Genomic DNA, 57,671 nt, shown 5'->3' with positions numbered 1-57,671 from the left:
GTGCGCGAGTGGGTACGCCAGGAGGACGGCGGCAGCGCCCGACCCCCCGCCGTCCCGTAGCCGCTGCGCCACCGCCAACGCCAGCGCTGCCCCGGCACTGGCCCCGCCGACCGCGACCCAGTCGGCGCGCGAGACCGAAGGAATGCTCCCCTCGAGGGCTGCGACGACGACGGCGTGCACCTCGTCGACAGGCACGGGATAGCGGACTCCGTCTTGCGCGAGACGGTAGTCGACACTCACGGTCACGATCCCGGCGCGGTGAGCGAGTTCCGCGGCGACCATGTGTGCCTCGAGCATGTCGAGATTCCCGGCCGCGAATCCGCCGCCGTGCGCCCACACCAGCACCCGGTCTGCGGTTGTGTCCGGCCGGTAGATGCGGACCGGAATTGGTCCGTGCGGGCCGCCGACCGTGGCATCACTAATCTGTAGACCTTCGGGCACGGTCCATGGTTCGGGATCGACATAGAACTCTGCCATGCGGGCGGCCATGTCCTCGTCCATGTGATGGAAGTCGAGATTCTCCATCAGATGGAGCTTGCTGGCCAGGTACGGATCGAGCGGCATGAGGGTGGTTCCTATCTTGGAGCTGACGTAGTGCGGCCGGTCTGCGACGGCGCGACCGACCGCACTCGCGGTCAGACGCTGCCCTTGACCTTGCGGATGAGGAGACCGCCGATCACGGCGATCACGCCGCCGGCGATGAACACGGCGGGGTAACCGAAGCCGGGAATCAGTGAGCCGACGGCGAGGACACCGGCTGCCACGAACGGGCCGAGGGAGCGGGGCGCCTGATCGGCGAGGGTGAGGAGTCCCATGTACTTGCCGGTCTCGCGCCCTTCGCCGGGGAGAACGTCGATCATCACAGCCCCGTCGACGGGGAAGTAAGCGCCGGTACCCAGGCCCATGATCACCAGCGCGACCAGATATACCTCGACGCTCGGGGCGAAGGCTGCGACGATCGCTCCGATGAGGATCATGGTGGAGGTATAGAGCACCATCTTCTTGCGGATGCGGAACTTGTCGCTGATCCATGAACCGATCAGCGCACCCAGCACTGCACACGCCAGCCCGATCAGACCGGTGATCGTCAGGACGCCCGGGAGCGCTTCCGGCGAGACCTGCAGTTTGTCAGTGAGGAAGTAGAACCCATACACCGAGGTGAGCACCGTGCCGAGGGTTGTGATGGCCTTGGCAAGCCAGGCCCAGGAGTAGTCCGGGATACTGCGCGGGTTGACCTTGAACTGGGCGAAGATGCCGAGGATCGACAGCTTGCCGTCGACTTCGTCCTTGCTGAGCTTGCGGTCTTTGATCATCACGACGGTGAGCAGACCCGCCAGGCCGAAGCAGGCACCGGGGATCGCGAAAACGATGAACTGCTGACCGAGGAAAGGCGGCAGTACGAGTGAAGCGACTAGGCCGGCGATCGTAAGGATGGCCATCATGAGACCCATCACGCGGCCTCGGTGGCGCTCGGGGATCTGGTCCGGGACGAGCGGTGCGTTGCCGCCGGCGTAGATGCTCGCTGCAAGTGAATAGAGCATCGCTCCCAGGATGAGCAGGGTGATGTTCGGCGCGAGACCCATCATGCCCATCGCGATCATTCCCAGGATCGCTCCGGTCAACAGGAACGGGCGGCGCATCCCGAGTCTGGACGTGCACCGGTCGCTGAGGACACCGGCGATCGGAGTGACGACCACACCGACGAGCGCAAAGAGCCCGGTCAGCAGGCTAAGGAAGAACGCCTTGTTGGCAGGTTCGAGTACGCCGATCGTCGCCGGCCACGACACCAGGACCATCGACACCGCGGGGATCGACAGACCGAACTGGCTGATCGACAGAGCGAACACCACGCGTGCTCGCAGTTTGGTCGGCGCCGGCAGCTCCGACTCGACGAACGGCTCTTCGGGCAGAGCCGCGCCCGCTACCGGGCGGATGATTTCAGACACCTGCGTGTTCTCCCTCGAACAGGAACTCGACCGTCATTGGGTGGTGAGTCCAGTCACGCGCACTGTGCGCTGATCCAGGACTATACAACACTCGTTGCACAGCCGCAATGCTACGACTGTTGAGTACTTTAGGCACTCCTGTGTGTTCTATGCTGCAGGTGTTGTATAGTCTCTTCCGAGATCAGAGAGCGGCGTTTCGAGGAAGAGGCTTTGATGGACAACGACGTCACCCCCGCTGTCCCGGGTGCACCGTACGACCTGGTTGTTGAGACTGGCGGCGATCAGTTCCCGGTTGCAGGGGCCTCGCCGGAGTTGTCGTGGAAGTTGCCGTCCGATGTGTCCCGCCAGATCGGCTTCGACCTGCGCGCGACGGTCGGTGATGAGCGGTGGGAGTTCAACGGGCACGGCGCCGTGCATCGGTTTGTGGCATGGCCGTGGCGCGAACTGCGCAGCAGCGAACGAGTGTCCTGGTCGGTGCGCGTCCATCACGACGGCAGCACATCTGCCTGGTCGGAGCCGGCGGCATTCGAGGCCGGTCTGTTCGAGGCGGATTGGACAGGTGAATGGATCACCGCGACCGTGGCCGATGCGCCGGTCGGGTCGCGCCCCGCGCACGACTTCACCACGACGTTTACCCTCGCGGAGGTGCCCTCCGAGGCGCGGTTGTACTCGGCCGCGCTCGGGGTCTATGAGCTGTTTGTCAACGGTCAGCGGATCGGCGGTGCCGAGTTGGCGCCAGGATCGACCTCTTACGACCGCACCTTGTATGCGCAGGCAGCCGATCCTGCGTCCGCCCTGGTGCCCGGTCTGAACACGCTCCGACTGCGGGTCAGTGACGGCTGGTTCCGGGGTCGCACAGACGCGTTTCGTAAGGAAGCTCTGTGGGGTCCCCGAGTGGCTGTTCGCGCGGAGCTACGCGTGCTCGGTCCCGAAGGCCCGCGGACAGCCGCGGCCACCGATGGTGCGTGGCAGGTCGCGGAGTCGGAGATCGTGACGGCAGATCTCATGGATGGCGAAGTCGCGGACTTGCGCCGTGACGCAGTCCCGCTGGGCTCCGCGATCGTCGGCGGCGAGGCGCCGCCGGTTTCCTGGTCTCCGGCCCCACCAGTGCGCGTTGTCGAGGAACTGTCGCCCGCGTCCATCACGCGGATCGGGCCCGATGACCTTGTGGTCGATTTCGGTCAGAACGTGTCCGGCCGGGTGCGTCTGAGCGAGCTCGGCGAGGATGGCGCCCGGACGACGCTGACCTTCGGTGAGCACATCGGCCCCGACGGGCAGGTGACGTTGACCCACCTGGATACCCCATCGCCTGACGGCAGTGTCGTTCCATTCGTCCAAAGGGATGAAGTGATCTCCGACGGGAAATCACGTTCCTTCGAACCGCACCACACTGTGCACGGGTTCCAGTACGTGCAGATTCACCGCGACGGTATCGAACTGACCGAACGTGATGTGATCTCGCAGGTGCTGCATACCGATCTGCGATCCGTCGGCACATTCTCCAGCAGCGACGAGGACCTGAACCGGTTGTGGGACGTCGCCCGGTGGAGCTTCCGAGGAAACGCGGTTGACGTGCCCACCGACTGCCCAACCAGAGAGCGGGCGGGGTGGACGGGTGACTGGCAGATCTTCCTCTCCACCGCCGTTCAACTGTTCGACGTGGACGGGTTCAGCCGGAAGTGGCTGCAGTCCGTGCGTGACGATCAGCTCGACGACGGTCGCATCGTGAACATCTCCCCGGACCCCAGCCGCATGCGGGTGTTCCCGAACCCGGCCGTGGATTTCGCGACCGGATCCGCGGGTTGGGGAGACGCGGTCATCCTCGTGCCGTGGGAGCTGTACCGCACATACGGCGATGTCCGGGTCCTCAGGGACAGCTGGGACGCGATGACCCGATGGGTGTCGTTCGCATTGAATGCGGCCGCGGACCACCGGCACCCCTCTCGCGTGGAACGCTCCCCCGAACCCCTCCCTCACGAGCAATACATCTGGGATGGCACCTTCCATTTCGGTGAATGGTGCGAACCCACCCCGATCGCCGAGGACGGTACTCCCGGCCCCGCTATGCCCGACCCGATGGCGTGGGCCATGTCGGACAAGGGTGAGGTGGGAACCGCCTACCTGTACCGGTCGGTGTCGACTCTTGCTGCGATCGCAGGCGTGCTGGGTGACGCCACCGCCGCAGCCCAGTACAGGGACATTGCCGATAAGGTCCGGGACGCCTGGCGGCAGGAGTTCATCGACGACGATGGTCGAACCCCGAACAACACGCAGGCCAGCTACGTCCGGGCTCTCTCGACGGGCCTGGCCCCCGAGCCGCTGCGGGAACGGGCAGCACAGCACCTGGTCGCGTTGATCGAGGAGGCCGACGGGCACCTCGGCACCGGTTTCCTGTCCACCGCCGATCTCCTCCCCACCCTGGCAGACACCGGTCACGCCGACGTCGCCGAACAGTTGCTGTGGCAGCGCAGCACCCCGTCATGGTTGGGGATGCTCGACCGCGGCGCCACCACCATCTGGGAGGAATGGGAGGGGGTTGACCGTAACGGAAATGCACACGCATCGCTGAACCACTACAGCAAGGGCGCTGTGATCCGCTATCTCCACTCCCACATCCTCGGCCTGCAGCAGGACGACGAGTCCGTCGCGTGGACCAGCTTCACCGTCGCCCCTGTCGTCCCCGCCCGCCTGAACTGGGCTCGAGGGCATTTCGACAGCCCGCAGGGTCTCATCGAAGTCGACTGGCAGGTCGACTCGGACGATGCCGTCCTGCGAGTCCAGGTCCCCGGCGGTGCCACGGCCACCATCATCTGGGGAGATCAGCAGCAGCAGGTGGGTCCGGGCCACCACGAGTTGCACACCCGCACCCTCACCTCGGCGCACGTTCCCGCCTGAGTACGAATCAACGAGATGAGCACCCTGATGACTGAGTCCCCCGCACAGCGCGCCGCGGCGCTACTTGGGCAGATGACCCTCGAAGAGAAGGCGCAGCAGCTCACCGCGATCATGCCGTTCGGGCTGATGAACGCCGCCGGTCCCACCCCGGAGCAGTTGCACGCTGAGCTGGCTGGCGGCATCGGGCAGATCAGCATGTTCGCGATGTTCAGCCATCTGCCCCCCGTGGAGTTGGCGCGCACCGCAAACATCATTCAACGGCACCTTGTCGAACAGACCCGGCTCGGTATCCCCGCGATCATCCACCTGGAAGCGCTCAACGGGCTGGTCGCCCGCGGATTCACGACCTTCCCCACCGCGATCGGGCTAGCCGCGTCCTGGAACCCTGATGGTGTGCAGGATATGGCGGCGATCCTCGCCCGCCAGATGCGCGCCACCGGCCACGCGCAGGCGCTGTCGCCGGTCATGGACGTCGCACGGGACCCCCGATGGGGGCGCGTGCACGAGACATACGGCGAAGACCCGTACCTGGTCTCCGCGCTCAGCGTCGCGTACACCCGCGGCTTGCAGGGCAATGACCTCACCACCGGGGCGCTGGCCACCGGCAAACATTTCCTCGGTTTCGGGATGACAGACGGCGGGCAGCACATGTCCGCCACGACGGTGGCAGGCCGGGAGCTCCGGGAAGTGTACGCACGACCGTTCGAAGCCGCGATCCGGTACGCCGGTCTCGGATCCATCATGAATTCGTACTCCACCATCGACGGCATCCCCGCCGGAGCGAACCGCCGCATTCTGGATGACCTGCTTCGCGGAGAGCTCGGCTTTACCGGCACCGTGGTCTCCGACTACGCCACCATCGCCAACCTGCACGACAGGCAGGGAGTCGCGACTGACCTCAAAGAGGCTGGAAGGCTGGCCCTCGAAGCGGGCCTGGACGTCGAGCTGCCCGACACCAAAGCATACGGACCCACGCTCGTCGACGCGGTCCGTGAGGGCCTCGTTTCCGAGGACCTCGTCGACCGGTCCGTACTGCGGGTGCTGCACGACAAGTTCGCGCTCGGCCTGTTCGACGTCCCCTACGTGTCCGAGGATCCCGAAGCGATCGCCGACATCGCGAGTGAAGGAAAGGAACTGGCGCTCGAACTGGCACGACAGTCCATCACCCTGCTGCGAAACGACGGCGATCTTCTGCCTCTGGCAGCCTCTGTCAAGAGGATCGCCGTCATCGGCCCGCACGCAGAGTCGATTGACGTCGCGTTCCCGGGATACACCTACCAGGCCAGCCTGGCGATGATGGCAGGAGCTGCCAGCGGCGAACAATCCAACATGGCTGGGACCGAGGACGCCGCAGCGGGCGGTCTCAGCCCAGAAGCGATGGGCGCGCTCGGCGCGCAACTCGGTCCCATCCTGGCCGACGGGCTCGACGCGTACGCGCGCAAGACCTACGGGGCAACCACCCTCGTCGACTCGCTCCGCGCAGCACGCCCAGACCTCGAGATCACAACTATCAGCGGGTGCGGCGTACTCGACGACGAACCTGCCGATCTGGACGCTGCGGTCGAGGCAGCAACCGGCGCGGACCTTGTCATCCTCGCTCTCGGCGGCCGCCCCGGCTGGTTCGGTTCCCGCCTCACCGAAGGTGAAGGCAGCGACCGGGCGAACATCGACCTGCCTGCCATTCAAGTCGAGCTCGCCACGCGGGTTGCCGCGACCGGCACGCCGACTGTTGGAATTGTCTTCACCGGGCGCCCCTTCGCGCTAGACGCTCTCGACGATGCGCTGCCGGCACTGGTATATCCGTTCTATGGCGGCCAGAGCGCCATGACAGCCCTCGCGGACGTACTGACCGGCAACGTGAACCCATCGGGCAAGCTTCCGCTCAGCATCCCCCGCCACTCCGGGCAGGTCCCGCTGCATCACGGACAGCACCAGGGCAGCGGCTACCGTCGTACCGACACCGACGCTCACAAGGCCTACACCGACCTGTCTTCCCGCCCCCGCTACCCCTTCGGGCATGGACTCAGCTACACCACTTTCGATTACCACGACCTCAACGTCGCAGACCCGCTGGTCAGCACCAGCGACACGATCACTGCCACGGTCTCCGTCACCAACACCGGCGACAGGGAAGGAACCGAGATCGTCCAGTTCTACGCCTCCCATCGCGCTGAGCTGGTCACCCGCCCCGTCCAGGAGCTCATCGGGTTCGCGCGCCTGGCCCTGCTGCCCGGAGAGACAGCCACGGTCAAGATCAGCTTTTCCACCGGGCAACTGGCCTACCTCGGACCCGAGCACACTTTCGTGTTCGACCCCGGCGCCATCGACCTGAGCGTGGGGGCATCATCCGACGACATCCGACTGACCGAGACTGTCGAGGCGATCGGCAGCACCGCCGACTGGTCGGTGAATCGTCCGCTGTTCGCCGACGTCGAGCGATTGTCATGACTATTCACCCGACGGCGCTGTGCAACGATTGTCGCGGTGCCGTGATATGAAATGGTCACAGCGCGGACTGGGACTTCGATTACTGGACGGACATCACATGAGCGCAATGGACAACACCGACCCGCGATATGTGCGGTCGCGCCTCAAGCTCCGCGCCGCCTTCCTCGAACTCGCGCACGAAGACCCGGACAAGCTGTCCGTGTCCGCGGTCTGCGAACGCACCGGTATTGACCGCGCGACGTTCTACCGCCACTTCGACACGATGGACGACCTCGTTGCCGATGCACTCGGTGACCTCGCCGACCAGGCCACTGCAAAGTGGGAAGCGACGTCCACGGGAAGCGGAATCCAGTACGCCGAGTCCGAAGCCATCACGGTGAACTACCTCGACCACATCGCAGACAACTGGCGGCTCTATCAATGGGCACTCGGCCCAGGTGGCAGCATCAAAACGGTACACGCTTTGATAGCCCGATCCGCCCGCGGTGTCGCATTCGAGCTCCACAAACTCGACCCCACCCTCTCGGACGACGAACTGCACTTCCGCGCCACTTACGTAGCCGGCGGCATTGTCGGCGCATGCATCCACTGGCTCTCCACCGAAACCCCCGCTATCACCAGCCAAGAACTCACCCACCGCATCCTGCGGATCTCCGAACAACGCCTCGACCACGCTCTGTACTAACAGCCTTCTCGCCTTGCCCGAGGGTCGCCTGGCCAACCTGCTGTGAGGTCTCAGCGACATGTGTCGCGCATCTGCCTCACCGCGCGCTGCGCACACGCGTGCTTCCGAGAGAGTTGAGATGACGAGTGCTGGCACTTAGTCATATGGAAGGATCCCGATGACCCGCCCCCGACTGCATTTCACCGCGGAAACCGGATGGATTAACGATCCCCACGGCATCACGTACCACCAAGGCGCCTACCACGTGTTCTTCCAGTACGTGCCGGACCAGGTCGTCTGGGGAGTGCATTGTCACTGGGGCCACGCCACAGGGGCGGACCTGCTCTCACTGACACAACAACCAGCGGCACTTGCACCCGGGGACGGCGACGCAGGGATCTGGTCCGGCTCTCTCACCACCACTGAAGACGGCCGGGCGGTCATCTTGTACACCACCGCGTCCGGACTGGATGCTTCCGCCCATGCGCGGATCCGTCGGGCCACCCCCGCCGACGACAACTGGTCGACCTGGGTCAAAGGTCCCGTCGTCGTGGACGCGCCGGACGATATCGCGCTCACCGGGTTCCGTGACCCGTTCATCCGACGCGAACGGGATCACTGGCGCATGTTCGTCGGCGCCGGAGACACGAGCGGAACCGCGATGGCGCTTTCCTACACATCCCCGGATCTGGAGTCCTGGGCCTACGACGGGATAGCACTGCAGCGGACGACGAGCGAGACCACACCTGTGTGGATGGGCACCCTCTGGGAATGCCCCCAGATCTTTGAGCTGGATGGCCACGCGGTGATGGTGTCCTCCGTCTGGGAGAACAACACCCTCCACTACGCCGGATATGCCCTCGGCGCGTACGTGGACGGCAGTTTCACCGCCGCCACTTGGGGGCAACTCACCTACGGGGACAGCCACTACGCACCGTCTTACTTCACGGACGACGACGGTCGCCCTTGCCTGCTGTTCTGGATGCGCGGAATTGAAGACCCTGCGGCCGGCTGGGCCGGCGCGCTCAGCATTCCGTACGTGCTCTCCGTCGTCGAGAGCCGGCTGGTTGCGACACCGCACCCCGACCTCGAGCAGTACCGAGGAATCCTCCGTCCTCACCACACCGTTGGCACCGGCTGTGCAGATATCACCTGGCAGCAGACCAACGGCGAGCTGATCATCGAAACGGAAGCAGCCCGTCTCCTCACCCTGCACCGAGATGGAGACACGTTGACGGCCATCACAGTGGGCGGAACGGTGACCTTCCCCGTCGACGGGGAACTGCGCATCATCGTTGACGGCCCGGTGGTGGAGATATCCAGCCGGGCCGGTCTGTTCGGAACCCACATCCCTGCGGCCGCAGAGTTCCAGGTCATCGCCACAGACCGAGCCACGCTCTCCTTGTACGAACTCTCCTCCGCCGTCGAACCGTCTCAGGTCGACGGGGCACAACTGCGAAGCGAGGCGGATCGTTGACCCGGCTGGCCCCCGGTGACCGGGCGCTCAGATCAATCGGGATCATCGGATCCGGGAACGTCGGCATGGCGGTCGCCAGACTAAGTGTCACCGCCGGTATTCACGTGCAGATGGCCAACTCCCGCGGACCGGAGAGCCTCATCGCAACGATCAGCGATCTGGGCGGCCGCGCTGCCGCAGTCCCCGCAGAAGAGATTGCCACTGACGTGGATCTTGTCCTGGTCGCGATACCGCTCGGCGCGTACCCGCACCTGTCCGCCGACTCGCTGGCCGATGCCATCGTCATCGACGCAATGAACTACTTCCCCCAACGAGACGGCGACCTGCGCGCGCTGGACTCCGGCGAGACCACACAGACCGAGCTGATTCAATCCCACCTGCCCCGTTCTCGAGTGGTTAAGACGCTCAACACCATCGACTTCCTACGGATGTCGTCGCTGGCCACACCCGCCGCGTCAGCCGAGCGCACCGCATTGCCCGTATCTGGGGATGATGCCGCCGCGAAGGCCCTCGCGCAACGGTTTCTGGACCTCATCGGCTTCGACACGGTCGACATCGGTGGCCTTGACGAAAGCTGGCGCATCGAGCCCAACGCGCCCGCGTACGTCGAACCGTACTTCCGTTCGCGGCCCGAAGATCACGACTTCTACAGCCGCCTCATCCATGCGCAGCCTGTCTCAGTGTCCGCAGCACAATTGCGCACCCTCTGCGACGCAGCCCAGAGAGGTATCCCAGGCATCCGGCTCGACCGCTGAGCCGCCGCGCGACGAGGGACGCCGATCACCTGGCTTCGTTCTGGAGGATGTCTTGGGCGAGTTCTTTGATGCGAGGCACCTCGGGGATGAGCTCGGCCAGAGGCATACGGAAAGCGAGTGCGGAGACGCTGACCGCCCCAGTCGGCGACAGCGCGGGATCGAGGCGAACAGGAACAGCCACGCAGTTGATGCCGATCTCATTCTCTTGATCGTCGACGGCGTATCCGCGTTCCCGGGTCGCTTCCAGCTCTTTCCAGAGTTGATGGACCGTCGTGATCGAGTGGGGTGTTCGCGGCTCCAGCCGCGACGTGCCCAGCCAGGACCTCAGTTCAGACTCGGAACCGATGGTGAAGCTCAGTAGCATCTTTCCGACGGCGGTTCGATGTGCAGGATTCCGGCCGCCAACCACGGACGTAAGCCGCACGGAGCCGGCGGGCGGGTCCAGTTTCGCCCGGTAGACGACATCCGCCCCGTCCAAGACGGCGTAGTGAGCAGTCTCGCCGTATTGCTCGACCAGTTGCCGAAGGAGCGGCTCCACCCGAAGTCCCTCCGGCCGGTCCGCGTAATTGCGAAACGCCAACCGGAGGTACTCGTCACCCAGCGTGTACACGCCTCTACTGACTTGTGTCGCGAACCCGAACTTCTTCAGTGACACCAGCGCGCGGTGCACGGTCGGCTTCGGGTCATTCAGACGGTTGGTGAGGTCATCGAGGCTGATGCCGGACGGGTGCTCCGCGAGCTCCGCGAGAACGGACAGCACACGTTCCGCACCCACGACACGGTCTTGGGTCTGATTGCCGCTCATTCTGTCACTATATTCCAACAGTTGACATTCACGGAGCCGGAGTTCCTCGAGTGTCGCACTGCTGACTCGCCGCTGTCGCTGGTGCGGCTACGGACTATATACCGGGATCTCCACCGTCGCGCCGGTGAGCCGATCGGCCGTCACGGACACTCGCACCACTCCGGACTTGTCGCCGGGGCGGACGATCACTTGGGCGACGCCCTGATAGGTGTGCCTGTGCGGTCCCTGGAAGCTGTCGACGTCACGTGGATTGCCGTTGGCGATGGCGGCGAGTGTGCCAGCACCGGACACGGCGACGGTGAGGGGGATGACAGCGTCAGGGACACGTGCGCCCTGCGCGTCGACGACCTCGATAGTGAGGTACCCGACGTCGTCGGGCGTGGCACGGACGGCGGAGGTCTCAGGTGTGAGGCGCAGCGCGGTGGGGGCGCCGACTGTGGCGAGACGTTGTTGCGCGATCTGCTGGCCGTCGCGTGATGCCGTCGCGATCAACTCGCCGGGCGCGTACGGCACGGTGAAGGTCGCGATCCTTTTGTCCGAGGGTGCAAGATGTTGCGTGCCTACGGTGGCGCCATTGAGGGTGAGGGTCACCGAATCACCTGTGGTGTATGCACGAACCGTCATAAGCTGCCCCAGCACGCCCCAGGTCCAGCTGCGCAACTCGTCGAACCAGGCCCAGCTGAATGCCACCTGCTCTTCACCCGTGGGGGTGGGGCGTTGGACGGCGAGTTCGAGGTCGCTGTCGCCCCAGACCACGGAGCGGTAGTAAGACTGCGCCCGGCGGTGCCCCAGGATGTCGAGGTCGCTGCAACCCGAGAGGTACCACGGGAAGTCGCCGCTACCCAACGATTGCTTCCCGATGTTCTCCATATCCTCGTCCGGCTGTGGCCCGCCAACCTCTTGCAGCCAAGGTTGCCCGACTCCCGCCTCGCCGAGGTGGTCCCATCCCGTCCACGCGAAGTCGCCGAACATGGCGGGGGTGTCGGTGACGAGCGCCCAGTCGTCGTGCATGGTGGCTGCGAAGCTCTCGCTCGAGAAGAAGGCTCGATCCGGGTACCGGGAGGTGATGTCTTCCAGGTCGTGGAGGTAATGCGTGTCGCCGACGTCCAGCAGTTTCCAGCTGGGGTCGTCTGGACCCATGAACCCGATACCGAACCCGTAGCCCGACGAGCCTCCCTGAGTGATCGGCCGGGTCGGGTCGAGTTCGCGGACCCGAGAGACAAGCATCGCCTGGATCTCGACGGTACGCTCGCTCTGGATCTCGTTGCCGATCGACCAGAGGAACACGCTCGGATGATTGCGATCGCGGCGCACGAGCGCGTCGAGGTCTTCTCGCCATGAGTCCCAGAAGTCGCTGGAGTAGTCCTCCGGGGTCTTCGGGGTATCCCACACATCCGAATACTCGTCGACCACCAGCATCCCGAGCCGGTCGCATGCCCGGTAGAACGCAGGATCGAAAGGGTTGTGGGAGGCTCGGATGGCGTTGAACCCGACCTCTTTCAAGCGGGCGACGCGCCGTTCTTCCGAACGTGCGAGCGCGACGGCGCCGAGCGCACCGTGATCGTGGTGGATGTTCGCGCCGCGAAGCACGATCTCCCGGCCGTTGATGCGCATGCCCGACCCGTCGAGCGTGATCGACCGGATACCGAAGGACGACTCGGTCGCATCCACGACCTGTCCCTCGTCGGCGATGATCTCTGTCCGAACGCGGTAGAGGTGTGGTTGGTCCGGGGACCACAGCTGCGGATGCGTCACGGGGATCGTTACCGCGAATCCTGCCGTGGTCGCGGCTGTTACCTGCTTCGGGTCCGAGTGCGCTCGGCCGGCCTCGGTCCCGTCCGGGCGAGTAACGGTGCAGCGGATCGCCGCCGCAGCACCCACGGAGCGGTCGTTTCGCACCTCGACGGCGATCTGCACCACCGATAGGTCTGGGTGGGCGGTCGGTGTCGTGACGTACACCCCCCCGTCGGGCAGATGCAGCGGGTCGGTGACCGTGAGCCAGACGTGCCGGTAGATGCCTGATCCCACGTACCACCTTGAGGTGTCGCCTTCGTTGCGGGCACGAACGATGATGACGTTGTCGCTGTCTGTGGTGAGGTAGGGCGTGAGGTCCCAGGACTGCGGCGTATAGGGGTTGGCGTGGCCTCCCAGATGGACGCCGTTGATCCAGATATCCGAGCGCACGGCGACGCCGTCGAAGCGGACGGCGATGCGCGACGACGTAGCGGGCGAAGGGTGCGGGAATGTCTTGCGGTACCAACCGACACCCCCGACCGTCCAACCGCTATTGCGTCGACCTGCGCTCAGGGCGCGATCGAACGGCCCGGCTTTGTCGGGCACGCCTGCGACACTCCAGAGCGCCGGCTCGGGCGCCCGCCCATCGTTCTCCACGCGCCCGCTGGAGCGATCTTCGACGCTCCAGTCGTGCGGGATCGTCACGGCTCGCCATGTCGCATCTCGCGCGGGCGCATCAGTGTCGCCGACCGTGTCGTCGGAGCTGAAGAGCCAGCCAGCATCGAACGAGGTCTCCCTGTTGTTCAGGTTCTCGTAGTCGATTGCGAACATCTGATGGTTCCTTGTCTATTGGATCGGTGGCACCGTGGCGGGCGGTGTCAGATTGATGCGATCGCCGCAATTCGGCGGGCCCGGATCGCACGGGCGAGAGACGAGCCGGCGGCGATGGACTCGAACCCGTGCGGGGCGCCTGGGTGCAGATGCAGGTCGACATGGACCCCGGCATCGAGAAGCCCGAGCGCGTAGCGGATACTCTCGTCGCGGAAGATATCGAGCTCACCCACGTCGATGTACGCCGGCGGAAGGTCCGAGTGGTCGTGCAGTCGAGCGGGGGCGACGGAGGCTGGGACCTCGGGCTGTCCACGCCGATCACCGAGCACAGCCGTCCACGCCGTCCAGTTGTCGGCGTACGACCAGGTGGCATACGGCTCGAGAGCAGGGTCAGGTACGACATTTCGGTCATCCAGCATGGGGCAGATCAGAATCTGCTTCGAAATCGAGATGCCTCGCTCGCGAGCAAGGATTGTCGCGCCGGCCGCGATACCCGCACCCCCGCTCTCCCCGCCGATGGCGATTCTCCGCGGATCGATACCCCAATCGTCAGCATGCTCGTGGAGCCACTGCACCCCGCGGAGAGCGTCTTCGGCTAGATCGGCGGGGGCCGCTTCAGGGGCATTGCGAAAATCGACCGCGAGAATCGGAACGCCGCTCTCCGCCGCATACGCAGAGAGTTGTGGCTCACACTCAGCGACGCCCAGCATCATCATCGCTCCCCCGTGCATGTACACGAGCGCCGGGCCGAGCCCCTCGCCCCCCGATGCCGCAGGCACGAGCAACCGGAGCAACAAGGAGGAACCGTCGCGCCTGCGTACGGAGTGATCGAACACTCGCACGCGGTCATCGCGCGGTGACAGCTCCGCCGCCCGCGACATGTTCGTCTCCGTGGCTTCCCTCAGCGCCCTCCAGTCCCCAGGCGCAGCTTTGGGAGGCAACCACGAAGCGATGGCCGCATATGCCTCGACGAAGTCGGGATCGGGACGCAGTGTCATCGGACGTCTCCTCAGCGAGAGTTGGGCGGGCCGCGTCCTGCTACCGTACTCGAACGATCGGTCATATTCCGAATATCGCTCTCAAATTCCGTTTCTTGGACTAAGTTGATAGCGCGTTTCCACCTTCAGCGACGAGGAGTCTCCGATGCGACAAGTGCTGCGCTGGGCTGTCATAGGCGCAGGTGCCATCAGCGACAAGGTGGTGCCCGACCTCCAGTCGATCGACGAGGCGAGCATCGAGGTGGTCTTCGCCCGGCGTCCCGACGCGCTCGACACATTCGCCCGCACTCACGGGATCGCGCGTACGTGCACCTCCTATGACGAGGTGCTGCGCGATCCTGCAGTGGACATCGTGTACCTCGCGACCCCGTTCGCGACCCATCACGACATGGCGAAGGCGGCGCTGCGCGCGGGAAAGCACGTTCTCGTGGAAAAGCCCATGGGCATGACCGCCGGTGAGGTGGCAGATCTCTTCCGCATCGCAAGCTCCGAGGACCTATTCCTGATGGAAGCGATGTGGACGAAGTTCCTTCCGGGGTTTGACCTTCTCGCAGCCGAGTTGCGCGCGGGCGTGATCGGCGAAGTACGCAGCCTCAGAGCAGGTTTCGGGTACCCCTTCCCGTCGGGCGGCAGCAAATGGGATCCACAACGCAGCGGGGGCGCGTTGCTTGACCAAGGCATTTATCCCGTCTCTCTCGCCCACAGTCTGTTCGGCGAACCTGATCGGGTTTACGCGGGCGGCGTGGTCACGGCCGACGGCGTGGATGTCACGGTGCACATGACCCTCGCCTACCCGGGCGGCCGATTCGCGCAGTCGGCGGTCTCGATCGCCGAGTACATCGACCTGGGCGGTTCGGTCAGCGGCACCACGGGGTGGATCGATCTGGGAACCCCGTTCTGGGCGACCGTGGCGTTCGCGCACAAAGTGCTCACTCCGACAGGCGTGGAGACGAGTACACCGCGGGAGAGCCGTTTCGAAGGGAATGGGTACGCCCCGATGATGCGGGCCGTCACCCAGACCGTGCTGGCCGGGGGACGAGATCACCCTCGTCACACCGCGGACGAAACCATGGCAGTATTCCGGACCTTGGACCGACTGCGAGCAAGTCTGACGGAGGGCGCATACAAGTGATCAGTGACACCGATCCGGCGGCGCAGGAGCCGCCGACACTCACCACCCTGCTCGACACGTTGAGGCTGGAAGAGAAGATCCTCCTGCTGGCAGGGCGTGACTTCTGGACGACGCACCCGCTGGAAAACATCGGATTGCGATCTTTGCGCTTTTCCGACGGTCCGTCGGGCGTGCGAGGCGAACTCTGGGACGAGCGGTCTCCATCGCTGAACCTCCCGTCGGGCACAGCCTCGGGCGCCACCTGGGACGTAGATCTTGCGCGCCGTTTCGGAACCGTCGCAGCCGCCGAGGCGCGACGGAAACAGGTCGACGTCGTGCTGGGGCCGACCATCAACTTGCACCGCTCTCCGCTTGGCGGAGGTCACTTCGAGTCCTACGATGAGGACCCGATGCTGACAGGCGAGACCGCCGTCGCCAACGTCACCGGCCTGCAGTCCTCCGGAATTGGAGCGACGCCGAAGGATTATCTGGGATACACGTCGTGGAGCGTTGAAGACGCGCAAGTCGACGACACCGCGGCTGACGGCATCCGCCTGTCTGTCAATATCCGGAACACCGGTCATCGCCGCGGCAAGCACGTCGTGCGGGTGTACGCGGCACGTCGTGCTTCTTCCATTGAACGGCCCGCGCGCTGGCTCGTCGGGTTCGCATCAATCCAGCTCGACGCCGGCGAGGCGAGACGCGCCGACGTGCACATCTTCCCCCGGGCATTCCGGCACTGGCAGGTCGGCGACGAGGCGGGATGGCGCTACGAGCCGGGAACGTTCGACCTGCACGTCGAGACCAGCGTAACCGCGACACCACTGAACTGCGTGGTGGACCTTTCGCCCTCAGGGGAACTCTCCCGCACCGACATGGCCGTATCCGCAGAGGACGTGAGATGAGTACCACCGAAGGCATCCACGTTGAGGGGCTCGGCAGGCCCCTCCCCCGGCTCATCGCCGGCACAGCTCGGGACGAGTTCCTCACCGCCACGGACGCCGACCGCATCCTTGACGACCTCTCGTCGGTGGGCGTGACCGCCTTGGACACCGCACGCGCCTACCTGCGCAGCGAGGAGACGATCGGCGACTGGATGCGGCGACGGGACAATCGCGAGTCCGTCACCATCATCACCAAAGGCTGCCACCCCACGCCAACCGACTGGCGCCGGGTAGATCCATTGTCGATCCGCCATGACGTGGATGAGTCACGCAAGCAACTGCATACCGACTACATCGACCTCTTCCTGTTGCATCGCGACGACCCCGCCGTGAACGTCGAACCGATCATCGATACCCTCAACGACCTGCAGCAGGCGGGCGCGATCAGAGCCTTCGGGGCGTCGAACTGGACGCATCACCGCATCGAGGAAGCCAACGCATACGCCCGCGCCCAAGGACTCACCCCCTTCGTCGCGTCAAGCCCCAACTTCGGTCTCGCCGTGCAGGTCCAAGACCCGTGGGGATTCGGCTCCCTGACGATCACCGGCCCCGAGAACAACGAGGCGCGGCAGTGGTACCGCGATCACGCGATACCGGTGATCGCCTGGGCGCCGCTGGGCCGGGGGTTCTTTTCCGGGCGCGTCCGGTCAGACGATCCCTCGTCGGCGGAGCGATTCCTCGACGCCCAGGCGCTGGCCGGCTACGCGCACCCGCAGAACCTCGTGCGCCTGGAACGGGCCGAGCTCATCGCGCGGCGACACGACGCGTCCGTGCCGCAGATCGCTCTCGCGTGGCTGTTCGCCCAACCTCTCGAGACGGCCGCCGTCGTGAGCGCCGCCGGCGCCGCGCGCATGCAGCAGAACCTCAACGCGCTCACCATCACACTCAGCGACACCGAACTCGCCTATCTCGACCTAGCGACCGAGTAACTCGCTTAATTCTGTTATTTGGATTGACTATCCAGCATATTGAATTCTTGCTACGGTGATGCGTAGCAACCCCCGACAGCTGTGGGATGCCTCGCGCTCTCCCGGGGCAGCAACACGCTATCGATCCACGTGATTCTCAACGAAGAGACAGGAACAGCAGCATGACGAGCTCCCTCAGCGCGGCGAGCACCGACGAACTCGCGCCCGCCCGTTTTCCGCTTCTGAAAAAGCTGGCGTATGCAGCCGGCGATTTCGGCGGCAACTATACGTGGACGTTCGTCTCCTCGTTCGCGCTCTTCTACCTCACGACGGTCGTCGGTCTCGCCGCCGCCATGGTCGGCACCCTGATGCTGATAGCAAGGCTCCTGGACGGCGTCACCGACATCGTTATCGGCGGGCTCATCGACAAGACACGCTCGCGTCGTGGTAAAGCTCGGCCGTGGCTTTTCTGGAGCACGTTCCCGTTGGCGATCTCGCAGATCATGCTCTTCAACATCCCTGCCGGGCTGAACGAGTTCGGCCGCTATGCCTGGTTCTTCGTCGTGTACACCCTGCTCGGAGCGTTCTTCTACACGGCGTCGAACCTGGCCTACACGACACTCCTGTCGCTGGTGACCACCGACAACCGCACACGAGTGAGCCTCACGAGCTTCCGTGTGATCGGGGCGCTCGTCGCGGTGATGATCCTCACCTCGACCACACCCTCCCTCGTCGAAGCGTTCGGTGGCGGCCAGCTGGGATGGGGGCTGGTCGCGACGATCTACGCCGGGATCTTCGTCGTGTTCACCCTCATCACCTACTTCGCGGTCAAGGAACTGCCTGCCGAGGTACTGGCGGAAGGCATCGAGCCGCCCAAAGAGACGGCGGCCCTGTTCTGGAAGCGGTTCGCCCTGCTGCTGAAGAACCACTATTTCTGGCTGCTCGTCACTTTCTTCCTTGTCAACTACGTCGCGGCCGGCCTGGGGCAAGCAAGCTCGTTCTACTACGCCACATACGTCCTGAACGACCCATCCGCGATCGGACTCACCACGATCGTTAGCCTCCTGCCGATGGTCATCCTGCTGCCGTTCATGCCCGCGCTCGCGGCACGCATCTCCATCCGATGGTCATGCGTGATCGGCGGACTCCTCGGGGTGGTCGGCTCCGGCATCGCGCTGGCGAACAACGGCTCGGTTCCGATCCTTCTCATCGGCCTCGCTATCGGCGCTCTCGGGCAAGCGCCGATCTTCGCGGGTATCTACACACTCGTGGCATCCACCGCGGAGAACATTCACCTGAAGAGCGGCGTGCGCAACGAGGGAACAGTCTTCGCGTGCGTCACCATCGGCGTGAAAGTCGGATCGGGAGTCGGGGTGGCCATTGCCGGATGGATGCTCTCGGCCGGATCGTTCGATGCGACCGCCGCGGTGCAGGGGCCGGCCACCATCGCGGCGATCAGCGCGATCTTCCTCCTGGTGCCGTTCATTCTGAGCATCGCAAAAGTGCCGCTGCTGTGGGCAATCACGGTGGAGCGGGCCAACCGGCGGCTCGTCGCTGCGATCGATGGGGACCGCGAGCGGTGAATCCGCGCTGCTGACCCACGGGGGTGCGGTACAAGAGTGAGCGCAGGAGAACAACAGCCCTACGCTCACTCTTGTCGGCACCGAGGTCGTCAGCGCGGGGTGCGCCCGCTACGTCAACGGGCGCTCCCGCCGTCCGTCAGCGAACACGGGTGGCAGCTCGAACGCGGCGGCCAATAGTCCCAAGGTAAATCGCCCCCACATTCAACCCTGCCATCGACCCAAGGCCACATCGCATTTCTGCTCCGCCTCGGGGCCACGAATGGGCCGGAACGATGATCGCGTCAGCGTTGCCGCAGGCATCGCCTGGATCGGAAAACGCGTCACCGGCGACACCATGCTCGGCTGCGGGCACTGCGAATACTGCTAGCGCGGACAGCACCACGTGTGCCCAAAACGGTACGAAGTAGGGATCCGAGAAGGATGGTCCGGCGCGCTCGCTGAGATGACACTCATTCCCACCCCGCTATGCCTACGAAATCCCCGATCACGTGAGCCTGCCCGCTGCCGCGCTCGTGGAACCGGGCCGTAACTCCCTTCGCTCCGTCCGAGCCACGAGCATCAGCTCCGGCGCCCGCGTCCTGATCCTCGGATCAGGCACCATCGGGCTGCTCGCGTCCCGATTCGCGCTCGCTGCCGGCGCGGAAGTCCACGTGGGAGGCTCGCCCGGGCTCCCTCTGAACTGCTCGCACACTCGCGGTCGCGCACTCCTGGCAACTCGAACAACTCTCTCGCAGTCCGCGTCGGATCAGTTCGACGCGATCATTGAAGCGGCCAGCAACGCTGGCCATGCCCCTCCCTCGCCGTCCGCCTCGGCGCCCCACGCCTCACTCGCTGACGTTTAACAAGGCCCTCTTCGCCCGCCGCCCGCTCGAGACGGTAGGCAGAGACGATTTCGTCGCACGGAAAGCAATGCCCATTGTCGCCGCGGGTCAAAGGTTCGTTGTCACGGTCGCGCCGCGATCTCCTCTTGCGGTCAGACTGACGACGCCGTCGCCGGTTCGACGGACCACAGCGAATGCTCGCCCGTCGAACGTCATGTGTCGGTCGGACAAGAACGACTCTTCGGTCTTCGGATTGGCTGAGCCGAAGCCCTGCAGGCAGGCAGGGCCTTCGACAGAGACCTCGAGCAGCTGGTCTTCACCCATGACGCGGGTCCCGTCCTCGTCGGTGAGCGAAAGGGCAAGAAATGTCAACTGGTCCGAACCGTCCTCCACCTCGACGCGGATGTGTCGTTCGCAGCCGGCGCTGTGTAGGCCGTGGCGCCCGGTCTCGACGCCGGCCGTGTAGGCCACCGCTTCGAGGTGTCCGGGGTGGTAGGTGGTCTCAAAGTCTGCCCGGAACTCCATCTGCGTACCGACGGGCTGGCGCCCGATTTCGTCACCATTCAGCAGTAGCGCGATTTCGTCCGCCCGACCGTAGATCTCGACGTGGATCAGTTCGCCCTCGTGTCCGTGCCACGCCCAGCTTGCGACGGAGTCTGTCCACGCCCAAGGGGTTGCGAACGCGATCTGCTTTCCATGATGTTGGGGTCGCTGCACGGCGATGAACGGGTTTGAGCGGAGTCCGAATACGATCTCGCGGTAGTACGACGCGGGCCGACGGTGTCCGGTGATGTCGATGTCTCCGCAGTAGGCGAGAAGCCACGGGTAGTCGCGGGCCACGCTTTGGGCGGCGGTGCCGGAATCATCGACGTAGTCGATTCCGCCGATGCCGGCTTCGCCGATGTAGTCCCAGCCCGTCCAGGTGAAGTCGCCGACCACACGTGGATCGGCCTCGACGAGAGCCCAGATTTCCGCGATGCGCGTCGGGAAAGACTCTGTGCCCACGATTATTCGGTTCGGGAAGAGCTCACGATCCAGCTCGTACCTGCCCTCGGCGTAGTTCATGCCGGCGACGTCGAGGACCGCCTGGGATTCTTCGGTACGTCGCGTGACCGGTTCCGACGCGGATATGACGTTCATGAAGTCACCGAGTTGCGCCATCATCGTGTTTACACCGCCTGTCGACCCATCGTTGGCCGATACCTGGGATTTCATCGCGGCGAGGACCTCGTCCATGGTTGCCACGAAGCCGTTGATGCCGTTGGTGACGAGCCGGGTGGGGTCAAGGGTGCGGATGTGTTCGGCGATCCGCCGGCTTTGCACGCCGCCGAACGGGGAGCCGTTCTCGGGAATCTCGTTTCCGATCGAGTAGAAGATGACGCTGGGGTGGTTGATGTCTTTTGTGACCATCGACTCCACGTCACGCTGCCACCACTGGGGGAAGTCGTAGGAGTAGTCGTCGTCGGTCTTGCTGACTGTCCACATGTCGAAGGTCTCGTCCATGACGTACATGCCCAGGCGGTCGCAAGCGTCGAGCATGGCCCGGCTGAGCGGGTTGTGGGCGCTGCGGATCGCGTTGAATCCGGCTTCTTTCAGCAACCGCACGCGTCGTTCCTCGGCCGATGCGAAAGTCGCAGCTCCGAGGACACCGTTGTCGTGATGCACGCACGCACCACGCAGTTTCACGGTCGAGCCATTGACACGTAGACCGTGCACGGGGTCGACCTGCACGACGCGCAGGCCCCACGGGAGCTGCCGGTCATCCACCTGACCGCCACCGTCCCGGCGAAGCACCACGGAGGCGTCATAGAGGTGGGGGGTCTCCGCTGACCAGGCAAGGGGCTCATGAAGGTAGTGGCGCTGTCGTACGAGCATCTCTTCGCCGGGCGGGACGGTGACGGGCGCATCGTCCTGGCTGACCAGTTTGCCCTGCGCTTCAAGGTGCGTTGCCAGCCGGCAAAGCTCAGTTCGCAACCCGTCGTTGCGAACGAGGCTCGCGACCTCGACCACGGCTTGACCGTCGCCGAGGCTAAGAGTGCGAAGCCGAACGTCGGCGAGGCGGAGGGGGGTCTGCGTCACGAGGTGGACTGGCCGGTAGATTCCTGCCCCCGAGTACCAGCGGGCGTCCTTGCCGGTACGGCACTCCACGACGATCTCGTTGTCTGCGCCGAACTCGAGGTATGGGTCAATGCGCACGGAGAACTCTGCATATCCGTTGGGGCGTTGAGCAGCAAGGGTGCCATTCACGAACACGGCAGCGCTGCGATAGACACCTTCGAAAATCAGCGTCAGCCGGTCGCCTGCCCGCTCCGCGTCGACGAACAGTGTGCGGCGGTACTGATACGAGCCGGGGGGAAAGTGGCCATTTGTCGCGCCGTGTGCAAGGTCGGCGCGTCTCTGTTCGGACAGTAGGGCGTCGTGGGGAACGGTGACCGTGCGCCAGGCGTCGGTGCCCGCACCGCCGAGCTCGGAGAAAACGCTCGCCTTCGCTCGGTACTCCCAGCCGTCAACCAACGTCTCGGTTGCCATATCTGTATGCCTTCTATTCGGTTTACGTGCGTCGTGGTACGAGCGGATCAATCAGGCCATGGCCGTCGAGTGGACGACGACCATGGTGAGGACGAGGAGAGTGATCTAGTTGCCGGTCAGTGCGGAGAGGGCGCGATCGGTCAGGGGCCTGGCGGATGTCGGCACGTTCACTGCCGGGCAGGACGAAGGTGGCGATTACCTGACCGATTTCGTGGCCAGGCATGCGCCCACTACCTCGATTTGTAGCTCCCGCGAGCGTCAAGGTGCCAGAACGCCCCGTCGAGTGCGCAGCATCCTCGCGTTTACCTTGCTGAGGACGGAATCTCCCCGGACTTTGGTTCGAGAAGCGCTTGCTGGTTCATCTCCTCCAACGCGGCCTGGAATCGTTTGCGGTCGGCTCGGCGCTCGGCTTGCCGGACGGGATGAGGAACGGGGGCGGCGAGCAGAAGCTTGCGCGTGTAAGGGTGTTCGGGTTCGAGAGTGACCTGTTCGGCGGGGCCGTTTTCGACGATCTCCCCGCGATACATGACTGCGACATTGTGGGAGATGTAGCGCACAACGGCGAGGTCATGAGAGATGAACAGATAAGCCACTCCCGTCGTGCGCTGCAGGTCGATCAGAAGGTCGAGGACTATCGCCTGTGTCGAGAGGTCGAGCGCGCTGACTGGCTCGTCGCAGATGATGAGTTTGGGTTGCAGGGCGAGGGCACGGGCGATTGCGACGCGCTGGCGTTGGCCCCCGCTGAATTCTCGAGGCAGGCGCTGTGCGGCGTCGGCGGGCAGGCCAACGCGTTCCAGGAGTTCCCGAACTCGCACGGCCGCTTCCTCGCGCGGGACGCCGGCCGTGCGGAGCGGCTCGCTGAGGATCGCCTCGATCGTCATCGACGGGTTCAGCGACGAGTAGGGGTCCTGAAAGACGACTTGGATGTCTCGGGACAGTCTGCGTCTCATTGTGCCTTTGGCGTGGGTGATGTCGTTGCCCTCGAACCGAATGGTGCCGGCGGTGGGAGCCGCCAACCCGAGGATGGCTCGGCCCAGGGTCGTTTTGCCCGACCCGCTCTCCCCCACGAGTCCCAGGGTCTGACCGGCCTCCAGTTGGAGCGACACGTCCTTGAGCACGGGTGAGGCGGGACGGCGGAAACCGACGCCCGGGTATGTCAGGTCGAGGTCCTTGACGGTGAGGAGTGGCTCACTCATGGGTCGTGACCCTTTCTCGTTCTCGTTCGGTTCGGGGCGCGGTGTCCTCGAGCGTGGCTGCGAGCAGCATCTGGGTGTACGGGTGTTGTGGGTGATCGAAGATCGCGGCCACGTCGGCGACCTCGACGATCTGCCCCTTTTGCATGACGGCGACACGGTCGCAGAGGTCCGCTACGACACCGAAGTTGTGAGTGACGAGGAGCATCGACATCTTCCGCTCTGCCTGCAATTCCCGGAGCAGATCGAGGATCTCTGCCTGCACAGTGACATCCAGCGCCGTTGTCGGCTCGTCGGCGATGATGAGCTCCGGGTCGCTTGACACCGCGCTGGCGATGAGGACACGCTGGGCCATGCCGCCGGAGACCTCGTGCGGGTACTTCTTCATGGTCCGCTCGGGGTCGACGATCCCGACGCGGGTAAGGAGGGCGATTGCGCGCGCGTGAGCATCCTTCTTGGAGAGCCCGAGCATGCGTCTCATCGGGCGCGTCAGCTGGTAGCCGATCGTGAACGTGGGATCCAAATTGGACATGGGCTCTTGTGGCACATACGCGATGTGCCGACCGAGGAGCCGCGTCTGGCGCTGTTCACCATTCCGCATGATGTCTTTGCCGTCGAATCGGATGCGTCCCGAAGTGATGACGGCTTCCTGGGGAAGTAGCCCCAGGATCGAGTAGGCCGTCTGGGTCTTGCCGGAGCCGCTCTCGCCGACAAGACCAACGATCTCCCCCCTCCGCACCTGCAGGCCGATGTCCTGCACGACGGACTTCAGGGAATCTGTCGAGGTCGGGTAGGCGATGGTGAGCCCGTCAACGGAGAGCAGCACGTCGTCGGTAACGTTCGTGACGGGAGCGGGCGTGTTGGCGACAGTCTGCTGTGCGGTACGGCGCGTCTTGGCCGATGCGAGCGGGGCGGGTTCTTCGAGCGCGTCGCGGAGGGCGTTGGCGATGAGCCCGAGGCTTCCGGTGGTGAGGCCGATGGCGAGACCGGCCCAGAGGATACCCATCGGTGCCTGGTAGATGTTGAGGAACGCGTTTTGCAGCATTCCTCCCCAGGTCGGTTCGGTGGGACTGCCCAGGCCGAGGAATTCCAGGCCGGCCTGGATCATGATTCCTGCGCCCAGGATGCCCGCCATAACGAGGATGATGGGTGCACGGATGGCGCCGAGGACGTGTCGGGTGAGAATTCGTCCCTCGCTCAACCCGGATACGCGGGCGGCGTCGACATAGAGTTCGCGTCGGACGGAGAACACTAGCGCTCGGACGAGGCGGAAGATGAACGGCGAGAGTAGTACCCCGAACAGAGCCATTGTCACGATGGTGTTGGGGCCGATGACGGCGTACAGGGCGACCAGGATGATCATGGCCGGGACTGCCATGAGGATCGTGTTGAACCAGGTCAGTGTGCCGTCGACATAGCGGCCGGTAAATCCGGCGAGCAGACCGGATGTCACCCCGATCAGCAGTGCCACGACAGCGACGGTCAGGGACCCGATCAGCGTGAGTCGGCTCGCGGCGATCAGCCGACTCAGGACATCGCGGCCGCTTCCGTCACCGCCGAGGAGATACACACTGTTCGGACCCGCGTTGATCTGGTCCACCATCGGCACTGTCGGGTCATGGGGCATGATCCACGGCGCCAGGATGGCCATGACAACGATGAGGCCCAGAACGATCGCGGCGATCATGCCAAGGGGGTTCTTGAGGAACCGGCGGCCAGCCGAGGACCGCGCAGTGAGGTCCGCGAGAGGAGGGACTTCGACGGTCATACGATTCTCGCTTTCGGGTTGAGCCAGCCACTGAGGATGTCGACGATGAGGTTGACGACGACGATCACCAGGACGGAGACGATGACGACGCCAAGAACCACGGGGACGTCGCCGCGTTGAGTGCTGTCGGTAGCGAGCAGACCGAGCCCGGGGATGGCGAAGACGCGTTCGATCACCACGGCGCCTCCCATGAGCCCGATGAACTGCATCGAGATCACGGTCAGGAAAGGCGGTGCCGCGTTGCGGAGGACGTGCTTGTAGAGGACTTCCTGACGGCTGAGCCCGTGGGCACGGAGTGTGCGGACGAAGTCCAGCCGGAGGACGTCGATGACGCTGGAGCGAACTATGGCGGCAACTCCGAGGCTGCCGAGGACGAGCGCTGTGACGGGGAGAACGAGTCCGAGAATCCATCGGGCGGGATCAACGGACGGTGGCGTGTAACCCGTCGCCGGGAAGATCTTGAGGTTGATCGCAAAGATCGCCACCAGCACGAGGCCGACCCAGAACGTCGGCAGTGCGCCAGAGACGACGTTGAATACCTGCACGACTCGGTCGATCCACCCGCGCCGTACCGCGGACAGGACGCCAAGGAAGGCGCCGACGATGGCCGTGAACAGTACTGCGCCGATGACGATCGAGAGTGTGACCGGGATCCGGTTGGCAAGGGCCTGCGAGACGGGCTCGCTGTTGTAGAACGACTTCCCCATATCGCCGTGAAGGACGCCCCCGAACCACGCAAGGTACTGCTCGATGGGCGGACGATCCAGGCCCAGTTCGGTGGCACGCTGTGCCACCTGGGCCTCGGTGGCGGTGTTGCCGACGATGTTGCGAGCGATGTCTGTCCCGCCGCCGTAAATGAAGAGAGCCGTCAAGGCCGTCACGATGACGACAAGCGCAAGGCCGGCGGTCAGCCGTCGAATCAGAAAGAAGGTCACGGTGAATCCATATCGAGGGGGTTCGGGCCGGCGAACAGTTCGCCGGCCCGAACCGATCACTTAGTAGGTGCGAAGGTCCACAGGTAGGGCACGTTGTTTCCCGCTCCCGTGCCCGTGTCCGATGCGATGTCCTTCTGCGTGGCGTAGAGGGAGTCGCCCTGGTAAAAGACGGTGTACCAGGCATTCTCGGTGACCCATCGGTTGACCGCGGCGTACGCTGCGGGCTGCTCTTCCTCGGTTGCGTTGCGCGCGGTCTCGATCAGCGCGGTCAGTTCCGGGTCCGTCGCGTGGAGCATGTTCCACACGCCGTCCTCCTCCAGGTCGCCCTTGATGAAGTCCCACGAGGTGCCGCCATGGCCGGTGGTGTTCATCGGGTACTTTCCGCCGAACAGGGCGGTGTACACCTCGCTCGGTGCGACGGCCTCGTACGTGACGCGGATGCCGATCGCCGCGAGATCCTGCTGAACCAGCGCCGCGGCAGGTCCGCCGCCGCCGAGATCGGGCATGGTGACGTCGAACCCGTCGGCGTAGCCGGCTTCGGCCATGAGTTCCTTCGCCTTGTCGACATCGTACGAATAGGTGTCGTCGAGTGAGTCGTCGTGGCCGACCATGCCGGGTCCGAACAGCTGCTGGCTGACCTCGCCGTACCCGAGCCCGATCGCCTGAAGGAGCTCTTCACGGTCGAACGCATAGCTGATGGCTTGGCGGACGCGCACGTCGGCCAGTGCCGGCTGCAGGGTTCCGTTGCGGTCGAAGTTGCCCATGCCCAGGAAGCCGCTGGGGGTCGCGATGACCGTCAGCCCGGCTCCCTTGACCTGCTCGGCACTGTCCGGCGTGACGGCTGCACCGTCGATCTCACCGGAGAGAAGGCCGTTGACGCGTGCGGTGACATCGCCCATCACCTTGAGGGTGATGGTGTCGTACTTCCAGGAGTCCGCATCCCAAGACTCGCCATCCTTCTTCTTGGTGTAGACGTACTCGGCACCCGCGGTGGTCTTCGACGCGTCGAGCGTGTAGGGGCCGGATCCGACGGGATTGACATCGAGGTCGTCGTTGTCCAGCGCGTCAGGGCTTGCCATTGCGCCCACCGCTCCGGAGAGAGTCTTGATCAACCCCGGGTCGGGTTCGCTCAGATGGAAGACGACGGTATCCTCGTCCACTGCCTCGACGTTGTCGATGAACACCGTGTCGTTGACGCCGAGGCCGGACCCAGCCTTGAAGTGAGCGATGTTCGCCACTACGGCTTCCGCGTCGAATGTCGCCCCGTCGGTGAAGGTGACGCCGGTGCGGAGGTCGAGCGTCAGCGCCGTCAGCGCGTCGTCGTAGCTCCAGTCCAGCGCCAGTCCGGGCGCATAGGTCCCGTCCGGCAATGGCTTGATGAGCGTGTCGTACACGGGGGTCCACCAGTAGACGCCCTCCCCGCCACTCGTCGACTCCGCCGGATCGAGCGACGTCGGCGGGTACTCCACCGCGAGCGTCAGGGTCGTCGGTGCAGGAGCGGAGGAACTCTCCGTACCTCCCGCGGAACAACCCGTGAGGGCCAGGCCGATGACGGCGGCGACCGCAACTGAGGCGCTGAATCGTTTCACCAGTGAATCCTTATCGTCGTTGACTGAGGGTGACTCGGGATGCCGTAGGGATCAAGGAATGGGCCCGGCGGCAGCTTCGCGCCTATGCTACATCTGTTGAACAGACTATGCAACAATCGTCGTATAGCCTTCCGAGTTCGTGCGACGAGAGGCCGAAAGCGATGACCGCGACCGCACCAGCAGCGAATCCCTCTGACTCGACCGCGACCGCGCCCGCGAAGACGAACAAGTACACCGGAGTCGTTGTGCTGCTGGTCGTGGCTGCTTTCGTGGTGATTCTGAACGAGACGATCATGGGCGTGGCGATCCCTCATCTCATGGTGGATCTTCAGATCACCGCCACCTCCGCGCAATGGCTCACCACGGCATATCTGCTCACCATGGCCGTAGTGATTCCGACCACGGGCTTCCTCCTGCAACGGATCCACTTGCGAACACTGTTTCTAGCCGCAATGGGTCTGTTCTCAGCGGGGACGCTGATCGCGGCGGTCTCCCCCGGCTTCGGACTCCTCCTGGTAGGTCGCGTCGTCCAGGCGTCGGGAACGGCCGTGATGATGCCGCTCTTGATGACCACGATCTTGACGATCGTCCCTGTGCTTCACCGAGGCCGAATGATGGGAGTGGTCTCGATCGTCATCTCCGTCGCGCCCGCCGTCTGACCGAGCATGTCAGGGCTGATCCTGTCAAGTTTGGACTGGCGGTGGCTGTTCTGGACGGTCCTGCCGATCGCTCTTCTCACGATGCTGATCGGGGTTGTCTTTGTCCAAAACGTCACGCAAACCCGACCTGTGCGAGTGGACCTGACATCGGTGCTGCTGTCGGCCGCCGCATTCGGCGGCATTGTTTACGGGCTCAGCAGCATCGGAGAGTCGGCAGCCGGACACATCACGATCCCGCTATGGATCCCGCTGCCAATCGGAACCATGGCCTTGACAGCCTTCGTCATCCGCCAGCTCCTCCTGCAGCGAACAGCCCGTTCGCTTCTGGATCTGCGGACCTTCACCTACCGCAGCTTCACCGTGTCCTTGATCCTCATCGTCCTCGTCATGATTGCACTCTTTGGCGCGCTGATTCTGCTGCCCATTTACCTCCAGAACGTGCTGCGGCTCGACACTCTCACAACGGGGCTGGTCCTTCTCCCAGGTGGATTGCTAATGGGGGTTCTGGCCCCTGCTGTCGGATCCCTCTTCGACCTGTTTTGGGCGCGCGTCCTCGTCGTCCCCGCGACAATCGGGCTCACCGCAGTTCTGGGATGGATGACCACACTGAACGCGAACAGCCCGGTAGGAATCGTGGTGGCCATGCACATCAGCTTGAGTGCGTGCCTCGCTTTCATGTTCACACCCCTCTTCACCACCGCGCTCGGAACCCTGACACCCTCCCTCTATCCCCACGGCAGCGCCATCATGGGGACACTCCAACAAGTCGCCGGCGCGTTCGGGACAGCCTTGTTCGTCACGGCCATGAGCGTCGTCGCCGCCGCCCTCCGCACCGACGGCGCACCTCAACTCCTAGCTGACACAGGCGGCTTCCACGCCGCCATGATGATCGGCGCGGGTGTTGCATCCGTCAATATCTTCACTGCTCTGCTCCTCCCGCGCCACGGCAAACGTGACCTACCGAAAGACCCGGTGATCGCGCACTGGACTGTTCCAGCAGGGATCTGGCGTGCTAACGGTGACCTCAGCACCAGCTACCACAGATACCCCAATCGGCGGGAATCATCGGGCCAGAACGTTGGCATGGACATGCCCGGTGAGCCCTGGGAACACGACGTTCTGCTGCCTGCTGATGAACTGCAAGTCCCGAACTGCAGATCGTCTGCAAACGGCAACGCCGGTTCGACGGGATCGACGCGATCGTCCTATCGCTCATCGCGCGTGGGTTGACGACCGGTGAGGTGGCGGCGCACTTCGCCGACGTCGATGGCGCGGGCGTGAGCCAGGACACGATCTCGAAGATCATCGACAAGGTGATTGAGGAGATGACCGAATGGCAGAACCGGCCGCTGGACCGTGTCTACCCGGCGGTGGTCATCGACGCGATCGTGTTGCAGGTCCGCGACGGGCAAGTGCGGAGCAAGCCGTTCTACGTCGCTGTCGGCGTCACTGCGAAGGTTTGGAACACGATCGCGAACCGCACCTTCGGAACGACACCTCAGTGGTGATGGGCACTGAACGCAACTCTTACGCCTCCGTGCGCCTCGATCACATCCCCGCCCGAGCGTTTCGAGCTTGTAAAACCTCACCAACCGCAACTCGCGGTCGCGGGCTGAGGAAACACCAGTTCAGGGGCGCAATAGATAGCCCCTGCATCGGCTCCACATCTTCATGGCCGGAGGGTTGCAATCGTCGCATTACCTGTTATACAGGTAGCCAGACGAACAGGCCAGGCCGGCCGTCCACCCGAAGGAGAGTCCCATGGAGCACAAGCGTTCATTTCAGCGTCGACAGCGCCTGACGGTAGGCGCTGCGGTGGCCATCACCGCGACCCTTACACTCGCGGGCTGTGCCGGCGGCAACACGACGAGCGGCGGAACTGGCGAGGCGGCCGACCAGACGCTGGCGTTCGGCGTCAGCGGGGAGTTCCCGGTCCTCCGCACCGGGGTCAACCAAGGCAACCTGGGATGGACGCAGAACGCCCTGATCCATCGGGGTCTGGTCACGTACGACGCGGAGGGCTCGGTGACCCCTGCACTGGCCGAGAGCTACGAACAGATCGACCCGGCGACATACTCGTTCACGCTCCACGAGGGTCTCACGTTCCACGACGGCACACCCATCACGAGTCAGACGGTCGCAGACACGCTCAACTACTATGCGACCCCGGAGTCGGCCTCGAGCGGCTACAGCGCCTTCCGGCACATCGCGTCCATCGAAACCCCCGACGAGCTCACGGCGATCATCCATCTCGACGCGAACAACTCCGCATTCCTGCAGTACCTCGCCGACCCGAGCAGCGCGATCGTGCCCGCGACCGCGCTCAACGCGGACACCCCGAACACGATCGGCGCGGGTCCGTTCAAGATCGCCGCCCAGGAGGAAGGCGTCGGCACCACGCTGGAGGCCTTCAACGACTACTACGACGCCGAGGACGTTCAGCTCGATGGCATCGACGTGCGCTACTACGCCGACGGCACGGCACGCACCAACGCGCTCCTGTCAGGAGACGTCGACCTCATCGACTACGTGCCGTGGGAGCAGTTCGCGACGATCGAGGCTGACTCGAACTTCGTCCTCACTTCGCAGGCCGGCCCGCTGATCTACGTGCAGTTCAACACCACGGACGGCCCCTTCGCCGACCCGCTCGTTCGGAAAGCAGTCGCGACCGCGATCAACCGCGACAACATCAACGCCACGGTCCTCGAAGGAAACGGGACGCCGGTCTACGGGCTCGCGATCCCGGGTGGAGAGTTCGACGACGCCGCCACCGACATGTATACCTACGACCCGGATGAGGCGAAAGAGGTGCTCGCCGAGGCGGGGTACCCCGACGGGTTCTCGACCGAGCTGTCCGCGACATCTCAGTACGCGTTCCTTCAGGATGCTGCGATCTCCGTCCAGGCAGATCTCAAGGAGATCGGAATCGAGGTGACGCTGAACACTCCCGACTGGCCGACCTACACGCAGAACGCGGCGGCCGGCAACTACGAAATCGGAGTGAGCGGGGGTGGCGGCAGCCTCAACGATCCGGCATACCTCGTTCCATGGCTCGGGGGCCCGGCTTCCTTCGTCAACAGCTTCGGCTACGACAATGCGGAGCTCAACGCTGCTCTGCAGGCAGGTATCTCCGCTGCCGACGAAGACGAGCGCGCAACAGCCTACGGCGAGGCATTCAGCATCGTCGAAGACGAAACCCCCATCGTCCAACTGATCCAGCGGGCGCAGGGATTCGCCCACTCGTCCAAGCTCGAGGGATTCACTAACCTTCCCGGCTTCCTGACGTTCTACTCGGCCTACACGCTGGCCGGCGCGCACCTCACCGATTGAGGAAACTACGGGGAGATCTCATGTTCACGTTCATCCTGAAACGCCTGGCCGTCGGCCTCGGACTCTTGTACATCGTCGTAACACTCGTATTCCTCGCAGTGCAGACGGTACCCGGAGACCCCGCGCTGATCGTGCTCAGCGGGACCGGGAACTCCGGTGAGATCTCCCCCGAGGCCCTCGCGGCGACGCGAGAGCAGCTCGGCCTTGACCGCCCGGTCATCGTCCAATACGTCGACTACGTCGCAGGATTGTTCCGCGGCGATCTGGGGACGTCCTTCGACAACCGGCAGCCGGTCAGCGACCTCCTCGCCGCGCGACTGCCCAACACACTGGAACTCGTCGGCATCGTCTCGGTGATCGCCATCGCGGCTGGCATCGCAATTGGCTCCCGGACCGCGCGACGTGGAACGGCCGCCAATACAGGCCTCTCATTCTTCACGTCGCTGGGGATCTCGGCGCCGGTCTACGTCCTCGGAACGGTTCTGGTGTTCGTGTTCTCTGTCACTCTGAAGTGGCTCCCCGCCGGCGGTTTCACCTCATGGGCGGAGGATCCCGTACGTCACCTGCAGTTGCTGATCCTCCCCGTCACGGCGATCGCGATCGGCCTCACCTCAGTGATCGCTCGGGTGACCAGATCCTCGGTCGCCGAGACCACCGAGCAGGACTGGGTGCGGACGTCACGAGCGCTGGGCCTGTCCGAGCCGGTGGTCTTCCGCACCGCCGTGCTACGCAACTCGCTCACCCCCGTCGCGACCATCGCGGCGCTGGAGATCGGCATCCTGATCGGTTCGACCGTTCTCGTCGAGCGGGTCTTCAGCTGGCCGGGCTTGAGTACGTTGCTCGTCGAAGGTGTGAGCACACGCGACTATCCGGTCATCCAAGGCGTGATCATCGTCACCGCCGCCCTTTTCATCCTCATCAACATCGTCGTGGATGTTCTCTACGGCGTCCTCGACCCAAGAGCGAGGCAGTCATGACCAGCACACAGACCCCTCAGGCGCCCCCTTCGACGTCGACGCAGACGATCCGCATCCGTGCCCGGCTCCGATCCGTTTCGCCGGTCACCTATGCGGCAGTCGCACTCGTGACGATCTTCGCGCTGGTCGCGATCTTCGCCCCTCTGCTCGCACCCTACGATCCTCTCGCTCAGGATCCGGCGCACCGTTTCACGCCGCCGTTCACCGAGTCCCATCTGTTCGGCACCGACCAGTACGGTCGCGACATCCTGTCACGACTGATCTTCGGCGCGCGGGTCGAACTCGTCACCGCACTCGCCGCCACAGGAATCGCAGCAGTGGTCGGCACGGCGATCGGCCTCATCGCCGGCTACGCGCAGGGCGCGACGCGGTCCGTGATGATGAGGTCAATGGATGTGCTGCTCACGTTCCCTCCCCTGATCCTGGCCCTGTTCGCCGTGACCCTCTATGGACAAAGCATGGGCACGCTCATCCTCGCTCTCGCGCTACTGTTCGTGCCGGGGTTCGCCCGTGTCGCGTATGGGCAGACGCTCTCGGTGCGATCCCTCGAGTACGTCGAGGCCGCCCGCCTCTACGGCGCCAAGACCCCGGTGATCCTCGCCGGCGTCATCCTCCCCAATGTGGCGGCGCCGCTCCTGGTCCGCTTCAGCCTGACCATCGCCGCCGCCATTCTGCTCGAGTCCGGCCTCAGTTACCTGGGGCTCGGAATCGTACCTCCCGAGCCGTCTTGGGGCTCGATGGTCGCGGAAGGGCAGCGGTACATGTCCACCGCACCGTTCGTCCTCCTCGTCCCGGCGATCACCGTCGTCGTCAGCATCCTGGCGTTCAGCCTCCTGGGCGACGGCATCCGCGAATGGCTCGACCCCCGGTCCCGAAGGAACGCGAAATGACCAGCACCGACCCCATCCTCCGTGCCCGTGGCCTCCGGGTGAGCTTCTCCGGCGACGACGGCTGGGTCGAAGCCGTCCACGGCATCGACTTCGAGGTCGCACCGGGCGAAATCGTTGCCCTGGTCGGCGAATCCGGCTCAGGAAAGTCAGCGACCGCCATGTCTATCCTCGGCCTGCTGGCCAAGAACGGACGACGCACCGGCGACGTCTCGATCGTCGGCGAAGACGTGTCCGAACCCAAAGCAGGGCAGCTGCAACGCATCCGGGGCAGCAAGGTCGGGATGATCTTCCAGGAGCCGATGACCGCGCTCAACCCGGTCTACACCATCGGACGCCAACTCGAGATGGCCCTCGGCGCGCACCGAAGGCTCGACAAGACGGCGGCACGCGCGCGGGCTCTCGAGCTGCTGAACCTCGTGCACATCCCTGAACCGGAGATGAAGCTCGACCACTTTCCGCACCAGTTGTCGGGCGGTCAGCGTCAGCGCGCCATGATCGCTATGGCGATCTGCAACAACCCTGAGCTGCTCATCGCCGATGAGCCGACGACCGCGCTCGACGTCACCGTCCAGGCCGGCATCCTCGATCTGTTGCGCGAGTTGCGAGACACCCGCGGCATGTCGATCCTCATCATCACGCACGACATGGGCGTTGTGGCCGACATCGCGGATCGCGTCGTCGTCATGCGGCACGGCGAGATCATCGAGGCGGCACCCGCCGCAGACCTGTTCGCGGACCCCCGGATGGCCTACACGCAGGACCTTCTCGCCGCAGTTCCACGTCTCGGCTCTCTGGTACTCACCGACCGCCCGCTCACTGCGGCCATCGACTCGCTGGCGCAGCCTGTCGTTCAGATGAAAGACGTCCAGGTGGAGTTCTCTCGCGGATTCCGCCGGGCACCGCTGCAGGCCGTCGACGGCGTGGACCTCGCGATCGGTCCCAAGGAGATCGTGGCGCTCGTCGGCGAATCAGGCTCCGGGAAGTCCACTCTCGGCCGTGTCGCCGTCGGGCTGCAGCCGGCGAAATCCGGCAGCTACCTGTTCCGTGGCACGGAGCTGATCGGCGCACGCCGATCCACGCTGCGTAGGTCGCTCAACGACATCGCAATGGTCTTCCAGGACCCCGGCTCCTCGCTCAATCCACGGGCGACCATCGGTGACAGCATCGTGGCGCCGCTACGCTACAGCTCGCAACGCCATAGCCGCGCAGATATGCGTGACCGCGCTGCTGAACTGCTGCATCAGGTGAGGCTGCCGTCGGAGTGGGTGGACCGGTACCCGCACCAGTTATCCGGCGGACAGCGCCAGCGCGTCGGGATCGCCCGCGCGATCGCGAACCGACCCGCATTCATCGTCGCCGACGAACCGACCAGTGCTCTGGACGTGTCTGTGCAGCGAACCGTGCTGGACCTGCTGCTGGAACTCCAGGAGTCACTCGGCTTCGCCTGCCTGTTCATCACGCACGACCTCTCGGTGGTCGAGATGCTCGCAGACCGGACCATCGTGCTCAACAAGGGCAAGGTCATCGAGTCGGGAACCACGGCGAACCTGTTGCATGCGCCGCGTGATCCTTACACACGTACCCTCCTCGCGTCGGCACCGGTGCCCGATCCGGCCGAGCAGCGGCGCCGCCGCGAACTTCGCCGCGAAGCCGTGGCCGCGCTGTGACGGCGCAGGTACGCAGCTTCCTCTACCTGCAGCCGCGCGACGGATACAGGGACGCGGTGGTCGCGTTCTACCGCGAGCACCGCATCATCGAGCTCGCCGTCGAGCGAGGGCTGTGCTGTCACGGCGAGCTGGTCATCCCGGATGACCCGGACGCTCGCCTCCTGGTGACGTGCACCTGGCCGAGCCGCGAGGCATACGCGGAATGGGTCGAGAACCGGCCTCGAGGAGCCGAGGGTCTCGCCGAGATGCTCGTCCTCCCCGAGGGCGGGCTGCCCCCCGGCCTGCTCGCGGAAATCGCGATCTCCACCACATCCATCGATCACTGAGCCAAGAGGAGTCACCATGTCAGACATCGCTTCCCCACTGACCGCGCGCACCGAAGAGACCGCGGGCCGTCGATTCGAGGGCCGATGGATGATCAAGAACGCAATGGTGATCGATGGCACCGGCGGCCCCGTCTTCGGCCCGGCGCACATCGTCATCGAGGCCGGCCGTATCCAGCGCATCCTGGAACCCGGGAACATGGTCGGCGATAACATCGACCTTCCTCTTCTCGGCGTCCCCGATGAGAACGTGCTCGACATCGATGGCAACTTCCTCCTCCCCGGGCTCATCGACTCGCACGCGCACATCGGCTTCGCCGAGCAAGTCGAGTCGACCGAGTACGTCTTCAAGCTATGGATGGGTCACGGCATCACCACCGTCCGCGAGCTCGGCTCGATCGGCAACGGGCTCGACTTCGTCCTCGGCGAGCGCGACCGGAGCAGCGCTCACGAGATCGTCGCACCGAAGATCGAGGCGTTCGTCACCTTCGGACAAGGCGCGACCGAGCCTCTGTCCACCGACCGGTCCGTTCGAGAGTGGGTCAACTCCGCCGCAGCGCGTGGTGCGGCTGGCATCAAGTTCTTCGGCGCCGCGCCGGAGACCTTCCGCGCAGCGCTCGATGAGGCGGGTAAGGTGGGCCTCCCGTCGGCCTGCCACCACGCTCAACAGCACACGGCGCGCGTCAACGCGCTCACCACCGCTCGGTGGGGGCTCGGCAGCATTGAGCACTCGTACGGACAGGCCGAGGTGATGTATCGCGATCGGATGCTTCCCGACCTGCCCGCGAGTTACGTCTACACCAACGAGCATGATCGGTTCGCTCACGCCGGGCGCCTCTGGAAGCAGACCGGCGGCCCGGGCAGTGCGGCGTGGGAGGACTTCCTCGACGAGCTGGTCGCACTCGGGACCACCCTCGTGCCGACGTTCGCGGTGTACATCCCAACTAGGGACGCAATGGCCGCCCGCACACGGGAGTGGAACTCGGAGTACCTCGGCGCACGGCTGGACTCGTTCTTCACGCCCGACCCGCACCGCCACGGATCCTTCTTCTACGACTGGGGCACGGAGGAGGAGATCGCCTGGAACGAGAACTACCGGATCTGGATGCAGTTCGTCCGCGACTTCAGCTTGCGAGGCGGCCGCGTGTGCGCCGGCAGCGACAGCGGATTCATCTACAACCTGTATGGCTTCGGCCTCATCCAGGAGCTCGAACTCTTCCGGGAAGCCGGCATGGCGCCGCTCGAGGTGATCCGCTCTGCCACGCTGAGAGCTGCCGAGCTGATCGGCAAGGACGACGAGATCGGCTCGATCGAGGTCGGCAAGGTTGCCGACATGCTGATCGTCGACGAGAACCCGCTCGCCAACCTCAAGGTGCTCTACGGCACGGGCCACTACAAGATGGTCGACGACGGACGAATGGGCCGCGTGGGTGGAGTGAAGCACACCATCAAGGACGGCGTGCTGTACGACAGTGAGAAGGCGCGAGCCGACGTGCGGGACATGGTGGCGGCCAGCCGCTCCTGATCGAGCACGCGGGGGGCGGATGTTCCGCACGCCTCGTTCGTGCCCGAAGGCTCCTGACCAATCAGCCTCAACGCAGAAGTTGCCTGCCGCAGCCATTGGTGGTTCCGGCGGGCAACTTCCGCTGGGCGCGACGACTGGGTGGCGAATGCGGCGTCGACCGCGTCGGCGAAGGCGGCCATCGAGGGGAACTCGAGATCGGGAGTGACGCTCACTCGGGGGTCGGGTGTCGCACCCGAGCCGGGCTGTTCGTGACGGCGGTTGATCCAGACCGACGGAAGCCCTGCGGCTTTGCAGGGACCTGGTCCTGGAACAGCGACTGCAGAGGAAGGTCGCTGCCGGCGAAGCTCTCACGATCGACGTTCGAGTGGACGATGAGCTTGCAGTGCTTCCTGAGTCGGGTGAGCGCGTCGGCGGAGTCAGGGAGCGCGGGCCGGTTGGGCACCGATGTGCCGAGCGCGTCGGCGTCAGCGTCGATCACCTCGAAACCGAGGCCCTCCCCGGTGCGGCGGAAGGCCTCGCGTAGTACGTCGGGGTAGAGAGTCGTCGGCGCCTCGGCCTCGACAGCTGCTTCGTTCTCGAAGTAGGCGACGAGGACCTCCTCTTCGGTCAGCGCCGGGTCGTGGCGGCGATCCCAGGGCCCGAGGACGGCGGCGATCCCCGCCTCCCAGTCGATGAGCGTGCCAAGCAGTCGAAGCTGAGCGCTCCGTACTGGGTCAGGTCCAAGGTCATGGTCGTTCCTTCATGTACTTGTCGCCGATGGTCGGCCGATCCATCAGCCGAGCAATCGTGTGGGGATGCCGGCTGCCTAAGCGGCGTCCGTGAGGGAGCTGAGCAGATAGCCCTCGGCGTCGTCGATGTGCTCCGCCCAGAGGGACAGCGCATGGTCGGTGTCGCCAGACTCAAGCGCGGCCAGCAATCCTGCGTGCTCGTCGTACAGCTCGCTGAGGCTGCTGTACCGGGATCGCAGCAGCCCGATCATGAGTCGCATCTCGGAAGCGAGTCCTTCGAAAGTGCGGGTGAGACGTGGCGATCCGGCGGCCGCGACCACGGCAGTATGGAACAGCGTGTCCGCGTCTGGGCCCGCCTCCCAACTGTCGCCCGCGCGCGCGAAGGCTGTCAGTGCTCCAGCAACCTGCGTCGTCGAACGGCCCTCCACTGTGATCACCCGCACCGCTTCGAACTCGAGGAGCCGCCGCACCGCGTAGATGTCTCGCACATCGGCTGCGGTGAACGACCGCACGCGTGCGCTGTGGCCCGGTTCGCGCTCGAGAAGGCCTTCGGAGATCAGCCGGAGCACCGCGGTGCGCGCGGTAGGGCGTGCGATCCCCAGTTCCTTAGCGAGCACGGTGTCTCGCAGCTCCTGGCCGGCTTTCAGCGCGCCACTGAAGAGCAGTCGACGCAGGTGCGCCTCAGCGGCATCCGCCACCGATGTCGTCGCGATCGGAGTCGCGCCACCGACGCTGAGCGGACCCGCGAAGCTGTCGTTCGTCATTGTCATCTCCACTCCGCGATCGTGTGATCGCATCTCTCAGCATGCCCCAGCAGTGTGTGACAGGTGAACAGTCACGCCGATAGGGATGCGGGAATCGCAATGGATTTGTAGCTCCGGTACTCTTCGATGCCGCGGTGTCCTCATTCCCGCCCGAGTCGGGCTGCTTGATGCCGCCGAGGGGGCGGCCACTCCCGAGACGATTCCGGTGTTGAGTACGACCATGCCCACCTCGAGAGCCGCGCTCACACGTGCGGCCCGCTCGGCGTTCAGAGCGATGACGTATCCGACCAGGCCCCATTCGGTGTCGTTCGCGGTTGCGATGACCGACGTCGAAGGTGCCGCCCGAGGTCGATTCTTGTCATTCTCCATCGATGAGGAGGTGGGGGCGGACCGAGGCGATCGCCGCGAGGGCGGAAAGGCTCGTGGTCATGTCGGTACCTGTCTGTGTCACGCCGGAACGGGGGCGGTGGCGAACTCGGGAAGGACCGCCGCGAATGTGCGCTCGAGCGCCGCCAGACCGAGGTCGATTTCGTCGGCGCTGACGTTCAGAGGCGGAATGATGCGCAGCACGTTGCCGCGGGTGCCGCACGTGAGCAGCAGCAGACGCTCGTCGATTGCGCGCTGCTGGATCGCTGCGGCGAGGTCGGGGCGTGGCGTGTTGTCCACGTCCGTGAACTCGACCCCGACCATCAGCCCGAACCCGCGCACATCGGCGATGTGCGTGGATGCGGCCTTCATGCCCTGCAGACGCTGAGTCAGCTGCGTCCCGCGGCGCGCCGCGTTTTCGACGAGGCGTTCCCGCTCGATGACCTCGAGCGTTGCGACCGCAGCCGCAGCGGCGACGGCGTTGCCGCCGTAGGTCCCACCCTGTGAACCCGGCCATGCCTTCGACATGATCGAGGTCGGCGCGACAATACCTGAGATCGGGAACCCGCTGGCGATGCCCTTGGCGAACGTCATGATGTCAGGCGTAATGCCGGCCCACTGATGACCCCAGAACTTGCCGGTGCGGCCGACCCCAGCCTGCACCTCGTCCAGGATGAGGAGGATGCCGTGTCGATCGGCGCGCTCGCGAAGCCCTTGCAGGAAGGCGAGCGGGGCGGGAAGGTAGCCGCCGTCGCCAAGCGCAGGCTCGATGATCAACGCCGCCGTGTCGTCGACGTGCGAGACGGTCTGGAGAATGAGGTCGAGTTCTTGGAGCGCGAAAGCCACGGCTTCGGCCTCGGTCCATCCGTAGCGGATGGCGTCCGGGAAGGGCGAGAAGTGAACGCCACCCATGAGCGGGCTGTAGCCGGACCGAAACTTGGAGCCGGCCGTGGTCAGCGACGCCGCAGCGACGGTACGGCCGTGGAATCCGCCGTGGAAGGCGATGATGTTCGGCCGCCCGGTCGCCATGCGTGCGAGCCTGATCGTCGCCTCGACAGCTTCCGAGCCGGAGTTGGCGTAGAACACCGAGTCGAGTCCGGCGGGAAGCACTTCTCCGAGTTTCTCGGTGAGTTGCAGAAGCGGCCGGTGCATCACCGTTGTGTATTGCGCGTGGATGATCGATCCGACCTGCGCGCGCGCCGCCTCGACGACGTGCGGGTGGCAGTGTCCAGTGCTGGTGACGCCGATGCCAGTGGTGAAGTCGAGATACTCCTTCCCGTCGGTCCCGTAGATCCATGAGCCAAGTGCGTGATCGACGACCACAGGGGTCGCCTGCTTGAGGATCGGGCTGAGTGAAGCCATCGTGGGGTCCCTTCGTGGGCACAGCAAACCAGAGATACGGGCGGAGCGAATCGACACATCTGAGGTCAGCGCTCCAGATTTCTGTATAACAGGCTTACAGGTCAGCCGCAAGACAGATTGGCGCTGGGACTGCATGATTTCCGGCGCTCTTGGGTGAGCCTGCAGCTCGCGGAGCAGCTGACGAGGCAAGCGAAGAAACAGGGCGTCGATCTGCTGGGCCCGGACGGAGTCCACCCCTACGATGAGAAACCCACGCGTATGTCAGGTGGTTTCGGCGCGGAGCGCGAACAGGTCTGGGCACTCCCAGGCTCAGTCGGGTTGCGTGCGCGGAGTCGAGAGTTCAGTGGCCACTGGAGCCGCCGGAAGCCTGGTGGCGAGAGACAGTCCGAGCACGACCGCGGCGACACCCACCCATCCGAGGGGTGCGATGTGTTCGTGCACGACTCGAGCGGCCAGGGCGCTCGCGAGCACCGGTTCGACGAGCGTCACGGTGGTGGCGGTGCGGGCCTCAACGTGGGCGAGCGCGAGCCCGAAGAGCCAGAAGCCGAGGAACACCGGCACGACAGCGAGATAGATCGCGAGGCTGATTCCTCCTGGTAAGGCGACGAGCGGTCCGATTCCCTCGATGAGGAACGGGAGGAGCAGGATGCCTGCGCCGCCGAATGTGGCGCCCATCACGCCGGACGGATGGGCTCCGTGCTCGAGTGCGTGCTTCGAGGTGTGGGTGTAGCCCGCATACAGGAGGCCCGCGAGAGTCGCGAGCCCGACACCGATCAGCATGTCTCCTGCGGGAGTGGCCTCGCCGCGCCCCGCAGCCGGCTCCGTCGACACGGCGAGCACGACGAGGCCAGTGATAGAGATGAGCGTGCCGATCGTCCAGCGGCTCGAGAACCCCCGCCGTCCGCGCGCACGTTCGATCAGCGCGGTGAACAGCGGTGCGGTGCCGAGGTTCACCACTGTACTCACCGCCACGCCGCAGTAACGGATGCTCGTGTAATACGACAGCGCGTACCCGCACACGAGCACAGCGCCCAGCAGCACAGCTGGTCGTGTGCTTCGGTCGCGTACCACGCGGGCGGAGCGGCGCGGGAACACGGCGAGGAGGAGCAGCCCGCCGCACCCGAGGCCGACGGCCCCGAGCGTCGGGCTCGGCACCGTGGCCGGAACCAGCGCGGCAGCGGTGCTCGCCGTGCCCATCAGCAGGGCGGCGAGAAGCAACAGTAAGATTGCCGATCGGCGGCTCACCGCGCCCTCGCCGCCCGCGTCCTGGTCATCCGTCTGGGCGTTCAGTCGTGTGGGATGAAGATGTACTTGTACTCGAGGAACTCGTCGATCCCGAGGATGCCACCCTCTCGTCCGATCCCGGAGGCCTTCACCCCACCCAGTGGTGCGGCGACATCCGAGATGATTCCCGAGTTGATGCCCACCATGCCGATCTCGAGTTTCCGCGCGACGCGCAGCGCCCGTGAGATTTCGTTCGTCATGAGGTAGCCCGCGAGACCGTACTCGGTGTCGTTGGCGGCGGCCACGGCATCCGCCTCGTCGGTGAAGGTGAGGATCGCGGCCACGGGGCCGAAGAGTTCCTCGGAGGTGAGCGCTGCATCGCGTGGGACGTCTGTGAGTACGGTCGGCGGGTAGAACGAGCCGGCGCCGCCGGGGAGTTCGCCGCCGACGAGGATGCGCGCACCGCGCGCGACGGCGTCGTCGACGAATCCCTGCAGACGCTCACAGCTGCGTCGGTCGATCATGGGTCCGACGTCGACGCCGTCCTCGGCCCCGTTGCCGACCGTGAACTGCGCGAACCGCGCGGCGAGGCGCTGCGCGAACTCTTCCGCGACGCTCTCATGCACGAGGATCCGGTTGGCCGCGGTGCACGCCTCCCCCATGTTCCGCATCTTCGCCGCTGTCGCCTCGGTCACCGCCCGGTCCAGGTCAGCGTCCTCAAAGACGAGGAACGGGGCGTTGCCGCCGAGTTCGAGGGACGTGCGGATCATGTGCGCCGAGCACTGCCCGTGCAGGATGCTCCCGACCTGGGTCGAGCCCGTGAACGAGACATGGCGGACGAGTCCGTCCGCCAGGATCGGGCCGACCAGATCCGCGGAGTTTGTCGTTGTCACGACGTTCAGCGCGCCGGCGGGGACGCCGGCCTCGTGCAGCAGCTGTCCGAGGAAGAGCATCGTCAGCGGCGTCTTCTCGGCCGGCTTGACGACGACGGCGCAGCCCGTCGCGATCGCGGGCGCGATCTTGCGGGCGCCCATCGCGAGCGGGAAGTTCCACGGCGTGACCAGGAGCGACACCCCGACCGGTTCACGGGTCAGCAAGATCTGCCCCCGCCCGCTGGGCGACTGGCTGTGCGACCCTTGGACGCGCAGGCCCTCCTGCGCGTACCACTGCAGGTAACCGGCGGAGTAGTCGATCTCGCCGCGGGCCTCGGCGAGCGGTTTACCCATCTCAGCGGTCATGATCGCGGCGAGCTCGTCCCTGCGGGAGAGCAGCAACGCGTGCGCGTTGAGGAGGATCTTCGAGCGCTGCTGCGGCGCGAGGGCGGCAAAGCCCGCTTGCGCGGCGTTGGCCGCGTCGGTGGCGCGGCGCCCGTCGGCGGGAGATGCGTCAGCGATTGTGGTGATGACCTCCTCGGTTGCGGGGTTCGTCACCTCGAACCGGGCGCCACCCGTCGCATCCACCCACTCCCCGCCGATGAACAGCTGCGTCGGGACGCGGCGAAGGTCGAGAGTGCTCATCCTGCGGAATCCGCGGCGAAGGCGGCGTCGACGGCGTCGGCGAAGGCGGCGAGCGAGGGGAACTCGGCGTCGGGGGTGACGTCGACCCCGGGGTCGGGCGTCGCGCCCCAGCCGGGGCGGGCGTGTCGGCGGTTGATCCAGATCGTGTCGAGTCCTGCCTGCTTGCCGGGCACGTGGTCGTGGAAGAGCGACTGTGCGACGTGCAGCAGCTGGGGCTTCTCCACCCCGAGTTCTGCGATGCGCTCCAGGAGCACCTCGAAGTTGCGGGGGTTGGGCTTGTACGAGCCGATCGCCTGTGCGGTATTGACCTGGTCGAACTCGACATCCATGCGCGCGATCGAGCCCTCGACGCCTTGCTGGTGGATGTTCGACAGGATGATGAGCTTGTAGTGCTTCTTCAGACGGGTGAGGGCCTCGTGCGTGTCGTCGAAGGCAGGCCAGTCGGGCACCGAGCGGCCGAGAACCTGCACCTCTTCGTCGCTCACAGGCAACCCCAGATCCTTCGCTGTGCGGCGGAAGGCCGCCTGCAGGACCTCGGCGTATGCGAGGCCGGGGTACTCGCGCTCGACGGCCGCTTCGTTGTCAGCGTAGGCAAGCAGTAGGGCCTCGTCGTCAAGGTCGGAACCGTGGGCGTGTGCCCACGGCTTCAGGACTGCGGCGATGCCGGCTTCCCAATCGATGAGCGTGCCGTAGACGTCGAAGCTCAGCGCAGAGAAGGATGTCAGGTCGACCATGATGTGACTCCTCAGATTTGATAACGGACCATCCGCTACTGTCTTACTGTATAACAGTTTTTCAGGCGCCGAAAGACTAGATGTTGCAGTCGCTCAACTCAGATGCTGCGCAAGGAAGCGTTCGGCGGAATCGAGGTGCACTATCCAGCTGGCCTCGACCTCGGCCACGGGCGTACCGCCTTGGAGGAGGCGGTACAGCGCCTCGTGTTCGTGGTAGAGGGCATCGCCACCGCTGTATTGGTTCTTCAGCAGTGCGATCAGTAGTCGGATCTCGCTCGTGATGCCGCCGAAGAACTGTTGAAGGCGGGGTGAGCCGGCGGCATCCACGACTGCAGTGTGGAACGCGACGTCTGCCGCGGCAATGCGCGACCAGTCATCCTCGCCACCCTGCAAGTGGGCGAATCCTTCGAGGGCATCCGCGACTCCGGCGAGGGGCGGCTTCGTGCTCACGATCTCGCGTACGGCGTCGAGTTCGATCAACCGGCGGACCCGGTAGATGTCTCTGACCTGCGCGGGGTCGAATGTTCGAACCCGCGCGCTGAACCCGGGGGGACGCACGAGCATGCCCTCGTTGATGAGTTGCTGCACGGCGACCCGTGCGGTGGGGCGCGCGATACCGTACGCCGTCGCGATCTGCGTGTCCTTGATCTCCTCGCCGGCGACGAACTCGCCCGCGAACAAGCTGTCACGGAGGCGATTTGTCGCGGCATCGGCGACGGTCACGGTCTCCAGAGACGTCGAAGTTGTCATGGCGCCCTCCCGGTGGTTGTTCGCACTCTACCGTGGGGTGTCTCGCTGATTTACTGGCTCGTTGGTATTCAGCTCAACGTCGACCCCTGGGTCAAGGGCGAGTGCGAGGTGACGGGTCTGCCGTTCGGGGTCGATCTGGGAGACCTGCATCGTGCAGCTGAAGCCGTCGGTGAGCACGAGGGCGTCGTCGCCTCCTCTCGCGAGTGCCGGGATGATCGAGTGCTCGGCGACTTGCATCGACAGGTCGAAATGTTCGCTTTCGAAGCCGAAGTTGCCGGCGACGCCGCAGCACGAGGATGATTCGATGATCTCCGGGACTCCCCAGCGCTGCAGGACGCGGCGTTGCGAGGCTGACCCGAACGCAGCGTGCTCGTGGCAATGCGTCTGCACGACCGCTCGCTCAGGAGGTGTCGCAGTGGGGCGCCAGCCGCGCGCCATCGCCTCGTCGACGGCGACTGCGAACGATCGTACGCGGCGGGCGACGCGGCGGGCGGCGTCAGTCCCGACGAGCTTCGGCCCGTCGTCGCGGATCGCGGCGGCGCAACTCGGTTCGAGCACGACGATGTCCCGGTCGGTGCCATCATCGAGCTTGTCCACGAGGTTGGCGAGCCGCTTCGCGGCGGCTGCGCGCTGCCCGGTGGAGATCCAGGTGAGGCCGCAGCAGGCATCCGGCGTGCACCCGACCTCGGCTCCTGAGGAGCGCAGTACGCGTGCCGCGGCGGGGATGGCCTCAGGGCGGAATGACTTCGTGAAGCTGTCGGCGAAGACAAGCACGTCGCCGACGCGGTCGAACCCGGCCTCGCGTACGCGGCGACGGAGTTCGCGGTGAGGGGCGAAGGCCGGCAGTCGCCGGCGGGCGCTGATGCCGAGCCGGTCGGCGATGAGCCGCAGTGGACGGATGCGCGCGCCGAGGTTCGCGAGCGCGCTGAACCGTGTGATGAGCGGCAGCCAGCGGGGCAGCCATCCGATCGAGTAGTGGGTGAAGGGACGCAGCCGACCGCGGTAGTGGTCGTCGATGAGTTCCGACTTCGCCTCGGCCATGTCGACGCCCGTCGGGCAGTCGGTCGAGCACGCCTTGCACGACAGGCAGAGGTCGAGCGCCTCGCGTACCTCGGGCACCGCCCACCCGCCCGTGGCGGTGCCGCGTCCGCGAGCGAGTTCCTGCAGCACGCGGGCTCTCCCTCGGGTCGAGTCCTTCTCATCCTTCGTCGCGCGGTAGCTCGGGCACATGAACCCACCCGAACTCGAACGGCAGCGGCCCACCCCGATGCACGCGTGCGTGTTGCCGACGAACGGCCCGAGTTCGTGCGCGCCATGCGATGTCTCAACAAGCACCAGCGGATTCCGCGCGGGCTCGGGCAAGCCGTCGAGCGACAGCGACGCGGCGACCGGATCGGGGTCGACGATGATTCCGGGGTTGAGGAGCCCCTGCGGATCCCAAACGTGCTTGAATTCGTCGAACGCGCTGAGGAGCTCAGGCGAGTACATCCGCTCGAGCAGGGCGCTGCGCGCCCGGCCGTCGCCGTGCTCGCCCGACAGCGAACCGCCGTGCCGGACCACGAGCGTGGCTGCCTCCTCCAGGAACGCTTCGAAGCGTTCACGGCCGGCGACGCTGCGCAGCTCGAAGTCGACGCGCATGTGCACGCATCCGGCGCCGAAATGGCCGTACATCGCCGTCGTGTAGCCGTACCGCTCAACGAGGGGAAGGAGTTCGGCAAGATAGTCGGCGAGGTTCGCTGGTGCAACGGCGGAGTCCTCCCAGCCCGGCCAGGTCTGCACGCCGTCGAGCCGTTTCGACGACAGGCCCGCCCCGTCTTCGCGCACCCGCCAGAGGGCGGCGCGCTCGGCAGCATCCGTCACGATCACGTGATCGCGCACCCGACCCTCCTCCTGCAGCCGCTCGACAAGCGAGCCACACCGCGCGGCTGCCTCGTCGATCGTCGCGCCGGAGAACTCGACCATGACGTAGGCGTCGCCCGCGGGGAGCGTCTGGACGCTCTCCTCACCGCGACGGGCGCGCACGATGTCGACGATCGACGAATCGAGCCCCTCAATCGCACTGGGGCCATGCTCCAGCATCGCGACGACATCGCGCGCCGACTCGACCGTCGTGTCATAGCCGACGCACAGCAGCGCGGTCGGCCCCGGACGCTCGACGAGACCGACGTGGGCGCGGACGATCACGGCGCACGTACCCTCACTGCCGGCGAGCACGCGCGCCAGGTCGAACCCGTTCTCGGGCAGCAGATGCCCGAGATGGTAGCCCGACACCTGTCGGGGGATCGTCTGTAGTCCGACCCGCAGCGCCGCCAGATGCTGCTGCGCGAGGGCGCTGAGTTCTTCGGCGATCTCGCCTGCACGGGCGACCGAGGCCCGGTCGGCCGTGTCGGCGGCACGGATGCCGCCCGGGCCTGCCACGAGATGCGCCCCGTCGATCGTGACAAGTTCGACCTCGCGCACATGGTGCGACATCCGTCCGTATGCGACGGAGTGGTTGCCACACGCGTCGTTACCGATCGAGCCACCCACCGTCGCACGACTGAGCGACGAGGGGTCGGGAGCGAAGCTCAGGAGCCCCTCAGTCGTCCGCTCGACATGGGCACGCAGCTCGCCCAGGATCACCCCGGCATCGACCCAGACGCTCCGGCCCTGCTCGTCGATCGCGTCGATCTCGCCGAGACGGCGCGACAGGTCCACAATGACGCCTTCGCCGACGGCGTTGCCGGCCATCGAGGTCCCGCCGCCGCGCACCGTGACCGGCTGAGCGGTCGCGTGCGCGGCGGACAGCACTGTACGCACCTCCCGGACCGTGCGGGGGAAGACGACCACGCGCGGCCGGATGCGGTAGTTCGACGCATCGTACGAGTACTCGTCACGCCGGCGCGGGCTCGCGTCGAAGTCGATACCTGCGGCATCCATCCGCTGGACGAACTCCGCGAACGGCGCATCGCCGCGCGTGCCGGAGGCCGGAACAAGGGTGGACACGGCTGCCTTATGCGACGGGTGCGACGACGGTCTCGTCGGCCGGGGTAAGGATCCTCGCGAGAGCGCGACCGAGGGCCTCGAGCCCCAGTTCGATCTCGTCCGCCGAGACGGTGAGGGCCGGCACCACCCGGATGACATTGCCGAACGGGCCACAGGTGAGCAGCAGCAGCTTCTCCGCGATCGCGGCCTGCTGGACGGCGGCGGCAGCCGTTGGGTGCGGCTCGCCGTCCTCCCCGGTGAACTCGATGGCCTGCATGAGGCCGATTCCTCGAACATCGCCGATCGTCGGGAACCGATCTTGCAACGCCAGCAGCCCGACGTGCAGCTGCTCACCGCGGCGGCGGGCGTTCTCGACGAGGTCCTCGTCGGCGATGACCGCGAGGGTCTCCACGCCCGCGGCCGCTGAGACGGCGTTGCCGCCGTAGGTGCCGCCCTGCGAGCCGGGGAGGGCCTTGGACATGAGCGCGCTGCTCGCCGCGATCGCCGAGATCGGGAAGCCCGACGCGATGCCCTTGGCGGTGACGATGATGTCGGGGCGGATGCCGGCGTGCTGGTGAGACCAGAAAAGTCCTGTGCGGCCGACGCCGGCCTGGATCTCGTCGGCGATGAGTAGGATGCCGTGGCGACGAGCACGCTCTTCAAGGCCCTGCAGGAATGCGGCCGGCGCGGGCAGATAGCCACCGTCGCCCTGCACTGGCTCGATGATGAACGCGGCAGTGTCGCTCGGCGCGGTCGTCGTCGCGAACAGGTAGTCGAGTTCCCGCAGCGCGAACGCGACAGCCTCGTCCTCGCTCATGCCGTACCGGTAGGCGTACGGGAAGGGCGCCACGACGACCCCGCCCATGAGGGGTGAGAAGCCGGTGCGGAACTTGGTGCTTGCCGTGGTGATGCTGGCCGCGGCGACGGTGCGGCCGTGGAATCCGCCCTGGAAGGCGACGATGTTCGGGCGGCCGGTCGCCATGCGGGCCAGGCGCAGTGAAGCCTCGACTGCCTCGGCGCCCGAGTTCGCGTAGAAGACCGAGTCGATGCCCTCGGGCAGCACCTGTCCGAGCTTCTCGGTGAGAGCGAGCAGCGGCTTGTGCATGACGGTGGTCGCCTGCGCGTGAATGACGGTCGCGACCTGAGCCTGCGCTGCGGCGACGACCCGCGGGTGACAGTGTCCGGTCGAGGTGACGCCGATGCCGGAGGTGAAGTCGAGGTAGCGGATGCCGTCCGTGCCCTCGATCCAATTGCCCTCGGCCTTCTCGACGACCACCGGCGTCGCCTGCTTCACGATGGGACTGATCTGAGCCATGAGTGGGTTCCTTCCCGAGAAGTCTTTCGCCTCCCGCGTCGATGCGGTACGGTGCGTCTTACTGTATAACAGTTATGCAGTGCTCGCAATCCCATCCCTCGTCCCGATTCCTCGGAACGGCACGCGAACTGCAGAACCTCGAGAGGACTGTCGACGATGACACGCACACCCCCGAACACTCACCGCGGAACGGCCGTTCCCGCACCGACCACCCGCCGTCTCGAAGTCGACGACTGCATCGTCGTCGACCCCAAGAGCCTCCGCCGAGCAATCGGCGGGACATCGGTCGGCAACTTCATGGAATGGTTCGACCTCGGCGTCTACGGCTACCTCGCCGTCACGATGACCGCCGTATTCACCGCCGGCATGGATGCAACGTGGGGCCTGCTGGTCACCCTCTTCGGCTTCGCGATCTCCTTCCTCATCCGCCCGATCGGCGGCATCATTCTCGGCCCCCTCGGCGACCGGATCGGCCGCCAGAAGGTGCTGTTCCTCACGATGGCGATGATGGCTCTGTCTACCGCGCTCATCGGCTTCCTCCCCACGGCCGCAGACATCGGGCTGTGGGCGATCGTGCCGCTCTACGCACTGAAGCTCGTGCAGGGCTTCTCCGCCGGCGGTGAGTTCTCCGGGGCGTCCACTTACGTCGCCGAATACGCACCGGACCGCACGCGCGGATTCTGGGCGTCGCTGCTGAACGTCGCGACCTACCTGGGCTTCGCAACCGGCGCACTCACCGTCGCAGTGACCACGTGGGTGACGACGCACCTGTGGGGCGAGACGGCGATGGTCGACGGCGGCTGGCGCATCCCGTTCCTCATGGCCATCCCGCTGGGGATCATCGCGGTATGGATCCGCTTCCGGCTGCCCGAGACCCCGAGCTTCGAAATCGCCGACGAATTCCAGCACGACGGCCCGGTCGAGCCCGCAGGAAGCATCTTCGTCCGCCTCGGGGTGCTGGGCGTGCTCCGCTACCACTGGAAGACCGTGCTTCTGGGTATGGCCATCGTCTCCGCCGAACTGACCGTGCAGTACGCGCTGACGAGCTACATGCCCACCTACCTCGAGACCGAGGTAGGCGTCTCCCCCCTCGACGCGTCGCTCGCGACCGTGCCAATCCTCGTGATCATGTCGCTGTCGCTGCCGCTGTTCGGCATGCTCTCCGACCGATGGGGGCGCCGCCCGGTGTACCTCCTGGGGTCGATCTCGTCGCTCATGCTGATGGTTCCCGCCTTCATGATCATGCAACTCGGCACGACATGGGCCGTGTTCGGCGCCCTGCTGATGGTCGCCTTCCCGACCGCGTGCTTCGTCGGCCTCACCGCCTCGGCGTTGCCGGCGCTGTTCCCGACGGCATCGCGCTTTGCCGCGATGGCGTTCATGTACAACATGTCGGCGGCTCTGTTCGGCGGAACGACGCCACTGTTCAGCCAGGCCCTCGTCGAACTCACCGGCAACATCTACATGCCGGCGTTCTACATCATGTTCTTCGCCGCCGTCGCGATCGTCGCGATCGCACTGATCCCCGAAACGACGCAGAAACCGCTCCTCGGGTCCGTTCCGGTCGTCACCACGCGCGCCGAAGCCGAGGAGCTGGTCGCGGGGCAGGACCGAAACGCGCGGATCGACACGAACACGATGCCGCTGCGCGTCGTCGGCAACCGGCGCTGAGGAGCGGGCGATGGTGGCAGCAACCGAACGAGGCGACAACGTGGACGGCGAAGCCCGGTCGGCTTCGGTAACGGATCAGGTGTGGCGGGAGGGATTCGCCGGAGAGTTGCGGCAAGCGTACGGCGACGAGCATGCGGCGCTGCTGCGCAGCCGCTACGCACACGCCGTCCCCGCGGGCTACCGCGAGAACGTGCCTCCGGCTGACGCCGCCCGCGACACCCAACTGTTCGAGGAGGTACGCCAGGGATCCCCCTTTGCGGTGCACCTCTACGAGCCCGGCAAGCACGCGGGCGGGCAACGTGCGCTCACCTTCGTCTCTGAAGTGACACACCCGCTCACACGCGTGCTGCCGGTCCTCACCGATCTCGGGGTCGACGTCGCCGAAGCCCGCCCCTATGTCATCGCCGCCGAGCGGGACCTGCACGTGTGCGACTTCGCACTGACCGCCGAATGCGTCGCGGCCTGGGAAGACGCCACATGGCGGGTGCCGTTCGAAGACGCCTTCCGCGCCGCATGGACCGGCGCCGCCGAGAGCGACCCGCTCGGCGGGCTCGTCCTGTCGGCCGGCCTCGACTGGCGCAGGGTCGTGATCCTGCGCGCCGTGACGGCATACCTGCGGCAGATAGGGACACCATTCTCGGTCGACTACGTCCATCAGACGCTGCTGCGTCACCCATCGATCGCGGCAGCGCTCGTTGGGCTGTTCGAGGCGCGGTTCGACCCCGACCGCCCGCGCGACCGGGCCGCAGTCGCTGCCGCTTGCGTACGTGACATCGAGGCGTCCCTCGACGACGTCACGAGCCTCGATGACGACCGGATCCTCCGCGCCATCCTGGGAGTGATCACCGCAACCGTGCGCACGAACTTCTATCAGACGACGTCGGACGGAACCCCCAAGCCATGGGTCTCGATGAAGCTCGACGGCGCCCGCGTGCCGCACTTACCTCGCCCACACCCGACCGCCGAGATCTGGGTGTACTCCCCCGAGGTCGAGGGCGTGCATCTCCGCTTCGGCGCGGTCGCTCGCGGAGGACTGCGGTGGAGCGACCGCCGCGAGGACTTCCGCACCGAAGTACTCGGCCTCGCGAAAGCGCAACTGACGAAGAACGCCGTCATCGTTCCCACCGGAGCCAAGGGCGCCTTCTTCCCCAAGCTCCTGCCCGTCACGAGCGACCGCACAGCCTGGCTCGAGGCCGGTCGCTCGGCATACCGCACCTTCATCCGAGGGCTCCTTGACGTCACCGACGATCGCGACGGAGCGCGGGTCGTCCGGCCTCCGCGCGTCGTCCGCCACGACGGCGACGACCCCTACCTCGTCGTCGCGGCCGACAAGGGCACCGCCTCATTCTCCGATATCGCAAACGCGATCTCGGCGGAGTACGGATTCTGGCTGGGCGACGCGTTCGCCTCGGGCGGGTCGGCAGGCTACGACCACAAGGCGATCGGCATCACCGCGCGCGGCGCGTGGGAGTCGGTCGCGCGGCACTTCCGCGAACTCGGCATCGATGTGCAGCGCGACCCAATCACCGCCGTCGGCATCGGCGACATGTCCGGTGACGTGTTCGGCAACGGCATGCTGCGTTCGCCGCACGTGCGCCTCGTCGCCGCCTTCGACCACCGGCACGTCTTCGTCGACCCCGACCCGGATTCCGCAGCGATGTTCACCGAACGGCGGCGACTGTTCGAACTGCCCGGATCCTCGTGGGACGACGTCGATCGGTCGCTCCTCTCTGCCGGCGGAGGGGTGTTCCCGCTCAGCGCGAAGTCCGTGCCGGTGTCGCGGGAAATGGCGAAGGCGTTGGGGATCGACCCCGCAGTACGCACCCTCACTCCGTTGGAGCTCAAGCGCGCGGTACTGCTCGCGCCCGTGGATCTTCTCTGGAACGGGGCGATCGGCACCTACGTCAAGGCATCCGACGAGACGCATGCCGAGATCGGCGATCGCGGCAACGACGCGATCCGCGTCGACGGACGGGAGCTGCGGGTGAAGGTCATCGGCGAGGGCGGCAACCTCGGCGTCAGCCAACGAGGCCGAATCGAAGCAGCGCGCGCGGGCGTCGGCATCAACACGGACGCCATCGACAACGCCGCTGGCGTCGGCATCTCCGATCGGGAGGTGAACCTGAAGATCCTCCTCAGCGCACTCGAACGCGCGGGCCGGCTCGCACGCCCGGAACGCGACGCGCTCCTGGCATCCATGACCGACGAGGTCGCCGAACAGGTGCTCCGCGACAACTACGAACAGAACGTGCTGCTCGGCAACTCCCGTGCGAACGCTGCCCAGATGCTGCCGTCGCACGCGCGTCTCATCGCCGCGCTCGAAGAGCGCGGAATGCTCGATCGCGCGCTCGAGCACCTCCCCGGCGAGGCCGAGATCGCCGCGCGAGCCGCGAAAGGGGAAGGGCTCACCCGTCCCGAGTTCGCAGTGCTGCTCGCCTACGCCAAGCTCGCGCTGAAGGCCGACCTCGCTGCATCCGGCCTCGCGGACGACCCCTGGTTCGACCGGACCCTCGCAGAGTACTTCCCGACCGGGATCCGACAGGCGTACGCGGAAGAGCTCCAAAGGCATCCGCTGCGGACCGAAATCGTCGTCAACTCGGTAGTGAATTCAATGGTCAACCGGGGCGGCATTACCTTCGTGCACCGGGCCAGCGACGAGACCGGGGCGTCGGTCGAGCAGATCACACGCGCATACGTCGTCGTGCGCGAGATCCTCGACCTCCGCGGATTCGTGGCTGCCGTCGAGACGCTCGACGGCGCCGTCGACACCACTGTCCAGACTGAGCTGCTGCTGACCTTCCGCCGACTCCTTGACCGCGCTGCGCGCTGGCTCGTCCTGCACCGATCCGAGGGCATCGACATCGGTGAGGAGATCGCGACATTCGGCGCGGCGATACCGCGCCTCCTCGAACACATCGACACTCTGCAGAACGGAACCGATCACGAGCGCTTCGTCGAACGCGTCCGCGCGTTCGAGGCCGCAGGAGTACCGACGTCCCTCGCCCGTTGGGGATCGGGACTGCTTGAAGCGATGCCGCTGTTTGACGTCATCGAGCGAGCGCGCGCGCAAGGTACGAACCCCGACGATCTCGCCGCCGTGCACTACGCCCTCGCCAATCTCTTGCAGTTCGACGACCTCCTGCTGCGGATCAGCGCGCTGCCGCAGCACGACCATTGGTCATCTGCGGCCCGCGCCGCTACGCGAAGCGAGGCCTACGCCGTGATGATCGACATCAGCGCCAAAGCGGCGCACGATCGCAGCCAAGATCCCCATGCGTTGGCCGAGGAACCACCGAACGAATGGCTGAGTCACTGGTTCACGCGCCGCGGAGACGCGTCCCGAAGCGCCGTGCAGGGTGTCAGAGACGCCATCGCCGCGCCTGTGAGCACTGGACTCTCCTCGGTATCTGTTGCCCTGAGACGGCTGAGGTCGCTCGTAGGCTGATGCGGATCTGACGTTGGAGATGTGCTCACACAGGCGTGACGGTGAGCTCGTTGAGAGGACGGGACGGGAACACCTGCTCGGTGAGGGTCACAAGCCCCCCGCCCGCGTAGATCTCGATGATCGTGGCATCCACGATGATGAGGACGTCGATGTGTGTCGCGCAGTGCTGCGGTAGCGGCGCGCGGTCGACCGAGGCGAACTGCGGATGAAACTCCGTAGTGCCGCTACGTGTTCGGTCGAACAAGATCGTGCGGGTGTCGCCGTCGATGATCACGACGACCTCTTCGTGCCCCTCGCCCGAGAGCACGATCGAGGTGCGTTGACCTGGTCCGCAAGGGGCCACCAACTCGAAGGTACTCACCATCGGCGGGGTAGAAGGTAGAACCGGCAGTTGAGCGAGTCGGAGCCGGCCGCCCGGGCAGCGGACGAGGCTCACTTCCCGCACCAGCGACATCGCCGACCGCCAAGGGTGAGTCGGCGTGGCGTTCGCGTAGTCCCAGTTGCTGGCCCACCCGACCATCAGGCGTCGACCGTCGGGGGCGTTGCTGAACGATACGGCGGCGTAATAGTCGCGGCCGTAGTCCAACCAGTCGTAGTCGAAGGGGTCTGTAGAGTCGGCCAGCCGGTCCGGGGTGAAGACATACCCATCGAAGTCGCCGACGAAGTACTGAGTGCCCGAGCCGCCGGCGATGCCCCCGGGGTTCATGCTGACGATGAGCACCCATCGGGTTTCGTCGCCGCCGTCGACCACCAGCGGGAACAGGTCAGGGCACTCCCACACCCCTCCGGTCGCATGCGCGGGCCCGAAACTCGAGGCGTAATTCCAGGTGATGAGGTCTGGCGAGATGTAGACGACAATCTTCCGGGCAACGGCCTCGACCGCCACCATCACCCAGTGGCCATCGTCGCCGCCGTGCCAGAACACCTTCGGGTCGCGGAATTCGTCCGAGCCGATGTCGAGCACCGGGTTTCCGGCGTAGCGAGTCCAGGTCGTGCCGCTGTCAACGCTGTATGCGAGTGACTGCGACTGTGATGCGGGTTCGTCGCCCCGCGCCGGGCGGGCGCTGGTGAAGATGGCGACCAGAGCCGTCTGCCCGTCCCGCGCGAAACCGGCCGTGTTGCGTTCGTCGACCACGGCGCTTCCTGAGAAGGCCATCTCATCGTGGGTGCAGGGGATGGCGATGGCGCGTTCGTCCCACCGGATCAGGTCCGTGGACGTCGCGTGCCCCCAGGAGATGTTCCCCCAGGTGGTGCCGTGCGGATTGGTCTGGAAGAACAGGTGGTAGGTGCCGTCGACGTACAACAGGCCGTTGGGATCGTTCAACCAGGTGGACTGCGTTGTGAAGTGGGCGGTCGGCCGTAGCGAAGGGGTCTGCACGGTCAGGGTCGTCACGGTGCTCCGGGTGTGGTGTGTGGGTGTGGGTGTGATTGAAGCGGAGGACACACAGGGGCGGCCCAGACGGGCCGGCCCCTGTGTGCTGCGGGCTACTGGCCGCCCTCCTGGAAGCGGTCGTATGCCTGCTGGTAGGTCGCGATCACGTCGTCCACGCCGAGGGTCTTCAGTTGGGCCGTGTACGCGTCCCATTCGGCGTCGAGGGTGCCGTTGACGATCCACGCCGCGAACTTCTCCTTGACGAGCGTGTTGATGTCGGTGTTTGCGAACGACACCTGGTCGAGCTCCTCGTTGGAGAGCATGACAGGCGGGTAGGCGTCGTTCGCCTGGAACGGCGCGTAGAACTCGGTGACGAGGTCCTGCCGCTCCTTGGCGCGCGGCTCAGGTGCGACGACCGTCACGAAGTCCTGGGCGGTGGTGATCTTCGGCCCTCCTGGCGCGACGCGCTGGCGGCGCTCGCCTTCGGACTCGCCTGCGGCGGCAGGGATCTGCACCAGGATGCCGTCGGCATTCTCCTCGAGCGTGACGCCGATCGGGCCCCAGTTGGACTGGGCCGACATCACCGGCTCGAACAGACGGTCCGCCCAGCGCATCGTCGCGGCCGGATACTCGTTGGCCCGCGTGATGGCCATCGCGCCACGGCCGATCTCCTGGTTGTTGGCGACGCTGGCGAGCCGGTCGCCGTCGGCGCCCTCGAGGATGCCGACGAGCGCGTAGTCGTCGACCCGATCGTCGCCCACCATCTCCTTCAGCTCCCACCAGAAGAACGAGCCGAGGATGGGAGTGGCCGACTTGCCCTTGGATAGATAGGCGACGTCATCCTGAGAGAACGACTCGGGGTCGATGAGCCCGTCGGCGTACCACTCGCTCAAGGCGGCGACGCCGGCCTTGTACTCGTCGGTGTTGGCTGTGAACTCCACTGTGCCGTCGCGCACGATTCGGTGGTCGTTGTTCTCCGGCTGTCCGCCGAGAGCTGCGATGAGATCGTGCGGGTTCGCGCAGAAGGAGTCGGTACGGAACGACAGCGGTATCTCGTCGGCGATGCCGTTCCGGTTCGGGTCGCCGGTCGCGAAGGCCTCGAGCGCCGCGTGGTACTCGTCGATGGTCGTCGGCATCGGGATGCCGAGCGCGTTCAGCCATGTGGTGTTGATGTAGAGGAAGTTCGGGTACTGCACGAGGCCCAGCTCTTCGACGGAGGGCAGCGTATAGATGTGCCCGTCCGACGCCGTGATCGCCGCGCGGATGTCCGGTCGGTCGGCCAGAATGGCCGTCAGTGTCGGCGCGTATTCCTCGATGAGCCCTTCGAGGGGAAGTAGCGTGCCATTGCTGCCGTTATCCACGATCTCGGCATCCGAAAGCCCCGTGTTGAAGAGGATGTCGGGGATGTCGCCGCTGGCGAGCATCAGATTCTTCTTCTCGGCGTACACCTGGTCGGGCAGGTTCTCCCAGTCGATGGCGATATTCGTGTCCGCCTCCCACTGCTGCACCAGCGCCATTTCGGAGAAGTCTGGCGCGAGCGGGGCCTTCGAGCCGCCGGCGGTCAGTGTGAGCGTCTCGTCCACGATCGGCAGACCGGTCTCGTTGAAGCCGAAGTCTGAGGACTTGTCGTCGACGTCGGTGGCTCCCCCTCCGGCGGTGCAGCCGGCCAGGAGGACGGCTCCGGTGATGGCGAGTGCTGATGCGCTCAGGAAACGGCGGTGTCTCATGGTGTTGTTCCTTGCTGTGAGGGTGGATGGATGCGAGGCAGGAGGCTGACCAGTCGCATGTTCAGCTCTTCACGGCGCCGAGCAGCGCGCCTTTGGTGAAGTGCTTCTGCATGAACGGCAGGACGATGAGGAGGGGGATCGTGGAGACGACGATCATTCCGTACTTGATGAGCTCCCCCAGCCGCTGCGCTGCAGCGTAGGAATCGAGCGCGCCGGTCCCCCCGGCGGAGGAGACCTCGGACTGGATGAGAACGTTGCGCAGCACCAGCTGGAGCGGATACATGCTCTCGTTGTTGAGATAGATGAGCGCGTCGAAGAAGGCGTTCCAATTGGCGACGAGGTGGATCATGACCATTAGGAAGATGAGGGGCTTCGAGAGAGGCAGCACAATCTGCAGGAAGAAGCGGAAGTCGTTCGCCCCGTCCAG

General features: G+C 65.5%; 40 protein-coding genes and 2 pseudogenes (2 of these 42 cut by a window edge). 19 read left to right on the top strand and 23 right to left on the bottom strand.

Features of this window, described 5'->3' with window-relative positions; all coding sequences use genetic code 11:
* A protein-coding gene (locus ACFC1I_RS15625) for an alpha/beta hydrolase fold domain-containing protein (RefSeq protein ID WP_376011262.1) crosses the window boundary here: on the bottom strand, positions 1-564 show its 5' portion. Its footprint begins 369 nt before the window's first position; only the first 564 of its 933 coding nucleotides appear in the window; the start codon lies at positions 562-564; the stop codon falls past the left edge of the window.
* A gap of 71 nt (positions 565-635) precedes the next feature.
* Positions 636-1,946, bottom strand: coding sequence for an MFS transporter (locus tag ACFC1I_RS15620; RefSeq protein WP_376011260.1), 1,311 nt, complete (start codon positions 1,944-1,946; stop codon positions 636-638).
* Positions 1,947-2,159: 213 nt separating this feature from the next.
* Between ACFC1I_RS15620 and ACFC1I_RS15615 the strand changes: the two genes are divergently transcribed.
* The 5 genes from ACFC1I_RS15615 (at position 2,160) to ACFC1I_RS15595 (ending at position 10,185) form a co-directional block, all read left to right on the top strand.
* Complete coding sequence (locus ACFC1I_RS15615) at positions 2,160-4,841, top strand: family 78 glycoside hydrolase catalytic domain (RefSeq protein ID WP_376011257.1); 2,682 nt, start codon at positions 2,160-2,162, stop codon at positions 4,839-4,841.
* 15 nt (positions 4,842-4,856) lie between these two features.
* The gene (locus tag ACFC1I_RS15610) at positions 4,857-7,289 is read left to right on the top strand and encodes a beta-glucosidase (RefSeq protein WP_376011254.1); all 2,433 of its coding nucleotides are present in this window, start codon (positions 4,857-4,859) and stop codon (positions 7,287-7,289) included.
* Positions 7,290-7,395: 106 nt separating this feature from the next.
* Complete coding sequence (locus ACFC1I_RS15605) at positions 7,396-7,974, top strand: TetR/AcrR family transcriptional regulator (protein ID WP_376011251.1); 579 nt, start codon at positions 7,396-7,398, stop codon at positions 7,972-7,974.
* Between the two features lie 157 nt (positions 7,975-8,131).
* Complete coding sequence (locus ACFC1I_RS15600; RefSeq protein WP_376011248.1) at positions 8,132-9,430, top strand: glycoside hydrolase family 32 protein; 1,299 nt, start codon at positions 8,132-8,134, stop codon at positions 9,428-9,430.
* A complete protein-coding gene (locus tag ACFC1I_RS15595; protein WP_376011245.1) occupies positions 9,427-10,185 on the top strand; it encodes an NADPH-dependent F420 reductase in 759 nt (252 codons plus the stop codon). The genes ACFC1I_RS15600 and ACFC1I_RS15595 overlap by 4 nt, the downstream gene beginning before the upstream one ends.
* A gap of 25 nt (positions 10,186-10,210) precedes the next feature.
* Here ACFC1I_RS15595 and ACFC1I_RS15590 read toward each other — a convergent pair whose 3' ends face one another.
* The 3 genes from ACFC1I_RS15590 to ACFC1I_RS15580 form a co-directional block, all read right to left on the bottom strand.
* The gene (locus tag ACFC1I_RS15590; protein WP_376011243.1) at positions 10,211-10,990 is read right to left on the bottom strand and encodes an IclR family transcriptional regulator; all 780 of its coding nucleotides are present in this window, start codon (positions 10,988-10,990) and stop codon (positions 10,211-10,213) included.
* 87 nt (positions 10,991-11,077) lie between these two features.
* Positions 11,078-13,555, bottom strand: a complete 2,478-nt coding sequence (locus ACFC1I_RS15585; RefSeq protein ID WP_376011241.1) for a glycoside hydrolase family 2 TIM barrel-domain containing protein — start codon at positions 13,553-13,555, stop codon at positions 11,078-11,080.
* 47 nt (positions 13,556-13,602) lie between these two features.
* Positions 13,603-14,553 carry an alpha/beta hydrolase fold domain-containing protein gene (locus ACFC1I_RS15580; RefSeq protein WP_376011238.1) on the bottom strand — a complete coding sequence of 317 codons (951 nt, stop codon included), beginning with the start codon at positions 14,551-14,553 and terminating at the stop codon, positions 13,603-13,605.
* A 145-nt stretch (positions 14,554-14,698) separates the two neighbouring features.
* Here ACFC1I_RS15580 and ACFC1I_RS15575 point away from each other — a divergent pair, with 145 nt between their 5' ends.
* The 4 genes from ACFC1I_RS15575 (at position 14,699) to ACFC1I_RS15560 (ending at position 19,099) form a co-directional block, all read left to right on the top strand.
* A complete protein-coding gene (locus ACFC1I_RS15575) occupies positions 14,699-15,685 on the top strand; it encodes a Gfo/Idh/MocA family protein (protein WP_376011235.1) in 987 nt (328 codons plus the stop codon).
* Complete coding sequence (locus ACFC1I_RS15570) at positions 15,682-16,569, top strand: fibronectin type III-like domain-contianing protein (protein WP_376011232.1); 888 nt, start codon at positions 15,682-15,684, stop codon at positions 16,567-16,569. Before ACFC1I_RS15575 ends, ACFC1I_RS15570 begins: the two co-directional genes overlap by 4 nt.
* Entirely contained in the window at positions 16,566-17,537 is a 972-nt protein-coding gene (locus ACFC1I_RS15565; RefSeq protein WP_376011230.1) for an aldo/keto reductase, read from the top strand. The genes ACFC1I_RS15570 and ACFC1I_RS15565 overlap by 4 nt, the downstream gene beginning before the upstream one ends.
* A gap of 161 nt (positions 17,538-17,698) precedes the next feature.
* Entirely contained in the window at positions 17,699-19,099 is a 1,401-nt protein-coding gene (locus ACFC1I_RS15560; RefSeq protein WP_376011227.1) for an MFS transporter, read from the top strand.
* Positions 19,100-20,028: 929 nt separating this feature from the next.
* Here ACFC1I_RS15560 and ACFC1I_RS15555 read toward each other — a convergent pair.
* From ACFC1I_RS15555 to ACFC1I_RS15535, 5 genes are all read right to left on the bottom strand, one after another.
* Positions 20,029-22,449 carry a glycoside hydrolase family 2 TIM barrel-domain containing protein gene (locus ACFC1I_RS15555; protein ID WP_376011224.1) on the bottom strand — a complete coding sequence of 807 codons (2,421 nt, stop codon included), beginning with the start codon at positions 22,447-22,449 and terminating at the stop codon, positions 20,029-20,031.
* Positions 22,450-22,751: 302 nt separating this feature from the next.
* Positions 22,752-23,645 (bottom strand): ATP-binding cassette domain-containing protein, encoded by an 894-nt coding sequence (locus ACFC1I_RS15550; RefSeq protein ID WP_376011221.1) that lies wholly within the window; start codon positions 23,643-23,645, stop codon positions 22,752-22,754.
* Positions 23,638-25,410 (bottom strand): dipeptide/oligopeptide/nickel ABC transporter permease/ATP-binding protein, encoded by a 1,773-nt coding sequence (locus ACFC1I_RS15545; RefSeq protein WP_376011218.1) that lies wholly within the window; start codon positions 25,408-25,410, stop codon positions 23,638-23,640. Before ACFC1I_RS15545 ends, ACFC1I_RS15550 begins: the two co-directional genes overlap by 8 nt.
* Positions 25,407-26,345, bottom strand: coding sequence for an ABC transporter permease (locus ACFC1I_RS15540; protein ID WP_376011215.1), 939 nt, complete (start codon positions 26,343-26,345; stop codon positions 25,407-25,409). Before ACFC1I_RS15540 ends, ACFC1I_RS15545 begins: the two co-directional genes overlap by 4 nt.
* 56 nt (positions 26,346-26,401) lie before the next feature.
* Positions 26,402-27,739, bottom strand: coding sequence for an ABC transporter substrate-binding protein (locus ACFC1I_RS15535; RefSeq protein WP_376011212.1), 1,338 nt, complete (start codon positions 27,737-27,739; stop codon positions 26,402-26,404).
* Between the two features lie 302 nt (positions 27,740-28,041).
* Here ACFC1I_RS15535 and ACFC1I_RS15530 point away from each other — a divergent pair.
* The 8 genes and pseudogenes from ACFC1I_RS15530 (at position 28,042) to ACFC1I_RS15495 (ending at position 37,305) form a co-directional block, all read left to right on the top strand.
* Positions 28,042-29,823 (top strand): annotated as a pseudogene (locus tag ACFC1I_RS15530) (DHA2 family efflux MFS transporter permease subunit).
* A pseudogene (locus tag ACFC1I_RS15525) lies at positions 29,751-30,041 on the top strand (transposase); the annotation flags it as partial. The pseudogenes ACFC1I_RS15530 and ACFC1I_RS15525, both read left to right, overlap by 73 nt.
* 313 nt (positions 30,042-30,354) lie before the next feature.
* The gene (locus tag ACFC1I_RS15520; RefSeq protein ID WP_376011209.1) at positions 30,355-31,923 is read left to right on the top strand and encodes an ABC transporter substrate-binding protein; all 1,569 of its coding nucleotides are present in this window, start codon (positions 30,355-30,357) and stop codon (positions 31,921-31,923) included.
* Between the two features lie 20 nt (positions 31,924-31,943).
* Positions 31,944-32,900, top strand: coding sequence for an ABC transporter permease (locus ACFC1I_RS15515; RefSeq protein ID WP_376011207.1), 957 nt, complete (start codon positions 31,944-31,946; stop codon positions 32,898-32,900).
* Entirely contained in the window at positions 32,897-33,790 is an 894-nt protein-coding gene (locus ACFC1I_RS15510; RefSeq protein ID WP_376011205.1) for an ABC transporter permease, read from the top strand. Before ACFC1I_RS15515 ends, ACFC1I_RS15510 begins: the two co-directional genes overlap by 4 nt.
* Positions 33,787-35,457 carry an ABC transporter ATP-binding protein gene (locus tag ACFC1I_RS15505; protein WP_376011202.1) on the top strand — a complete coding sequence of 557 codons (1,671 nt, stop codon included), beginning with the start codon at positions 33,787-33,789 and terminating at the stop codon, positions 35,455-35,457. Before ACFC1I_RS15510 ends, ACFC1I_RS15505 begins: the two co-directional genes overlap by 4 nt.
* Positions 35,454-35,783: a hypothetical protein gene (locus ACFC1I_RS15500; RefSeq protein ID WP_376011200.1), complete on the top strand. Its 330-nt coding sequence runs from the start codon at positions 35,454-35,456 to the stop codon at positions 35,781-35,783. The genes ACFC1I_RS15505 and ACFC1I_RS15500 overlap by 4 nt, the downstream gene beginning before the upstream one ends.
* 16 nt (positions 35,784-35,799) lie before the next feature.
* Positions 35,800-37,305, top strand: a complete 1,506-nt coding sequence (locus ACFC1I_RS15495) for an amidohydrolase family protein (RefSeq protein WP_376011197.1) — start codon at positions 35,800-35,802, stop codon at positions 37,303-37,305.
* A gap of 208 nt (positions 37,306-37,513) precedes the next feature.
* On the opposite strand, the gene ACFC1I_RS15490 is transcribed toward ACFC1I_RS15495, so the two are convergent.
* From ACFC1I_RS15490 to ACFC1I_RS15445, 10 genes are all read right to left on the bottom strand, one after another.
* Positions 37,514-37,783 carry a hypothetical protein gene (locus ACFC1I_RS15490; RefSeq protein WP_376011194.1) on the bottom strand — a complete coding sequence of 90 codons (270 nt, stop codon included), beginning with the start codon at positions 37,781-37,783 and terminating at the stop codon, positions 37,514-37,516.
* A 327-nt stretch (positions 37,784-38,110) separates the two neighbouring features.
* Positions 38,111-38,797 (bottom strand): GntR family transcriptional regulator, encoded by a 687-nt coding sequence (locus ACFC1I_RS15485; protein WP_376011191.1) that lies wholly within the window; start codon positions 38,795-38,797, stop codon positions 38,111-38,113.
* 36 nt (positions 38,798-38,833) lie between these two features.
* On the bottom strand, positions 38,834-39,166 hold the full coding sequence (locus tag ACFC1I_RS15480; protein ID WP_376011188.1) for an aldehyde dehydrogenase family protein: 333 nt from the start codon (positions 39,164-39,166) through the stop codon (positions 38,834-38,836).
* A 78-nt stretch (positions 39,167-39,244) separates the two neighbouring features.
* Positions 39,245-40,525, bottom strand: coding sequence for an aspartate aminotransferase family protein (locus tag ACFC1I_RS15475; RefSeq protein ID WP_376011186.1), 1,281 nt, complete (start codon positions 40,523-40,525; stop codon positions 39,245-39,247).
* Between the two features lie 309 nt (positions 40,526-40,834).
* Positions 40,835-41,770 (bottom strand): DMT family transporter, encoded by a 936-nt coding sequence (locus ACFC1I_RS15470; RefSeq protein ID WP_376011183.1) that lies wholly within the window; start codon positions 41,768-41,770, stop codon positions 40,835-40,837.
* A 41-nt stretch (positions 41,771-41,811) separates the two neighbouring features.
* Positions 41,812-43,266 carry an NAD-dependent succinate-semialdehyde dehydrogenase gene (locus ACFC1I_RS15465; protein WP_376011180.1) on the bottom strand — a complete coding sequence of 485 codons (1,455 nt, stop codon included), beginning with the start codon at positions 43,264-43,266 and terminating at the stop codon, positions 41,812-41,814.
* Positions 43,263-44,000: an HAD-IA family hydrolase gene (locus ACFC1I_RS15460; RefSeq protein WP_376011177.1), complete on the bottom strand. Its 738-nt coding sequence runs from the start codon at positions 43,998-44,000 to the stop codon at positions 43,263-43,265. Before ACFC1I_RS15460 ends, ACFC1I_RS15465 begins: the two co-directional genes overlap by 4 nt.
* Positions 44,001-44,093: 93 nt before the next feature.
* Positions 44,094-44,723 (bottom strand): GntR family transcriptional regulator, encoded by a 630-nt coding sequence (locus tag ACFC1I_RS15455; protein ID WP_376011174.1) that lies wholly within the window; start codon positions 44,721-44,723, stop codon positions 44,094-44,096.
* A gap of 54 nt (positions 44,724-44,777) precedes the next feature.
* On the bottom strand, positions 44,778-47,669 hold the full coding sequence (locus ACFC1I_RS15450) for an FAD-binding and (Fe-S)-binding domain-containing protein (RefSeq protein ID WP_376012083.1): 2,892 nt from the start codon (positions 47,667-47,669) through the stop codon (positions 44,778-44,780).
* A 73-nt stretch (positions 47,670-47,742) separates the two neighbouring features.
* Positions 47,743-49,029, bottom strand: coding sequence for an aspartate aminotransferase family protein (locus ACFC1I_RS15445; protein ID WP_376011171.1), 1,287 nt, complete (start codon positions 49,027-49,029; stop codon positions 47,743-47,745).
* A 156-nt stretch (positions 49,030-49,185) separates the two neighbouring features.
* Between ACFC1I_RS15445 and ACFC1I_RS15440 the strand changes: the two genes are divergently transcribed.
* On the top strand, positions 49,186-50,700 hold the full coding sequence (locus ACFC1I_RS15440; RefSeq protein WP_376011169.1) for an MFS transporter: 1,515 nt from the start codon (positions 49,186-49,188) through the stop codon (positions 50,698-50,700).
* Positions 50,701-50,710: 10 nt separating this feature from the next.
* Complete coding sequence (locus ACFC1I_RS15435) at positions 50,711-54,145, top strand: NAD-glutamate dehydrogenase domain-containing protein (RefSeq protein WP_376011166.1); 3,435 nt, start codon at positions 50,711-50,713, stop codon at positions 54,143-54,145.
* Between the two features lie 25 nt (positions 54,146-54,170).
* On the opposite strand, the gene ACFC1I_RS15430 is transcribed toward ACFC1I_RS15435, so the two are convergent.
* The 3 genes from ACFC1I_RS15430 to ACFC1I_RS15420 form a co-directional block, all read right to left on the bottom strand.
* On the bottom strand, positions 54,171-55,538 hold the full coding sequence (locus ACFC1I_RS15430; RefSeq protein WP_376011163.1) for a glycoside hydrolase family 32 protein: 1,368 nt from the start codon (positions 55,536-55,538) through the stop codon (positions 54,171-54,173).
* Between the two features lie 92 nt (positions 55,539-55,630).
* Positions 55,631-57,244: an ABC transporter substrate-binding protein gene (locus ACFC1I_RS15425; RefSeq protein WP_376011160.1), complete on the bottom strand. Its 1,614-nt coding sequence runs from the start codon at positions 57,242-57,244 to the stop codon at positions 55,631-55,633.
* A 61-nt stretch (positions 57,245-57,305) separates the two neighbouring features.
* A protein-coding gene (locus ACFC1I_RS15420; RefSeq protein WP_376011157.1) for a carbohydrate ABC transporter permease crosses the window boundary here: on the bottom strand, positions 57,306-57,671 show its final stretch. Its footprint extends 618 nt past the window's final position; the window shows 366 of its 984 coding nt (coding positions 619-984); the start codon falls outside the window, past its right edge — the gene reads right to left on this strand; it ends in the stop codon at positions 57,306-57,308.

The organism is Microbacterium sp. NPDC056044, assembly GCF_042267145.1.
Classification (GTDB): Bacteria; Actinomycetota; Actinomycetes; order Actinomycetales; family Microbacteriaceae; genus Microbacterium.
Note: the sequence above shows the minus strand (reverse complement) of the source record. Positions and strands in the feature narration are given on the sequence as shown.

Coding starts and splice junctions, on each gene's coding strand:
- ACFC1I_RS15480 (WP_376011188.1), bottom strand. CDS start 39,166: ATGGAGAATGACAAGAATCGACCTCGGGCGGCACCTTCGACGTCGGTC.
- ACFC1I_RS15460 (WP_376011177.1), bottom strand. CDS start 44,000: ATGGTCGACCTGACATCCTTCTCTGCGCTGAGCTTCGACGTCTACGGC.
- ACFC1I_RS15425 (WP_376011160.1), bottom strand. CDS start 57,244: ATGAGACACCGCCGTTTCCTGAGCGCATCAGCACTCGCCATCACCGGA.
- ACFC1I_RS15615 (WP_376011257.1), top strand. CDS start 2,160: ATGGACAACGACGTCACCCCCGCTGTCCCGGGTGCACCGTACGACCTG.
- ACFC1I_RS15605 (WP_376011251.1), top strand. CDS start 7,396: ATGGACAACACCGACCCGCGATATGTGCGGTCGCGCCTCAAGCTCCGC.
- ACFC1I_RS15445 (WP_376011171.1), bottom strand. CDS start 49,029: ATGGCTCAGATCAGTCCCATCGTGAAGCAGGCGACGCCGGTGGTCGTC.
- ACFC1I_RS15580 (WP_376011238.1), bottom strand. CDS start 14,553: ATGACACTGCGTCCCGATCCCGACTTCGTCGAGGCATATGCGGCCATC.
- ACFC1I_RS15590 (WP_376011243.1), bottom strand. CDS start 10,990: ATGAGCGGCAATCAGACCCAAGACCGTGTCGTGGGTGCGGAACGTGTG.
- ACFC1I_RS15485 (WP_376011191.1), bottom strand. CDS start 38,797: ATGACGAACGACAGCTTCGCGGGTCCGCTCAGCGTCGGTGGCGCGACT.
- ACFC1I_RS15475 (WP_376011186.1), bottom strand. CDS start 40,525: ATGGCTTCACTCAGCCCGATCCTCAAGCAGGCGACCCCTGTGGTCGTC.
- ACFC1I_RS15565 (WP_376011230.1), top strand. CDS start 16,566: ATGAGTACCACCGAAGGCATCCACGTTGAGGGGCTCGGCAGGCCCCTC.
- ACFC1I_RS15495 (WP_376011197.1), top strand. CDS start 35,800: ATGTCAGACATCGCTTCCCCACTGACCGCGCGCACCGAAGAGACCGCG.
- ACFC1I_RS15585 (WP_376011241.1), bottom strand. CDS start 13,555: ATGTTCGCAATCGACTACGAGAACCTGAACAACAGGGAGACCTCGTTC.
- ACFC1I_RS15520 (WP_376011209.1), top strand. CDS start 30,355: ATGGAGCACAAGCGTTCATTTCAGCGTCGACAGCGCCTGACGGTAGGC.
- ACFC1I_RS15560 (WP_376011227.1), top strand. CDS start 17,699: ATGACGAGCTCCCTCAGCGCGGCGAGCACCGACGAACTCGCGCCCGCC.
- ACFC1I_RS15600 (WP_376011248.1), top strand. CDS start 8,132: ATGACCCGCCCCCGACTGCATTTCACCGCGGAAACCGGATGGATTAAC.
- ACFC1I_RS15515 (WP_376011207.1), top strand. CDS start 31,944: ATGTTCACGTTCATCCTGAAACGCCTGGCCGTCGGCCTCGGACTCTTG.
- ACFC1I_RS15610 (WP_376011254.1), top strand. CDS start 4,857: ATGAGCACCCTGATGACTGAGTCCCCCGCACAGCGCGCCGCGGCGCTA.
- ACFC1I_RS15465 (WP_376011180.1), bottom strand. CDS start 43,266: ATGAGCACTCTCGACCTTCGCCGCGTCCCGACGCAGCTGTTCATCGGC.
- ACFC1I_RS15545 (WP_376011218.1), bottom strand. CDS start 25,410: ATGACCGTCGAAGTCCCTCCTCTCGCGGACCTCACTGCGCGGTCCTCG.
- ACFC1I_RS15550 (WP_376011221.1), bottom strand. CDS start 23,645: ATGAGTGAGCCACTCCTCACCGTCAAGGACCTCGACCTGACATACCCG.
- ACFC1I_RS15510 (WP_376011205.1), top strand. CDS start 32,897: ATGACCAGCACACAGACCCCTCAGGCGCCCCCTTCGACGTCGACGCAG.
- ACFC1I_RS15440 (WP_376011169.1), top strand. CDS start 49,186: ATGACACGCACACCCCCGAACACTCACCGCGGAACGGCCGTTCCCGCA.
- ACFC1I_RS15450 (WP_376012083.1), bottom strand. CDS start 47,669: ATGGATGCCGCAGGTATCGACTTCGACGCGAGCCCGCGCCGGCGTGAC.
- ACFC1I_RS15435 (WP_376011166.1), top strand. CDS start 50,711: ATGGTGGCAGCAACCGAACGAGGCGACAACGTGGACGGCGAAGCCCGG.
- ACFC1I_RS15575 (WP_376011235.1), top strand. CDS start 14,699: ATGCGACAAGTGCTGCGCTGGGCTGTCATAGGCGCAGGTGCCATCAGC.
- ACFC1I_RS15505 (WP_376011202.1), top strand. CDS start 33,787: ATGACCAGCACCGACCCCATCCTCCGTGCCCGTGGCCTCCGGGTGAGC.
- ACFC1I_RS15555 (WP_376011224.1), bottom strand. CDS start 22,449: ATGGCAACCGAGACGTTGGTTGACGGCTGGGAGTACCGAGCGAAGGCG.